Below are 56709 nucleotides of genomic sequence, written 5' to 3' on the forward strand. Positions count from 1 at the left end.
AGTAATCCGGCTCACAGCTCGCCGGATGCAGCCAGGATAGCGACCCTCCGCGCCTCGTGTTGCCCTTGGGGTCAGCGGGTTGTTGCCGCACGTCAACGGGCGGTTTTCGGGCGTGCGGGCCGGTGGGTGACGCAGTTCATGGAGGGGATCGGGAAGGCTTTGGGGAGTTTTACTTGTTCGGCTAGGTAATGGTTTGCTGAGTCCCGCATGCCGAGGGAGCGCCGCCCGACCGGACGGCCTCCCGCCCCTACCGAAGGAGTGATCATGACGACCGCATTCGACCCGATCGAGCTGGGCGGCAAGCGTCTGGCCAACCGCCTGGCGATGGCGCCGATGACCCGCAGTCGCGCCTACGGCCCGGGGGCCGGCGCGACGGAGCTGATGGCGGCCTACTACGCCCAGCGGGCAAGCGCCGGCCTGATCATCACCGAGGGCGTCCAGCCGTCGGTGGTCGGCCAGGGCTACCCCGACACCCCGGGCCTGCACTCCGCCGAGCAGGTCGCCGCCTGGCGGCAGGTGACCGACGCGGTCCACCGCGAGGGCGGGGTGATCTTCGCGCAGCTGATGCACACGGGCCGGATCGGCCACCCCAGCCTGCTGCCCGACGGCATGATCCCGGTGGGCCCCTCCGCCGTCGCCGCGAAGGGCCAGGTGTACACCCACCAGGGCCCCCAGGACTTCGTCACACCGGAGGAGCTGGAGCACGACGAGATCGTGCGGACGATCGCCGACTTCGCCGACGCGGCGCGCAACGCCGTCGCCGCCGGCTTCGACGGGGTCGAGCTCCACGGAGCGAACGGATACCTGATCCACCAGTTCCTCGCCCCCAACGCCAATCAGCGCACCGACACCTGGGGAGGCGGCGTCGCGGGCCGGGTGCGCTTCGCCGTCGAGGTCACCCGCGCCGTCGCGGAGGCGATCGGTGCCCACCGGACCGGTATCCGTATCTCCCCCGGAACCCCCTTCAACGACATCGCCGAGACGGACCCGTCCGACCTGGAGGCGACCTACACGGCCCTGGTGGCCGCTCTCGCCCCGCTGGACCTGGCCTATCTGCACGTGCTCGAAGGCCCTGACCAGGGCCTGACCGGGCGCCTGCGCAAGGACTGGCCGGGCACGTTCGTCCTCAACCCGTTCACGCACCCCGAGCCCACCGGCCACGATTCCCTCGGCCTGATCGAGAACGGCGCCGCGGACATGCTCGCCTTCGGTGCGCTGTTCCTGGCCAACCCCGATCTGCCCCGCCGTCTCGCGTCCGGCGGCCCCTACAACGAGCCCGACCGCACCACCTTCTACGGCGGCGACGAGCGCGGCTACACCGACTACCCGGCCCTGCCCGCCTGACCGTCGCGACAAGGGCCACCACACCCGGTCGCGGCAGCGGCCACCGCACCCGGCCGGGGTACGGCGCGCCGGCCCGTCCCGGGGCACGCCGCCCATGCCGGCCGCCCGGGGACGCCTACGCCGGCTCGGCCCGGGGACACCTACGCCGGCCGCCTCCGGACTTGCCCGGGGGCGCGCCCACGCCGGGCCCCGGCCCCACCCCTCCGAAACCCTCCCCTCCGAAAGCCTCCCCTCCTGCTCCGCGTCCGCCTCCCCGTCCCCTCTCCCCTCCCCTCACCCCGAAGGACCCGCCATGACCGCCCTCGCCCGCAGACTCCAGCACGCCGCCTACGGCGGCCCCGAGGTACTGGAGCTGGCCGAAGTGCCGCTCCCCGAACCCGGCCCCGGCCAGGTCCGCGTCCGCATCCACGCCGCCGGCGCCAACGCCCTGGACTCCAAGAAGCGCCGGGGCCTGTTCGCCCCTGGCCAGGAGGCCCCCGCCGAACCCCAGCCCCTGGGCCTGGAGATGGCCGGTGTCATCGACGCCCTCGGCCCCGGTGTCACGCAGTGGAGCACCGGCCGGCCGGTGCTGGGACTCACCGCCCGGCAGGACGCGGTCGCCACCCACGCCCTGGCCGACGCCGGCAACATCGTCGCCAAGCCCGACATCCTCACCTTCGAGCAGGCCGCCGCCCTGCCGGTCGCCACCGAGACGGCGTACCGCACCCTGCGCCGGCTCGGCGTGGTCGCAGGACAGACCCTGCTGGTCCACGCCGCAGCGGGCGGCGTCGGCCTCATGGCCGTCCAGCTCGCCCGCGCCCTGGGCGCCACCGTCATCGGCACCGCCGGCGAGGCCAACCACCCCTTCCTCCGCGACCTCGGCGCCACCCCCGTCACCTACGGCGACGGCCTCGCCGAACGGATCCGCGCCGCCGCCCCGCAAGGCATCGACGCCGTCCTCGACGCCTCGGGACGCGGCGTCCTGCCGCTGTCCGTCGAACTGACCGGAAGCCCGGACAAGGTCCTCACCATCGCCGACCTCGACGCCGCCCGGCACGGCGTGCGCTTCTCCCGCGAGATGCTGCCCATACCGCAGGTCATGGACGACGTCCTGCCCATGATCAAGGACGGCCGGCTGCAGCTGCCCCTCGAAGCGGTCTTCCCGCTGGAGAAGGCGGCCGACGCCTACCACCGCCTGGACGAGGGCCACCTGCGCGGCAAGATCGTCCTCACCGTCCGGACCCCCCTCGACCCGGCGGCGCGGGCCCGCGCGTAACCCGCTGGTGACGGGCCCGGCCGCCCCACCGGGCCCGTCACCCACCCACCCGCCGGGCTCCGGCCCACCGCTCCACCGGAACCGCGCGTCAGCCGCCGTCACGGTTCAGGACGCGGCGGGCGGCTGCCAGCCAGCGGTCCTTGCGGACTTTCGCCTCGTGCAGGCGGCCGGAGTTCTGCTGGATCAGACGGCGCTGGATACGGGTCTCGGCCGCTGCCCACACCGTCACCAGCTTCGCCGACTTCTGACACGCCACGTCTTCGCGAGCGGTGGCGCGTTCGGCCGCCGTGGGCTCGGCCGTCTCCCAGCGCTCGCTGCCGGCGGCGGCAAAGGGGTCCGGGTAGTCGAAGCCGGACTTCGCCATGCAGGTGTGCCATCTGCGCAGGGCGTCGCGTACCTCGGGGGCACGCCGGGAGGTTTCCAGGGCGGTGCCGGTCAGCTGGTTGAAGGCTCGGTAGTCGGGTGGAGCGGTGTCGCCGACGAGTTGGTGCTGGGCGGTCTTGCGGCAGCCGCCCTTGCCGGAGGGGCCGTAGGCCGTGCGCTGCACCTCGGCCGGAAGCGACTCGCGCTCGTCCCAGGCACGGTTGCGCCGTACCACCGACGGCGGGTCGGGGCTCGGGTGGTACCCGTAAAGGACGGCTGCCGCCTCGTCGGCTCCGTAGCGTCGGAGGTTGGGCGGCTCGGTGTCCTGGGCGTCCACCGGAGGCAGCGCCTTCCACTCCATGCCCCGGCCGTTCATGCACCGGCGCATGAGGATGTCCTGTGCGTCTTCCACGACGTGGTTCTCGGCCACGGTCGAGGCGTAGGCGTCCAGCGGCAGCCGGAGCTGCCTGGCCTGCCGGGACACGGGTAGGGAGTGCGAGACGGGCGTGGACGCGTGCTCCCCGGCTGTGCAGGCGGTGGTGGCCAGGAGCAGCAGTGCGAGCGCGGTGGTGGCCTGGGCGCGGGAGGGCGACATGACTGCCTCTCGTTGAGCGGTGCGCGCTGAGCGGGATGCGCGATGCGCGATGCGCGATGCGCGATGAGCGGGACGCGGTGGCAGGCAGGCAGGGCACGGCAGGGCAGGGCACGGCAGGGCGGGGTGCGGCGCCAGTCGCCGCACCCCGCCCGTCAGCAGTTCGTTGCCGACGGAACCCGCTGTCAGCTGAACTTGATGGAGCTCGTCGCGTCGCTCATGTGGTCGTGGTCGCCGAAGTGCGGCTCCCTCTCGCCCGGTTTCAGGGAGAAGCGGGCGCCCTCGTACCTGGCGTGCTGGTAGAAGGTGACCGTGCGGTTGCCCTTGTTGATGGCGGAGCTGATCGTGTCATTCCAGCCATCGACCTTCAGATTCCGCATGTTCTCGGTGAAGGTCGTGTTCCGGTTCCTGTAGTTGGCGTCCTGGAAGACCTGGACCTTCGTGACACGCCTCTTGGCCGCGGCGCCGTCCGCGTGGGCATCGGCGGAGGCCGGCAGCGCGGCACCGAGCGTGAGTGCGGCAGTGGCGGCGCCTGCAGCGGCTATGTAACGGATACGCATGGCGTTTTCCCCTTTTGGTCACTCTCGCGTGATGCACGTGATGACGGTCATGTGCCGATCGGTCCGTCCATGCTCCGAGACGAGCGAGTGCGTCCCGTGCGGCACGATGATTCAAGCCCTCGACGCAGCGAGAAAAAAGGTGATTCGAGGAGATTCGAATCCGGGCACTCGGCTGGTGCTGCCCGCCCGCGCTGCCCGCGCTGCCCGCGCTGCCTGTGCTGCCTGTACGGCTCGGCCGCGCCCTCGTGACCGGTGCCGACCGGGCTGAAGACAGGGGCGGGGCACGGCCGTTCGCGATACTTGTGGGGTGGCGTCCTTGGCTGCCGATCAATGGTGAAGGACGGCTCCCAGGAATCCGCCGTACCGTCAGATTGCGCACGCAACGCCGGCAAGGATCCAGGGTCTTCCCCATCGTCCTGCCGGCGCCTTGGCGTCCGTGCCTCCTGGTCGCAGCTGGGAGTCAGCTCGGCTGGTCTCCGGTGTAGCGGTGGATCCCCCCCCATCGGACACCTGGTGGCAGGACCACCTCCACCGGGCCCTGGCACACCTCGCGCTCGTCCGCACGGGCCGTCAGGCGGTGCGCGAGCAGTACATCCGCCGCCGCGTCCCGGAGTTCACCGGTTTCACGCCCGGCGAGATCACCTGGACCACGGCCCACGGCGACCTCCACTGGGCCAACTCACCGGCCCTGCCCTGACCCTTCTGGACTGGGAGGGCCGGGGCACGGCGCCCCTCGGCTACGACGCCGCACACCTCCGGCCTGCGCCTGAGGGCCGGGGAGCCTTGCGAGTTGCCGGCCGTAGACGTGCTGGAGAGCGGTGACGCGTCACCGGCCGGCGGGCCGTCAGAAGTCGTACGGCTTCTTGGTGCTCCAGTTCAGCACGTCGGCCTCGTTCCAGCTGAACTGCGGCTTGGCGCCCTGGAGGTCGACGGAGTAGGAGGGGCCGTTGTGACCGTCCGCGCCGCGCAGCGCGAGGGCGAACGACTGTGCCGTGCGGTGCTTCGAGCCGTAGTCGAAGAGGTTCACGGCGCTGTATACCGTGCCGCCGGGCTGGAGCGTGAGGTGCTTGCCGCCACCGGGGTTGTCCTTCTTCGAGTGCGGCAGCACGGCGCTCTCGTCGCCGAGCTTCACGGCCGGGTAGGAGGTGACCCAGCAGGGCTTGCTGCCCTTGTTCGACGCGGTGACCAGCAGGTGGTCGCCCTGCTGCCCGGCGAACCGGTGCACCGCGGTGAGCAGCATCTCGTCACCGCGGCACTGCCCGGCGGCGGCCGTGGTGTCCGTGTTCGCGGCCTTGTCCGTCCCGCCCGAGGCGGTGGTCGAGCGCGTGCCCGCCTTGGTGTCACCGCCGCCGTTGGCTTGCTCCGCGCCGCCCTTGACGTCACCGCCCGCCGTGGACTGGCTCTGCGCGCTGCCGGCGGCGTTGTCGCCGCCGGCAGCCTTCGAGCCGCTGTCGGCGCCGCCGCAGGCGGTCAGGCCCAGCGCCAGCGCGGCGGTGACGGCGGCCAGGGTCGCGGTACGAATCCGGGAAGTACGCATGATCAGGTTCCCCCTGCAGTTCGTGCGGGAGCGTCTTGGCCCGTCCCGCGGTGTGGACACCACTCTTCCCGGGGCCACTGACGTTCCGGAAACGCCTCACTCACGTTCCGCAAACACCCGCGCGCGAACGGGTGAGCCGAGCTGCCGACGGCCCGGAGTTCCCCACCATGAACCTGGCGCACCCGCACACAGCCCGGACAGGCTCACCCGCCCCTGTCGCTGAGGTCGGGGGTGTCGTTCATGAGGGGCGAACCAAGTGCCGTGCAGCTCAGCATGATGCTCAGGTTGCACACGCTGCCATCGGTCCCGCTGCCATCGGTCCCACTGCCATCGGTCACGCTTTGCTGGACCGGAAGCTGAGCGAGGTCGCGGGCCGTTGCGGTGTCCTCCCCGCGACGCCGCAACGGCCCGCACCCCTGAAGCGGCCGTTCGGCGGCCGGATCCTCAAGCAGGACGGCGCCACCCACCCGGCCAAGAAGTGGACCGACGCGCACCTCGACGACGGCCGCATCACCGTCGCCGAGCAACTCTTCGGCGACGGCCGCGGGGGCGACGCCTGTGAGCGGTTCGTGAGCCGAACATGAGCCATGTGGCCGAATATCGGTGGTGTGCCGGTCGCAGCGGCAGTCCCTCAGGGGCGCGTGGCCGACGGCGCACTCCGTTCCTTGCCGGTTCGGAGCTGCTGCACACCTCGTTCACGACGGGTGCCGCCTTCCCGGGACGGCAACACCCGGAGTCGTGAACGGAATCGCAGGACGCAATCCGCGCTTCAGGTGGAAAGTAAGGGACGCAAAAGATGAACATACGAGTACGCAATGTTCTCCCGTCCGGCAGAGGCCGGCGGGCAAAAGCGGTCGCGGTGGGATCGATGGCCCTCGCGGCGGCGCTGTGCCTGTCCATCACCCCGGCGCAGGCGGACGGCGGCGGCGGCGGTTGGGTGAACCCCGACTATCACATGCCCGTTCCCCAGGGCGACGGCATCTGGAGCACCCCCGAGAAAGTCGCGGAGTTCCTCGCCGACTGCGGCGAGAACTGCACCTTCACCCCCACCTCATGGGTCGGTGAGCCGACCGAGGGCACGCCGACGATGCTGGGGGACTACCGCGACAACTGCACCACCGAGAACGCCGACTTCAAGCAGGGTGAGGCGAAGACCACTGGCGAGTCGACGGTCGTCGGCATGTCGGTCGGTGCGAACCCCGTCTCGGTGCTGCCGAAGATCGAGCACACCTGGTTCAAGCAGAACACGGAGAGCAGCGATACCACGGGCACTCTGAAGCCCGGCGAGATCGGTTGGGTCGACGAGGTGTCGGTCACCCGTAAGGCAAAGGGCAACTGGCACCTCAACGGTGTCGATCAGTCGAATCCCTTCGCTCCCGTGAACTCGCACAACTCCCATGGCCCCCACGACTTCACCGATGTCGAGGGGGATATCACCTACAAGATCATCAGGATCCAGTCCCGCCCCATGACCGCCGAAGAGCGCACCAACCGCTGCGGCAACACAAGCCCCAGCTAACCCAGTTGGCGCGGAGTCCGACGGCCACCGGCAATCCGCAGGCGGCCCCAACTCGGACCGAGGGCCTGCCGACCCGGAGCGGATCGCCGGCCCCGCACCGGCAGCCCGCACCACCCCCGGCCACCTCCTCGGCCGAGAGCACGCCAGCCCCAGGTCACTGACCTGGGGCTTTCGCGTGGAGCGGGGTGACGGGGCACGCGCTGGGCGCGCGTGGGCAGCGGAGGGCTCTTGGCGTCGTTGGGCCGTTCTCTTGGCGCTCGCTGCAGTGCCCGTGCACGGGCACTGCGGACGCCAGTGGCGGAGAGGCCGGCGCCCACGGCCGCCCCGGCGGCAAACCTGCCTGGGGCCCACCAGCCTCTACCGCCCTGCGACGCCGCATCGCGGCGGCCCGCCGCTGAGGAACGTCCCACCGTCACTGAGCGTCTCGAAACGGCAGAAGTGACGCGCCGCCTCTGTGCTCTGTGGTCACGTAATCGATCAATGCTCTGGCCTGCGATCGAGCTGTCATCGGCGGTCAGCGTTGGTCGCCCTTGAGTCCCTTGCGTGCCCTTGAGCGCCCTTTCGCGGCCCGCAGACGGCCCGAGGGAGAGCTGTTGCACCCCTCGATGCGGCCTATGGGCGCGACGGTCGCTGAACTCTGGTCAACAGGACCGCGTGCGTCGGTCGGTTGGAGGCCGGACCCCCGGCAGCGTCATCACGACCAGTAGCTGATGATGTACATTCCGTCACTCCAATGGGGCGTATCGGATGGCGGTTCCGTCCGCCCCATTCCAGCCTGGGCTGGTGCGTTCGATTCGTAGAGAACGCACGAACCACTCAGAGAGGTCACAGCATGTCCCGCACCAAGCTTCTCGTCCTGGCCGCTGTACCCGCGGTGGCCGTCAGCCTGGCGTCCCCCGCACTGGCCGATGACGAAACCGCCCACCCCCGCGTCGTCACCGCAGAGAGCCCGGTCCGGTCCATCGGGGCCAACCAGACCGAGATCGTCACTGTCACCTGCCCCAGGGGCACCTTTGCCGTCAGTGGTGGCTGGCTCGTGTCCTCCGCCAGCATCGACGTGACGGGCAACCGCGCGGTGAGCGACAGACGGTGGAAGATCCGCTTCGAGAACGAGTCGAACCGATCCGGCAGGGTGCAGGCTTTCGCCCGTTGCGCGGTCTGACGGCGCGTACTCGCCAGGGCGGGCGGGAAGACCGAGCAGCGTGACCGCCTGAACGTCGCGACCGCTCTCCCTCCGGTCGAATGAGGGGGAAGTGGTGCGGGACGCCTGAACTGGCCCGGACAACCAACCAGGCCCAGGTCGCTGACCTGGGCCTCAACCATGGAGCGGGTGACGGGAACCGAACCCGCGCTCTGCGCGCGGGAGTCGATGGGCCCGGGCGTCAGAGGGTGTCTGACGTGGGCAGAAGCTACTCCCTTGAGGGCCCGGAGGTCTCCGTGATCACAGCGTGAGCGGACCGCCCCACGGCGGAGCCACGCCCTTCACCTCTCTGAAGATCATTCACAGGCAGCCCCTAAGGTGAGGCCACGGAGAGTGTGGGGAGCGCGATGGAGCCGTTGGAAGCTGGAGACCCGCGGGCCGCCGGACCGTACCGGCTGACCGGGCGGCTGGGCTCGGGCGGGATGGGCCGGGTGTTCCTGGGCGAGTCCGGGACGGGGCGGCGGGTCGCCGTGAAACTCGTACGGGAGGACCTGGCGGCCACTCCCGGATTCCGCGACAGATTCCGGCGTGAGGCCAAGCTCGCGATGCGGGCAGGCGGCTTCTGGACCGCGCCGGTCGTCGACGCCGACCCGGACGCCGGCATGCCGTGGATCGCAAGCCAGTACGTCGACGGCCCCTCGCTCGACACACGCGTCACCCGGCAGGGCCCGCTGGACGAGGGAGAGGTGCGCAGGCTCGGCTCAGGGCTGGCCGAAGCACTCGCCTCGTTCCACCGGGGCGGTCTCGTCCACCGCGACCTCAAGCCCTCCAACGTCCTGCTCGTCGACGACGGTCCGAGGGTCATCGACTTCGGCATCTCCAAGGCCCTGGAGACCACCGCCGGTACCGATCTGACCAAAGCCGGGACCGTCATGGGGACCCCTGGCTTCATGTCGCCGGAGCAGGCACTGGGCCAGCCGGTGGGCCCGCCCTCGGATGTCTTCTCACTCGGCTCACTGCTCGTCTACGCGGCCACCGGCGCGGGAGCCTTCGGTGACGGAACTTCCCACGCGCTGCTGTTCCGGGTGGTCTACGAGGCGCCCGACCTCAGCGCGGTGCCGGACGGTCTGCGGGGGCTGGTGCTGGACTGTCTGCACAAGTCTCCGCAGGGCCGCCCCACCGCCGAAGCGCTCCTCGCACGCCTGGCGGACGTACCGCGGGCGACGGTCCCCGACCCGCGCATCGCGCTGAACGCCGTGCGGAAGAGCCTTTCCGACGAGGATGCCCCGGCGGCCACCGGACCGCAGCAAGGGAGCGCAACGGCCACGACCGAGCCGCCCGCCCCGGCACCGCGCCGGCCTCGGCCCGTCGATGAACCGCCGGCCCTCTCCCCTTTCACGGTGGATACATGGGGCCTTGCGGAGTTCCGGCGCCGTCTGCGACGGCCGGCCGTGTCGGCGTTGACGTTCGCCGGCATCTTCTTCTGCTTCGCTCTCGTCTTCGGCGGGGCCCAGGCCGTGCTGGCGCCCGTGTTCCTCTCGACGCTGCTGCATCTGCTCTACGGACTGAAGGTCTCGTTGCCGGTCAGGGCCAGGGCACTGCGGGTCGGAGCAGACGGGCTCTCCGTACAACACGGCCCGCACACGCTCTCGGTGCCCTGGCGGGACATCGCCTCCGTCACCCTCACCGGAAAGCGGAACAGGCGCAGCATCGCCCTGACAGCGGCCCTGCAGGAAGGAACGGACGCCCGCATCCCCTCCCCGCTCCGCGCCGGCCCGGGTGTGCTGAAGTGCACGGTCGTATCCCCCGCGAAGGACGAGACGAGCACCCGCCTGGACGGCCTCGATACCGCGCTGCGGCATTTCGCGGGCAGCCGCTACACACCACCCGCCGCTTCCGGCAAGGACCGAAGGCCACTGTGAGCAGTACAGCGCTCCACGGCCCGGAGGACCGAGGGCGAGGGCAGCCGCTGATCCAACTGCACGCCGGGGACTCCCAGTCGACGGGTCCGGCTCACCACGATGGGCACGCCGCTGCGTGGGCATGGTGGTGGACGCCCTCAGTCGCGATGAAGAGCTCTGGCCCGGACAACGAGGAAGGCCCAGGTCGCTGACCTGGGCCTCAACCATGGAGCGGGTGACGGGAATCGAACCCGGGCTCTGAGCTTGGGAATCAGGGGGCTTTCGGGGCGCCAGTGTCTGCCTGTTCAGCGAAGACGCCGCTACTGGGGGAGGTGGTTTCGTCACGTCTCTGGCCCTTGTTCACCGCTGACTACCTCTCCATCTGGCACTGGGGCAAGATCAACGGCAAACACCTCAAGGGCCTGGCCGACTGCGGCCGTATGCCGCGCACCGCCCTGGACGGGGTCGCGATGCTCATCGAGGGCGCGAAGGTCGGCGCGCTGGTCCAGTTGGGCATCCTGGCCGCCGAGGTCATAGCCGCCCAGGCCGCGGCCCCCTTCACTCTCGGCCTGTCGGAGTTGGGCGCGTTGGGCGCCACGCAGGCGACCCGGATGATCCTCAAGCGGCTGTTCAAGGAGGTCTGCCAGCAGGTTGCCGAGCAGGTCGTCAGCATCGCCCTCACCCCGGTCGAGGAAGCACTCGGGGCGATGGTCGGGGACCTGGTGGTCCAACTCGGTGCCAACGCTCTTGGTGTTCAGGACGGCGTCGATCTCGGGCGTACCGCAAAGGCCGGCAAGGAGGGCTTCAGCCAGGGGGTGCAGGACGCGAAGGGCTCCGCCAAGGAAGCGGCCTCCAATCCGACGATGGGGCTCCTCAGTGCGGGCGGCAGCGGCGGCAGCGCTGGCGGGGGTGGCGGCGGAGAGTCCGGCGGTGGCAGTGGGTTCAACTTCGACGAGGGCGAACACGACAATGCTGTGACCGGTCTGCAGAGCGCGGGTGGCACGTTTCGCAACAAGGCCGGCGGCAAGATCGGCCGTGCCAGGAGCCACCACAGCCGTACGCGTGGCAAGGACGCCATCGCTGATGCGGCGAACGTGGTGCTGGACAAGGTCGTCGACGGTATCGAGGACGGCGTCAAGAAGACGGCCAAGCACCTCGACGACAACATGACCCGCGGCATCAAGCAGATGGCAAAGAACCACCGCGACAACGACAACGGGCTGGCCGACCACTTCAAGGGCCTCGGCAAGAAAGACACAAAGGACCCAAAGGCTCCGGGAGTGGGTGGGGCCACAGGCGGGGGGAAGGGACCGGGAGGCCCCGGCAATCGGCCGCCCGGCGGGGATAATGGCCCGCAGGGGCAACCCATCAACCCTGCTTGGCACGGACAAAGCGCATGGGGGATGAAAAACCACCATGGCCGCGCCCTTGACGTGAGTGGCCTCGACCACGGCCAGAGGCTCAGGCTGCTCGAAGAAGAGTCACGCCGACTCGCGGACGACGCCCACAGGGCCAAGGCGGGACAGTCAGGCGTGGAGACGCCGGGTGCATATCGCATCAAGAAGGGGTGTGCTGGAGCCTTCTTGCATAATGGCACGATTACCGGACACACAAGCTCCACCAAGTATGGCGGGAACGTTGCCATCGACGTCCATCCGCAACTTCAAAAAATGCTGGATGATATTGAGGTAGAGGGCAATATTAGTTCAGGGCGCGGAAAGTGTGCCGAAGTGGCCTTGATATCCGACAGGTTGGAGGGCTCGGCTCTGTAACAATATCGGGGAAAGGGATACCAAGGAGGGTGAGATAATCGAGGGGCACGGGGATCACAAGAAGCCCTGTAACTCTTGCGAGCGGATGCTGCCGAGGCTCGATATCATTCCGCGTAGCAGCTAGACAGGCGCTGAGGGGTGAAAGGAATCGTGATCGGAGAAGAATCAGTCAGGTCTTGGCTGACGGAACATAGCTGGTTCTCTGGTCGAGACATCGGCGCGGAGGCCGACCGGCTAATTTCGATCAGGGTTCGAGATTTCGCGGACCAAGGAGAAGGCATTGCTCCGCTGCCGTGCGCGACAGCCTTTGTGCGTGAGTACGGCAAGCTCGAACTCCCCTACCCGCGGAGTCCGGACATCAAGTTGGTTGTTACGCCAACATTCGGGTATGACGGCGACGCCGAGGACATAGTGGAACTGGGCCGAAGTCTCGGCAGGCCGATTTTCCCTGTGGCATACGAAACGCGAGAGCTCGGAATCGTATTGATGGATGACACGGAGCGAGTATTTTACTTGCACGAAACGGGTTGTTACTTCGTGGCCGAGCGGCCGATGGAGGCGTTTGCCAAGCGTCTGGAAGGTAGTCGGCTGCAGGATGCGGAGGATTTCTTTGTCTAGTCCGGTCCCAGGCGTCGCATCATCAGTGCTCATCAACGACATGGTGCTCAGTCCCTGCACGTGGCCATGGAACTTCGTGCCCGTTTGCAAGCAGCGAGCTTCGGGGCCGTCGATCTGTCCCTTTCGTTGGCAGCGGCACAGGCCAGAAGCGACGGAAATCATGCACGTTCCGAGTCGGTGCAGGGTCTCAAGTCCAGCTGCATAATCTCAGGGCCGGCTGCATATGGATGGCATTTATGCAGACATCGTGAGACTCGCAGCTCGGAGCGTGCACTCTTCCGGGCCCCCTTCGGTGAGACAGTCATGGCACCAGCCAGCACCGTCATCATTGATCGGTGACCACATGGATGCGCTGCTACTGGGACGAGGAAGACACCTGGTTCTACTTCGAGGTCGATGCCGAAGGCTGGGTGATCCGGCAGGTCGAACTCGAAGGGCCTGAGCTGACCCCGATCGCAGCTGCCTCCCTCGCCGAGTGGCAGCGGGCCTACGACGCAGGCCGCCTCGGTGAGTACGACAGCAGGTTCGGGATCACAGCCGAGGTGCCCGTCTCGGAATGGGAAGGCCACGACCCCGAACAACTCACCTGCGAGGAGTTCGAGGAAGTATGGGGGCCTGCCCGTCGCCAGATCGCATCCCGGCCCAGTTGACCTCTCGGGCCCGCGGAGACTTCTTGGCATCATCGCGACATGGCCTCGCCCCTTCCCCGCACTGTCCGAGCCGTCGACACAACTCATCTCCTGGACCTGGCCCAGGAGGCCGCCATGCGCAGCTTCAGCCAGCGGCTCCCGGTCGACTGGCTCCAAGAGCACCTTGCTGCGGAGGCGACGCACTACCTGTTCCCGACGCTCGTGCAGCGGCTCACGCACCGTCCCGAGATGCCGCTGCAGTGGAGGTGCCAGCAACTGCTGACCGTCAATACCGGCGAACAGATCTGGGGTCTGCTCGACGTCCTTCCCGACACCTTCGACAAGATTCCGGAGACCCTGGACACGGCCTCCAAGAAAGACATCGTCAGCCGCATGGAGCGAGCAGTGACCGTGCGCGAGTGGATGGAACGAATGGGTGTCGAAGCAGGTTCGTGACGCCCCTCGGCGGCGGTGCGGCCTGCTGGACAGTCTGAGGAAATGACACCGATCTGACACAGCCGCCGGCCGACACGTCGTGAGACTGAAGAGGGACGTCCAGGTCACAGCGTCGGCACATGACACCGAAAGCGAGAACCTACAGTCGGCGACACCACGAATTGACTGCGCGCTGGTTGCAACGGACGGCTGTCCTCGCGTACTTCAGGTGAGAATGACGGCACCGGCCGGCCGGCTGGCTTTCGAGCAAGAGAACGTGGTGGCAGCCCAGGTGGAAATCAACAAGTACGCGGATTCACGAGGGTAGCGAGAGAACAGTGGTGACGCACAGCAGGCCGGTGCCGTCGACGGTGGACAGCGACACCGACCATCCTGGGGGAACCGAGATGAGCGCCAACACCACTGCCCGCACCGCCCGTCGCCGCCCCCTGCGCGTTGCCGCCGAGTCTGGCAGTGCGGGCTCGGGTGTCGAGCGTTCCCACACCTCCGGCCTGAAGGCGTCGTTCGCCCGGGGAGAGGACGCGACCCCGGACCCGAAGGCGGGCGGGTCGACGACCACCAGCGTCGTGGTGACCAACAAGGGCAGCCGCACCTGCCGGATCGGCGGCTTCCCGGGCGTGGACCTCAAGTCCGAGAATGGCGGCGAGCGCTGGTCGCTGGCCCGCCAAGCACGGCTCGATCATCCGAGAGGCGGGCTGAGGATGGGGGATGGAGCCAGATGCGGGGGGCTGGGAGGGGATCAGCCGCGGAAACCCGCTCCAAGCGACGCACGGCAATGCGGCGCGTGCCGCGTGGGAACGATGTGGTCACTGCCTCATGCAGGAGCCGCGACAGAGCATCGAGACCGGCAGCGGCGCCCGAGCAGCGCTGCGTTGATGCCGGCCGAGGTCGGTCTGCCTGCCGCGCACACCACTGTCGGCTGGATGTGGATTGCTCCGGCCACAGCAGCGGGCCGGGTGTGCGGACGGCCGACGGGCAGGCGGATGCGCATCTTCTTCAGGGCGGGGATGAACCTCTGGGATCGCGCGAGGTTCTTGGCGAGGTACGCGGCCCGGGTACCCTTGCCGCCCCCCGGGGTTCCGACGAGGACGATTCGCATCAGCGGAGGAACCCTTCGTAGTTGCGCTGCTGAAGCTGGCTCTCGATCTGCTTCACGGTCTCCAGGCCCACACTCACGATGATGAGGATGCTTGTCCCGCCGAAGGGGAAGTTCTGGTTCGCGTGGAACAGCACCAACTCCATGGTGGGTACGAGCGCGATCAGCCCCAGGTACAGCGAGCCCGGCCACGTGATCCGGTTGAGCACGTAACTGAGGTACTCGGCCGTCGGGCGACCGGCCCGGATGCCCGGGACGAAGCCACCGTGCTTCTTCATGTTGTCGGCGACTTCTTCGGGGTTGAAGCTGATGGCCACGTAGAAGAAGGCGAAGAACACGATCAACAAGACGTACGCGGCGAGGTAAACGGGGTGGTCTCCCTTGGTGAAGGTGGTGGCGATCCAGGTCGCCCATGCTGCCTTCGACCCGCTGAACTGTGCGATGAGCGCCGGGATGGACAGCAGCGATGACGCGAAGATGACGGGAATCACACCCGCCTGGTTCACCTTGAGCGGGATGTACGTGGACGTACCGCCGTACGACCGGCGCCCGATCATCCGCTTCGCGTACTGCACCGGGATACGCCGCTGGGCCTGCTCGACGAAGACCACCAGGGCGACCATTGCCAGGCCCACCAGGATCACTGCGAAGAACTCGATCCAGCCGCCGGCGAGCTTGCCCTGGAGCTTGACCTGCCACAGCGCGCCCGGGAAGCGGGCAGCGATCGAGATGAACATCAGGATCGACATGCCGTTGCCGATACCGCGGTCGGTCACCATCTCGCCGAGCCACATGACCAGGGCCGTACCGGCGGTCATCGTGATGACCATCGTGATGGTGGTGAAGACCGAGCCGTTGGGCACGATCTGGCGCGTGCAGCCCTGGAAGAGTGAACCGGCGCGGGCGGCGGTCACCAGGGCGGTGCCCTCCAGGGCGGCGAGCGCCACGGTCAGATAGCGGGTGTACTGGGTGATCTTCGCCTGGCCGGACTGCCCCTCCTTCTTGAGGGCTTCCAGCCGCGGGATCACCACGGTCAGCAGCTGGAGGATGATGCTCGCCGTGATGTACGGCATGATCCCCAGCGCGAAGATCGTGACCTGCAGCAGCGCTCCACCGCTGAACATGTTCACCAGGCCGAACAACCCGCTGTTGGCGTGGGTCCGCTCCATGCAGAACTCGACGTTCGCGTACTTCACCCCAGGGACCGGAATGTGCGCTCCGACCTGGTAGAGCACGATGATGCCCAACGTGAACAGCAGCTTCTTGCGCAGGTCGGGCGTCTTGAACGCTCGGGCGAACGCGGTGAGCACGGTGCCTCCTGCGCCTCCGGCCACTCTCAGGGCAGGGAGGCGACGGTCTTGAGGATCGACGAATACGTAGCGGCTGTACTGCGCGGAGCTCGCCCGCACGGCGGGTTCCGAGGCAGGACCCCGAGGCCGGCTTGGTTGCCCAGAGTGCGGTGCGCGCGCAAACGAAGTCGCCGTCTCCCTCTCGCCCAGGTGTACGGGCACTGGGCTTCCGTACACACCCATCGGGACCGCTTGACCGCGGCCAAGGCGCTACCTGGCGGTCGGGGTGTGTGTCGGTGTCGGAACCGGCTCGGCGGGTGAGGGACGGTACGGCATCGGCACCAGGCCGGTAGTCGGGGCGCGGGTCGGCATCGGCACCGGGCCGGTAGTCGGGGCGCGGGTCGGCATCGGCACCGGGCCGGTAGTTGACGCGCAGGTCGGCATCGGAACCGACCGGGTGGTTGACGTGCAGGTCGGCATCGGCGCCTTCGTGGCACCGGGCACGGGGCGGGGTCTCGATGGCATCGGGACCGACTCGGCGGGGGTGCCGGGGCGGTGCTGAGGGCCTGTGGGGCCGTCCTGAGCGAAGGAGCTCGGCAGGACCATCAGTCCGACTCCGAGCCCGGCAACGGTCAGCACTGATCCGGTGGCCGTCCAGGCCGCTCGAGCCCGCCGGCGTGCGCGAACTCCGGCGTGCAGTCGGTCGCGGTGCCGGTCCTCATAGAGCGTGTCCTCCTGGCTGTCGCGCATCATCCGCGCCAGCTCCTGCTCGAAGTGATCCATAGCTCCCTCTTCACTCCACCGGCTCTGCCTCAGCCAGAAGCTGACGCAGCCGTGCAACGCCGCGTGCCGTCAGTGAACGGGCGGTACCCACCGGACAGCCCAGTACCTCCGCGACATCCCGCTCGGGCAGGTCCTGGTAGTAGCGCAGCACCACCGCAGCCCGCTGCCGCGCCGGCAGCAACGCCAACACGGCCTCCAAACGCGTCTGTTCGTCCACGGCAGCGGTCTCATCTGCCACCTCGGGCGGGTCGGGCAGCTGGTCCACAGGGTGCTCGCCCCACCAGCGACGCCGTGCCGAGCGAGCCGCAGCACGGGCCAAGACCCTGCGCACATACGCCTCGGGCGCCTCCTTGGCCACCTTCGGCCAGGCAAACCACAGTTTGACAAGCGCTTCCTGCAGCAGATCCTCGGCCCGGTGTCGGTCCCCGCCGGTGAACAGCCGCGCCAGGTGAAGCAACGCCGACCACCGAGCCGCCACGAACCGGTCGAACTCATCGGCCCGCAACTGCCCCATCAGCGTCACCCCCTCACCTCAACACGCCCCTACACCCTCAATAAAGGCACTGGCCCCTGCTCCGCTATGCACCCCCGACGAGTGACCTGGCTCACGCATGCCATCCCGGCCGTGCCCACGGCGCGACGTGTCCGGGTCGGCGGCGCCAGGTCGGACGGGTTGTTTGCGGGCGGTAGACGAGTCAGTCCGTATGCCTGCGGGCCCGTACACCCCGACGACCAGGACGCGAAGACTGCCGACGAGGTACGCAACGCGTGGAACGCATGGCACCCGAATGTCCCGCTGACCGTGTTGAGCAGCCGGACACGCTCGCTGACCCGGCCGATCGTGGACCACCTGCGCGCCGTCCACGCCGAGACGGAAGACGACCGCTTTCCGGTACTGATCCCGGAGATGCAACTGCCCCACGTGTGGCTGCGTCTGCTGCGGAACCAGCACGGCCCGGTCCTCGATCGCGCGATCCGCCGCTGCACGACGCGGTGATCTGGTGCCTGCGATTCCGCATCGACGTCCGCGTTGAGCAAGGTCCACTTGGCTTGGTTCATTGACCTGGGGCTTTCGCGTGGAGCGGGTGACGGGAATCGAACTCGCGCTCTGAGCTTGGGAATCAACGGGGCCGGTAGTCGCCATCGGGGCTCTGGCCTGCGTAAACATGGGCTGTGAGGTGGGGTGGGGAGTGCCGGTGGGCACCTGTGTTGACCGTGATGTACCGATGCGGAAGCGAGGTTGGAAGTGAGGTCCGACGCCTGGTTGCCGAGCTCGCTGAGCACGGTGGGGCGGGCGACGACACCCTTGCATCCCCCATATATCGGAAGGCAGGATATGGTGCGGACATGGTTTCCAGAGGAATGACGCAAGCGGCGTTCTTCGTCCTCACCGCACTGGTCGACGAACCGCGGCATGGTTACGGGATCGTGCAGGAGGTCGACGAGCTGTCCGAAGGGCATGTGCAGCTCCGGATCGGCACGTTGTACGGCGTGCTGGACCGACTGACGGCCGACGGGCTCATCGAGCCGGACCGCGAGGAGGTGCAGCAGGGCCGACTGCGCAAGTACTACCGCCTCACCGACGCCGGCGGGGCAGCCCTGTCCGCCGAGGCGGAGCGGATGGCGGCCGGCGCACGCGCCGCGACCCAGCGGATAGCCGCCCACCGCCCCACGGCCGCCGGGCCGGCCGCCGCCAGCCGATCGGTGCGTCGCCCAGGAATTGCCGGAGGCACCGCATGACGACCGTGCTCGAACAGCGCTACCGCACCGTCCTGCGTCTGCTGCCCTCCTACTACCGCACGGAGCGGGAGGAGGAGATGGTGGAGGCTTACCTGCACGGGATCGACGAGCAGGACCGGGACGAGATGCGCCCCGCCTTGGGCGAGATGGCCAGCATCGCCGCCCTCGCCCTCCGCGCCCGGATGGGCGCCGCCGGTGCCCCGGCCCGCTACGCCACCCTCGGCGCGACGGTGCGCCTGTTCGCGATGCTGAGCGTGTTGCTGCATGCGGCCTCCGAACTGACCGTACGGGTCCTCTTCTTCGCCTGGTTCCAAGGTGCCCACGCGCCGGGCCGAGAGCTGTCCCTGGGGGGCTTCACCGGCCACGGCGCTCTGCCCGGGCTGTACCAGGCGGCGTTGTGGCTGCTCCCGCTGGCCTGGACGGTGGCCTACCTGGCGCTGCTGCGTGACCACAGGCGTACCGCCTTCGTCTTCGCCGTCGTCGCGGCCCTTCCTGCCCTGCTGCCATTCACGCAATACGCCGGCGACGGACAGGACACCGCGGCGGTCGCCCTCCCGCTCGCGACTGCGCTGTTCTCCTGGCTGACCGTCCTCACGCTGTGCTGTGGCTTCCACTGCGATGCCCCGCCCGCCAGGCTCCCGCTGGTGTCAACCGGGCCGGCCCTCATGGGCACCTGCGTCCTGATGGGTGCGTCGACCGTGATGTGGCCTCGGGTTGCGGACGCGGGATGGGCCGACGGTTCGGCATTCATCGCCGCGGCCGCCGTCTACCTGGTCGTCCGGCGCCGGTCACCGAAGCACGTGGCAGACCCCGCACTGCCCCTCGCGTTGGCCGCGCTCGGCCTCGCCGTCCTGGTACCGCGGATCCTGATCCTCGCGTCCTCGGCCCAGAACGCTCCTGGCTCTCTCATCGCCGCCTTCACCGTGCAGGCGGGCATCATCGCCCTCCTGGCGACTGCCCTGGCCGCGACCGGAACCCGCAGTCTGACCCCACGGTTCAGGACCGGCTGAGCCAGGCAGCGGCGACCGCCCTCGCGCCGGTCGCCGCAGCAAGCCGACGACACCCCCGAAGTACGGCTCCAACGAATGCTCGCCGCCGCTTCGGGCGCAGTCCGGTGCCGTCCCGCAAGGAGAATCACGGCATGTCGGCAACGAATCCCACGCCTGGGGCAGCTGTCCCGCTTCACGTCGAAGCCATATGCGGTGGTGTCGCGACCCAGCTCGATGCCGAGGAGATCCGGGTAACGCTACCGAACGGCATCGTCTTCAGCCTGTCCGGCAACAGGAAGTCGCAAGGGGGCTGGACGACCTCGTACGAGCCGCCCGCAGCAAGGCGGGTCAGAAGCCTTCTGGTGCGGATCTGGCGCGGGACGACGCCTGAACTGGTCCGGACAACAAAGAAGGCCCAGGTCTCCGACCTGGACCTCAACCATGGAGCGGGTGACGGGAATCGAACCCGCGCTCTGAGCTTGGGAATCAGAGGGCTTTCGGGTGCCTCATGCCTGCCTGAACAGCGACGACCGCCCAGCTGGGGGGCATGCCGCGAGGACCGACCGTTCCACCGCCGGGCACGGCCTAGTCAGGCCGCACGGAATCGAGCAGGGCGGCGCACCGGGCGAGCAGGCCGACAAGTGTTGCCCGCTCTTCGTCGGTGAACTCGGCGGCCAGTGCCCGCTCCACCCGTACCGCCCGCGCGTCGGCGTTCTCCATGACGGCGCGGCCCTCATCCGTGAGCCGGGTCTCCAGGACGTTCTTGTGCCACTCGTGCGGAGTGCGCTCGATGAGGCCGCGCTCCTGGAGGTTCTTCAGCACCGTGTTCATGGTCGGCGGCGTCACTCCGCACGCTCGCGCCAGCGCGGCGGCCGAGATGCCGGGCCGCTCGGAGCTGTAGAGCAGAGCCGCGTACTGCGGGACCGTCAGACCGGCCGGCTTCAGCGCCGCGTGCTTGGCACCGTTCAGAGCTTGCTCGGCGCGCTTGATGGAAGAACCGAGGCGCTCGGACACGGGCATGGACGTCATCTGCGCATCGTAACGGCCATGAATCAGGGAAGCTCTCACCCAGTAATGAGTACTCATATAGAGATTAGAGTCTTGACGAAGATTAGAGTTCGAATATAACTTCGTGCGCATTCGATCGCATGCGGACGACACGCGCATGCGCCGGCAACGGGGAGGCACCCACCCATGTCCCAAGCGATCACACGCCGCGCTCTGATCTCGGCCGCCCTGGCCCTGACCGCCGTCGTCGTGCCGCTCGCCGCCACCGCGAGCGGCCAACCCGCGGCCACGTCACCGGCCTCGCACACCGCCACCCGGCACGAGACCCGGGCCCGCGTCTCCACCGCGTACGACCTGCCCGGCGCCCGCGTCTACCCGGAAGGCATCGCTGCCGACCCGCGCACCGGCGACATCTACGTCGGCTCGTACGCGACCGGCGCCGTCTACAAGGCGACGCCCGGGCACCGCACCGCCCAGGTCTTCCTGCCGCCCGGCACCGACGGGCGCACCACCGCGAACGGCTTGAAGGTCGACCGCGCCGGCCGGCTGTGGGTCATCGACTCGACCGCCGGCGTCGCCGTCTACGACCTTCACGACCGCAAGCTCATCGCCCGCTTCGACGTGACCGGGAGCGCCAAGTCGTTCGTCAACGACCTGGCGATCGCCTCGGACGGCAGCGCCTATCTGACCGACAGTTACCGGGGTGTCCTCTACCGCGTCACGCCCCGGCAGCTGGCGCGGGCCGCCGCGCACGGCGGGCGTGCCGAGCTGACCACGGCCTACGACCTGGCCGGTGCGCTCCCCAACGCCCCGGCCGGCGGGGTCGCACTCAACGGCATCGCGGCCGACCCCTCCGGACGCTATCTGCTGACCGTCGACATGACCGCGGGCACCCTCTACCGCGTCGACGTGGCGTCGGGCGCGGTACACCAAGTCGCCCTGCACGGCGGAGACACGCTGCACGGCGACGGCCTCGAAATGCGTGGTAACACCCTCTGGGTCGTTCACAACGTGACCAACGCCATCAGCCGGTGGAAGGTCGGCGACGACGGCGCGTCTGCCCGCATGGAGCGCCGCATCACCGACCAGGCGCTCCAGATCCCGACCACGATCGTCCACAGCCGCGGCCGGACGCTCGTCGTCCGCTCCCAGTTCGACAAGGGCGGCCCGATGGGCCCCGGGACGCCGCAGCCGTTCACGGTGGCCGAGGCGGACGGCATCTGAACCGTCGTCCCGACGCGGAACTTCATGATCTGCGGCAGGAAAGGGGTGCGCATCTCCTGGTCCGCGCCCGCGTTCACCCCACCGCGCTTCTGCGTGAGTTCATAGCTGCGAGGGGGCTTGTGGGTGCCAATTCGGCCTGCTGGCGGGCGCGTTATGGCACGTGAATGGCGCGCGACATACGAGTGCCCCGGACAGCAGATCAGCCCCAGGTCCCTGATCTGGGGCTTTCAGGTTCGTCGGGGTTGCCTCAGGCAGGGTCGGACGATTCCCCAACCGTCAGGGCCACATCGCGGCGCGGCACGCACCGTACCGGTGCGGTGCGGTGCGGTCAGGCGCAGATGGTGCCCGGCCCGTGCCTGCGGAGCCTGGGCGGTGGCCGAGGAGGGCGGCGCATTCCGGTCGAATAGAGGCGAGCGCCGGTGCTGAATATCTCATACCGCAACTGCAGAAATGGCCACGGGGGCGGTAGTTGTTTTTTACCCTCTCGAAAGCGTCGGGATCATGTGCCGCGCACGGCCGCCAGTACCGTGCTACCGTCGATCTCAGTTGCAGTTGTGGTTCCCAAGACTTCAAGCGTGCTCGCTGTCGTACACGGCGGAGCGTTTTCGTATTTCCGGTGTTTGTTTCCGGACGGGCAATCAACGCAGCGATACGGAGCCCGCACGGTGTGGGCTCCGGGTACTGCCCCGAAGGAGATATGACATGGCTACTGGCACCGTGAAGTGGTTCAACGCGGAAAAGGGTTTCGGCTTCATCGAGCAGGAGGGTGGCGGCGCCGACGTCTTCGCCCACTACTCGAACATCGCAGCCCAGGGCTTCCGCGAGCTGCAGGAGGGCCAGAAGGTGAACTTCGACGTCACGCAGGGCCAGAAGGGCCCGCAGGCCGAGAACATCGTTCCCGCCTGACGCTGACGCGTACACCGTAGCTGGGGCCCGCACCTTGGGTGCGGGCCCCAGCTCGTTGCTTTTCGGCGTTTCCCGTGTGCCCCACAACGGCCGCACACGCGGCGTGCGGGCAGCCAGTTCGACTTCCCGACCGCTATGACTTGGCGGGCAATCCGCCCGGATTCATGCTCCGGCAACTGTTTCGCTCTTCTTTGCGGCGTTGCCGGTCCCGTTTCGGCGGTGCAGGGTCGACTTATTTCCGCCCCGCTTCGTTTCATCTCAATTCATCGGTTCGTTCTTGCGATTCTTTGTGTGCGGCTCATTGCCGCCGGGAATTCCTCGACGTACCGCATCGAGGAAGGTTCTCCTTGAACCGCACAGCTCGCACGAATGACCGCTACTCCCGCTCTGCCGGCTCGTCCGGCTCAGGCCGCGGCTACCGCTCCGGCGGGCCGAACCGCTCGGGCACGGGCCGTTCCGGGGGCCCCGGACGGCGTCCCGCGACACTGCAGGGAGAGTTCGCCCTGCCCGTCACCCACACTCCCGCCCTGCCCCCGGCCGAGACTTTCACCGAGCTGGACATGCCGTCGGCGCTGCGGGCGGCCCTGAGCGCGGAAGGCATGTCCGCCCCGTTCCCCATCCAGGCCGCCACGCTGCCGAACTCGCTGGCCGGGCGCGATGTTCTCGGCCGCGGACGCACCGGATCGGGCAAGACGCTGGCCTTCGGTCTGGCTCTGCTGGCCCGCACCGCCGGACAGCGCGCTGAGCCCCGCCAGCCGCTGGCCCTGGTCCTGGTCCCCACCCGGGAGCTGGCCCAGCAGGTCACCGACGCGCTCACCCCCTACGCCCGGTCGCTGAAGCTGCGGACGGCCACTGTCGTCGGCGGGATGTCGATCGGCCGCCAATCCAGCGCACTGCGCGGCGGCGTCGAAGTGGTCGTCGCCACGCCGGGACGGCTCAAGGACCTCATCGAGCGCGGCGACTGCCGCCTCGACCAGGTCGCCATCACCGTGCTGGACGAGGCCGACCAGATGGCCGACATGGGCTTCATGCCTCAGGTCACCGCCCTGCTCGACCAGGTCCGGCCCGAGGGGCAGCGGATGCTCTTCTCGGCCACCCTGGACCGCAACGTCGACCTCCTGGTCCGCCGCTACCTCACCGACCCGGTGGTCCACTCCGTCGATCCCTCGGCGGGCGCCGTGACCACGATGGAGCACCACGTGCTGCACGTCCACGGTGCCGACAAGCACGCCACCACCACCGAGATCGCGGCCCGCGAAGGCCGGTCGATCATGTTCCTGGACACCAAGCACGCGGTCGACAACCTCACCCGACACCTGCTGAACAGCGGCGTGCGCGCCGCGGCCCTGCACGGTGGCAAGTCCCAGCCCCAACGCACGCGCACCCTGGCCCAGTTCAAGACCGGCCACGTCACGGTCCTGGTGGCCACCAACGTCGCGGCCCGCGGCATCCACGTCGACAACCTCGACCTCGTCGTCAACGTCGACCCGCCGAGCGATCACAAGGACTACCTGCACCGCGGGGGACGCACCGCCCGCGCCGGCGAGTCCGGCAGCGTCGTCACCCTCGTCCTGCCCAACCAGCGCCGCACCATGAATCGCCTGATGGCCGACGCGGGCATCACCCCGCAGTCCACCCAGGTCCGCTCCGGAGAGGCCGAACTGAGCCGCATCACCGGCGCCCAGGCCCCCTCCGGCATCCCGGTCACCATCGCCGCACCGGTCGTCGAACGCGCCAAGCGCAGCGGCTCCTCCACGCGCGGCCGCCGCAGCCGCCCCGCCCAGGCCCGCCGTGCCGCCGGATCAGCCCGAACCGCGACACCGACTGCGCGGCAGACCTCCTCGGCCCCGGCCGCCTAGGCCGGTCCCGGACCATCACGCTCAGCTCGTCGGATCACCCTCGTCACGGAGGCTTTCGTCGATGCTTCAGAGCCACCCCCAGGCGGACCGCTCCGGCAAGGCAGCCGGCGACGCAACGCGCGCTGCGGCGGGCACGCCCTGAGCGTCGTCGTCCTCACCCGTTGATACCGCTCCCGCCCGGGCCGGCGATCCGTTTCCGGCTTCTCTTCGACCTTGTAGAGGCACTATGCGCGTCGTCATCGCCCGCTTCCCCTTCGACCTGCTCAAGACCGAGGTGCAGGATGCGATGAAGGGCATCAAACCCGAACCCGTTACGGGTGAGTCCGTGCTCATCGGTCGCCGCCATTACCCCGTCAAGCAGGTCGGGGAGATCATCACCCGGCAGGATCGCCGTGACTTCTCCGCCGGTGAAGTGACCCGGGCCCTGAGCCGCCTCGGCTTTGTGTGCCGCCCGGCTGCCGCGCTCGTGCCGCCGACCGGTCTCACACCACTGGAGACGGCGTCGGCCTTGCTGGGGCACCCGGCCCGGGCCTGACCTGACGGCTGTGGCGATGCAGGCCCGACGGTCCGAGGCTGACCTCCCCCAACGCTGTTGCGGGGTCACTCCTGCCGTGGCTACCTGGTGGTCAGCGAGGCCCGACAGCCCGAAGGAGGACGGAAGCCGTGTCCCGCGACGCCGCCGAATCCGGAAGTGAGCCCCTCGCCCCGGTGAGGGGGGAACGTGCTCCAGCCGGCCAACCCCGCGGAGCGCACCGCGCCAGTGCCGGTGAGGGCCCTCACCCGATTGCCGCTCTGGTGGAGCGAGGGGCCGACCTGGTGGAGCCGATGAAGCCGAAGCTTCGTGGCTGGCTCCACGCCGCAACGGTCCCCGCCGCGCTGATTGCCGGCGTCGTCCTGATCCGCCTGGCCCGGACCCCGCAGGCTGCCCTGGCCTGCACTGTGTACGCCGTCACTGCCTTGCTGCTGTTCGGGACGAGCGCCATCTACCACCGCGGTACCTGGGGGTCGCTCGGTGAGGCCGTTCTGCGTCGTCTCGACCACGCCAACATTTTCCTCATCATCGCCGGCACCTGCACCCCCCTGGCCGTGCTCCTCCTCACTTCGGCTCAGCGACCCGTCCTGCTGTGGATCGTGTGGACGGGGGCGCTGGTCGGCATCGCCTTCCGCGTCCTGTGGGTCGGAGCTCCCCGCTGGCTGTACACCCCCTGCTACCTGGCCCTGGGCTGGGCACCGGTGCGCTACCTGCCCGACTTCTTGCACACCGGCGGAGTGGCCGTACTCACCCTGGTCGTGACCGGCGGTCTCCTCTACAGCGTGGGCGCGGTGGTCTACGCCCTCCAGCGCCCCGACCCCTCACCTCGCTGGTTCGGCTTTCACGAGGTATTCCACGCCCTGACGGTGGCAGGCTTCACCGCGCACTACATCGCCATCTCCCTCGCCGTCGGCTGACCACTGCGGTCTGCCGGCTCGTGGGCCTCGTCGGTCCCATGTCCCGATGGCCCGCCCGGCCCGGAGGAACCAGAGGCGCGGAGCCTTGGACGCTGCTGCCAGATCAGAGGACATCTCGACCGCGGTGCTCAGTCCGGTTGGCGCCAGGCTGACGGCGAAGAGCTCCGGCGACGATATCGACGGAGCTCGTCTGCGTGGCTGCTGCGGGTCAGCTGTGACGCCGGCCTGTCCGACGCCGACTGAACGTCCCCGGCGCGGCCGCCGTGCGCGGGCGCGGAAGCGGACTTCAGACGTCGGTCTTGAGGCGGGGCCCGGAGGGTGAAGTGCGCAGTTCTTCGTTGATGCGCTGAGCTTCGTCGAGCTGGTCTTCGAGGATGACGATGCGGCAGGCGGCCTCGACGGGGGTCCCCTGGTCGACGAGTTCGCGGGCGCGTGCGGCGATACGCAGCTGGTAGCGGGAGTAGCGGCGGTGGCCGCCCTCGGAACGCAACGGCGTGATCAGCTTGGCCTCACCGAGGGCCCGCAGGAAGGCGGGGGTGGTGTCGAGCATTTCGGCGGCTCGACCCATGGTGTAGGCGGGATAGTCCTCGTCGTTGAGACGGTCGTGAGAGATTTCTGCGGTCATTTGCACCTCTGATGGGGGAATGCATCGTGGGGCCCTGGTGCCGAACACGCACCAGGGCCCCGAGGGATTGAACACCATCTGCCGGCTTACTGCGGTGCCGGCTTTCTGTTTCCGCACCGTCGCCCGGGAGAGGGCGGGAAGTGCGGGGATCGCGGATGCGTGACCGGGGACCACCTTCCAATCCGGGGCCTGCGGTACCCGAGCGGACTCACTTCCTCGCCCGGGCGATCCTGATGGCGTCTGCCTCCTTCTCATCCTTCTGCCGGCCTGCTTACTACTGCGGATCCTGTGATCCGCTCGCGGCCCCAGGGGCCGCCCGGCCCAGCAGCCAGTCGCGGGGCCCACCTGCATACCTTTCGGCCCCGCGACTCCACTGCCGTGCCTCTTCTGGCACTGCACGCGCGGCAGTTCGACCTCTGTCGCGCCTATCGATCTCTTGGCTACGACGAAAAGCCTAACCCCCGGGAGGCGGCATGTCTACCACCGCCGTGACAGGTTTTCTCTGAAGGTGATGGCCGAGCTTCTGTCGTCCACGTCTGAGGGAAGCCGCACCAGGAAGCGGCGGCGGCCGTTACACCCTCCACCTCTTTACCGGCCCGGACGCACTGACCGCCGCGGTCGGCGACCTCAGCTCAGCCCCCCCCGCGACCGCACACCTGATCTCAACGGCTACAGCGGTGGATTCGGCCGGCACATGATCCGGCACCTCACCAGCCACCTGGCCATCACCCCCGCCCCCGAGCCGGCAAGGCCATCCAGGCCCAACTCCACGGAGGCATGGGGTGGCTGGACGGAGGCTTCTATGTCTGGGAGGGGGGCGCCCATGTTGCAGCCGATGAGCGTTGCCCACTTCACGCTGACTGAGCGCGTTCCGAAGCGCGCAGGCGAGGATGGCGGCTCGGTGGGAGTAGCAGCACGCACCGGGCCTGCAGGAAAGCGTTCGAAGGCGGTGACCGTCCCGGCTGATCGGGCACGCAACGGGCACGGGACGCCTCGCTCGGTCCAGACAACACAGAGGCCCAGTCGGGGAGTTACCTCCCTGAACTGGGCCTTCGTCTGTGGAGCGGGTGACGGGAATCGAACCCGCGCTCTGAGCTTGGGAAGCAACGGGGTCTGGGCCGATCGTTCAGCTCTGACCTGCGGAAATGATGCTTTCCTCATTGTCCGGCGGTGTCCCGTCGCGCCCCTCGTGACCGGTGTTGACCGGGCGGAAGGGCATGGATGGGGCACGGTCGTTCGCGACGCTTGTGGAGTAGTGCTTTTGGCCGCCGATCCGTGTGGAAACGTGGCTTCCAGGAGTCCGCCGTGCCGTCAGACTGCGCACGCACCGCTGGGCAAAGTTCCCGGGGCTTCCGCATCGTCCCGCCAGCTCTTTCTCCGGGGCCGCCTGATCGCAACTGGTGCTCGGGCGCGGCGCTCACGCGGTGGCCCCGACGGCCTATATCTCGGCCTAGGGGGTGTCGTTCGGATCATGGTGGATCAGGGAGCGGGGTCTGGTGCGTGCGATCGCAAGGCGGAGGAGGGAGTCGACGCGGAGCGTCGGCGAGTGACGACAACGCGGATGGGGGTCCCCTCGCGCCGTTCAGGCGTGGGGGAGTGCGTGCCAGACCCCGCGAGCCCGCCATGATCCGAACGACACCCCCTAGGTGCCCAAGGTGCTCACCCCCGAGGCCGTGCAGGCGACCGAAGTCGTCATCAGGATGGGCTGCGGCGACACCTGCCCCGTCTTCCCCGGCAAGCGGCGCCTCGACCGGCAGTTGCCCGATCCCGATGGTCAGGGTGTCGAGGCCGGGCGGCCACCCGTGACGGGATCGAGCAGCGCGTTCGCGGACTGCTCGACGAGATCGCCCTGAGGGGAAGGCGTGAGCATGCTGTCGGGTCACCGGCGCCGAGCCGCCAATGCGCCGGGACAGTGCACCTAATGCGGTATCGAATGTGCTGTTCACCGCCACTCGTTGATGGCTGTTACGAGGACGGTCGCCTCGTAAGGGACTGCGAGCTTGCCGTGTGGGGCGCCACGGCCCGGTGCCTCTTGGGGTCAGGTCTCGTCGGGGTGTGAGGGGCGCGGCCAGGTGCGTCCGTCGATGCGTTCGATACTGGTGTTGAACCGGCGGAGGTAGCCGGCGAAAGCGGCGATCTCTCCCTCTGGCCAGTCAGCCATGACGAGGTCCAGGGCGCGGATATGGGCCTCGCGCTCTTCGGTGAGGCGGCGGGTGCCTTCTTCGGTGATACGGAACTTGCGGGCCATGCCGCCTTCGGGGTCGGGGATCCGGTCGACGAGGCCGGCGCTTTTTATGGCGGCGGTGCGACGGTTCAGGGTGGAGACGTCGAGGCCGAAGGCGTCGCTGAGCTCGCCGATGGACATCGGGCCCTGGGCCGCGATGCGGCTGAGCAGGATGTAGACGCTGCGTTCCATCTGGCTGCCCGCGGGACGGCTGTCGGTATCGCTGAGGTACCGATGCCGACCGAATACGAGGTATTCGAGCTCGACCAGATGCGTGGGGCCGCCCATGGCGAATGTCCTTCCCATTACTGCGGTGACCTGCGAGTTCCGTGGGTCCGGTCTCAAGAATGACAGAGATGTGTCGCGTGAACACGTTATGCGCGGCACACATTATGTGCGATTCGCAACCTTTGTGCGTGATGCACGTCATGTGTATGGTGCACATCAGTCGTCGGCCCTGCACCCCTGAGGAGCCTGTCATCTCTCCCGAACAGACCACTTCGCGCACCGGCGGGATCGTCGCCACGCTCGCCTTCACCGGCACCGTGGCCGCGATCATGCAGACCTTGGTGACCCCGCTGATCAGCGAGCTGCCCCAGTTGCTGCACACCTCCCCGGCCAACGCCTCCTGGGTCATCACCGCGACGCTGCTCTCGGCCGCCGTGTTCGTGCCGATCAGCGGACGCCTCGGTGACCTGCTGGGCAAGCGGCGCATGCTGCTGGCCTGCTGCATACCGCTGCTGATCGGGTCGGTGCTGTGCGCCCTGACCTCCTCCGTCGTGCCGATGATCATCGGCCGGGCGCTGCAGGGCATGGGCATGGGCCTGGTGCCGCTGGGCATCAGCCTGCTGCGCGATGTCCTGCCGCCCCAGCGTCTGGGCTCCGCGATCGCGCTGGTCAGCGCGTCCATGGGTATCGGCGGCGGCCTCGGCCTGCCCATCGCCGCGGCGGTTGCCGACTACGCCAGCTGGCGTGCGCTGTTCTGGGGCGCCGGCGTCCTGACCGTAGCCATCATCGTGATGATCTGGTCCCTGGTGCCCGCCCCCGCCACCCGCGCTGCGGCCGGGGGGCGCTTCGACTTCGTCGGCGCCCTGGGCCTTGGGGCGGGGCTGGTCTGCCTGCTGCTGCCGGTCTCCAAGGGCGGCGACTGGGGCTGGGGCAGCGCCCGGACCCTCGGCCTGTTCACCGTCGCCGCAGCCATCCTGCTGCTGTGGGGGCGGTGGGAGCTGCGCAGCGCGGACCCGCTGGTGGACCTGCGGGTGACGGCCCGACCGCGGGTGCTGCTGACCAATGGTGCGTCGGTGCTGGTGGGCTTCGGCATGTACGCCCAGGCGCTGATCATGCCGCAGCTGTTGCAGCTGCCCGAGGCCACCGGCTACGGCCTGGGGCAGTCGATGCTGGCGATGGGCCTGTGGCTGGCGCCCGGCGGTCTGATGATGATGGCCGTGTCCCCGCTGGGCGGTCGGCTCTCGGCCGCGCGCGGCCCGAAGGTCACGCTCATCGCCGGATCGTTGGCCATCGCCGTCGGCTACGGCCTCTCGATCGCGCTGATGGGATCCACCTGGGGCGTGCTGGCCGCGACCCTGGTCGCCAACGCCGGGGTGGGCCTGGCCTACGGCGCGATGCCCGCGCTGATCATGAGCGGTGTTCCGCTGTCCGAGACTGCGTCGGCCAACAGCTTCAACACCCTCATGCGCTCGCTGGGCACCTCCGTGTCGGCCGCGGTCGTGGCCGCCGTGCTCTCGCAGATGACCGTCACCATGGGCGGCTACCTCCTCCCCTCGGAGAACGGCTTCCGTATCGGCCTGCTGATCGGCTGCGGCGTCGCCCTCGTCGCGGCCGCGGTCGCCGCCGCGATCCCCGCCCCGCCCGCCAGTACTGAGGCGGGCGGCACCGCGCAGGCCGTGGCCGCGAAGGACGCCGTCACGGCCTGATCCGGCCCGGACAGCGCCGGGGGATCGCACGCACACCGCACCACGAGGAGGCCCACGTTGTCGCAGGTTGACGCCGGGTACGCAGGTCAGACCGAGGCGGAACAGGCCCATGTCTCCGCCATGTACAAGCTGCTCGACCAGCAGCTCACCGACGTGCGCGAGGAGCTCAGGCGGGTACGGAAGGCACCCGCCGAGAACGCCGGCGAGGTGTATGCGCGCGATATCGCCGTTGAGTACCTGACCGGCCGGCTGGGCCGTCTCGAAGAGGCCGAGGAGGGGCTGTGCTTCGGCCGGATCGACCACGCCGACGGCACGGTCCTGCACATCGGGCGGCTCGGCCTGCACACCGAGGACCGGGAGCTGCCCCTGCTGGTGGACTGGCGCGCGGATGCGGCACGGCCCTTCTATACGGCCACCCCCGTCCATCCGCTGGGACTGCGCCGACGCCGCCACCTGCGCCTGGAAGAACGCACGGTGGGCGAGGTCAGGGATGAAGTGCTCGACGGCTCCGCACCCACCGCCGGTGACGTCGTCGGCGACAGCCCGCTGGTGGCGGCACTGGAGGCGCAGCGCACCGGGCGGATGGGCACAGCGGTGTCGACGCTCCAGGTGGAGCAGGATGAGATCGTGCGCTCCTCGCACCGGGGTGTGACCGTGGTGCAGGGCGGCCCCGGCACCGGCAAGACCGTGGTCGCCCTGCACCGGGCGGCGTACGTGCTCTACGCCTTCCCCCGGGCCGCCGAGCAGGGCGTCCTGGTGCTCGGCCCGAACACCCGCTTCCTCGACTACATCGCCCACGTCCTGCCCTCACTCGGCGAGAACGACGTCGTCCTGGCGACCACCGCGGACCTGACCGGGACGCAACCCACCGCCGGCGTCCCGGCCGACGTGGCACGCCTCAAGGGCAACGCCCCCATGGCCCAGGCGCTGGCCGGTCTGGTGCGCGCCCTCCAGGCGCCCAGTGGCGACTTCGCCGTGCAGGTCGGCCAGGAATGGATCCGCCTGGACCGCCAGGAAGTCGCAGAGGCCCGGGACGAGGCCGTCCGGGGCGGATTGGCGCACAACCGGGCGCGGGAGGTGTTCAAGGAACAGCTCATCGACGCGGTCATCGACGCGGTGGAGCGTGGCGCCGTCGACGCGCTGGAGCGCATCGATGCCGAGGTCGCCCAGAGCACCGGCCTGGACCTCGACCGGGCCACCCAGGCCGACCTGCGCACCCTCGGATTCGACGGCCCGGCCGCACACGTGGCCGACGAGTTCGACCGGGACACCGTGCGAGCGGAGCTGGCAGAGAGCGTCCAGGTGGACCGCGCCGTCGGACTGCTGTGGCCGTGGCTGACGCCCGAGGCCGTCGTCAACGCTCTGCTCACCGACGCGGACGTGCTGGCAGCACGGCTGCCGTCGCTGACCGGCCACGAGCACGAACGTCTGCTGCGTAGGGTGGACGCGCCGTGGACCGGCGCCGATCTGCCGCTGCTGGACGAGGCCACGAGCCTGGTGGACGGCCCGCCCGCGCGCACCTTCGGACATGTCGTGGTCGACGAGGCCCAGGAGCTGAGCGCCATGCAGTGGCGCATGGTCGTCCGCCGCTGCCCGGCTCGGTCCATGACCCTGGTCGGCGACTTCGCCCAGGCGGGCCCTGCTGCCACCGCCCGCGACTGGACCGAGGCATTGGGCCCGCACCTGGGCACCCGATTCGCCCTGCACACCCTGACCGTCAGCTACCGCACCACCCAGGAAATCCTGGCGTCCACCCGCGACCTGCTCGCACGGATCGCCCCCGACCAGAGCCCCAGTACCTCGATCCGCCACGGCGATGCGTCACGCAGCCTCACCGCCCATCCCCGCACCCTCGCCACCGCCATCGCCGGGGAACTCAAGGCGCAGGCTGCGGCGAACCCGGGTGACCTGTGCGGAGTGATCTGCGCCGACCCCAGGATGGAGGAACTGGCCGCCGCCGGGATCACCGAGTGGGCGACCCTCGTGCCCGCCTCCGAGGCACGCGGCCTGGAGTTCGACACCGTCGTCGTCGCTGCCCCCGAGGAGATCGCTTCGGCCCGTCCCTGCGGCGAGCGGGACCTCTACGTCGCCCTCACCCGGGCCACCAAACGGCTCTGCACCATCACCTGACCGACCGCACGCTCACCATCCGACGCTGCCCACCTGCCCCGGACACCTCCGGGACTGCACAGACGGCGGAGCCGACATGATCGTGCTGCGCTGGCGGCTGATGATCCTCCTTGGCGCCTTCGCCTCGATGCGTCCCGAGGAACTCGCGGAGCTGCGTCGCAAGGACGTCGACCTGGAACTGAGGCAGGTAGCCGAAGCCTCGCCGTCCGCGGGTACGGTCCTGCGCGGAATCCTGGGAGACCCCGTACCGGCGTAGGTCTGGCGCTGAGGCCGCCGGCGCCGACCACGAGGGCGACCAGCGTGGCCGGCCCGCCTACCCTGGCGGCCCCGCGGCCCGCGCCCCGCGCGGCGGTGTGGCTTCAGCTGATGACGTTCAGGCCGAGGGCGGTGCAGATTTGGGCGGCCTGGTCCGGGGAGATGACCGCGCCGCGGAACTGTGCGGCGATGGCGATGGTGAGTTCGCCGAGGTCGGCGCCGCGTAGATCGGCGCCGGTGAAGTCGGCGGCCCGTAGGTTGGCTTCGGCGAGTCGGCAGTCTTCGAGGATGCAGTCACGGAAGTCGACGCCGCCGAGGTCGGCTTCGGTGAAGCGGATGCCGACGAGGTGGGCGCCGCGCAGGCTCAGGCCGTTGAGGTTGGCGACGGCCAGGTTGCAGCGGTCGAGAGAGAGGCCCAGGCCGCGGTGGCCGGTGAGGCGTGCTCCGATCATGCGGCAGCCGGTGAAGGAGGCGTGGGCGAGCAGGGCGCCGCCCCACTTGGTGTTGGCCAGGTCGGCGCTGTCGCAGGTGAGGTCGCCGCAGTCGGCGTCGGTGAAGTTGGCGCCGGCGGCGCTGCCGCCCTGCCAGCGGGCCTGATCGAGCAGGGCGCCGGTGAAGTCGGCTGCTGTGGCGGTGCAGTCGGTGAAGACCGCTTCGGCGAGGTGGGCGCCGCGTAGGTTGGCTTCGGTGAAGGTGCAGCGGGTGAACGTCCGTGGGCGCGGATCACGGCGCAGTGCCGGGCGCAGGTCCAGGCCGGTGAAGTCGAGTCCGGTCAGGTCGGTTTCGGTGGCGAGCAGCGTCAGCGGGTCTCCCGGCGGACCGGCCGGGTCGGCGTCATGGCCGTGGTGGCGGAACGGCGGTGGTACTGAACTATCCCGGCCGGGTCCTCCGCCAGCTCCTTGCCCTCCCGAGAGACTCGTCGGAAGGCGTCGGACTGCGTGTGGTCTCGTGACAGCAGGGCGCGTGACTCCAGCCACGTCCAAGCGTCCGCAAGCCCGTCCAGCAGTGCGTCTTCATCGGGCTCGCTCTGGAAAGCCTGGCGTGCCGAATTGACCAGCCCGCCGAACTGAAGATGTCGGCTGTTGCTGTCCGTGAGGTGCTGCAGGAGGAGGAGCGCGACGTCTCTGGTGGGCAGCTGGCGGATCTGCTCCACAGGGACCGGCGGCACGTACGTGAAGGTCATGGCCGCACGCTAGAGCCGCGCACTGACAGCGCACCTGGACTTTCGCAGTTCTCGCGCAACCAGAGGGCGCTCGACGCTCGATGGCATGCGTTCAACCGCAGACGGTGCAGAACGGTCTCGGCCGTGGCTATTCGCAGGTGCATCGTTGCAGGCCACCCAGCGGTATGTGACGCAGGCCACGTAGATCGCGTCTCGCGATTCGAGATGACGGACGATCAAGTCGCTGCAGAGGAGGTTGCGGGCGCCAATTCGGCGCGGTAATCGGTGCGTTATGGCACGCGAATGGCACGCGGTCGCGAAATGGTCTGGACAACAAACAGGCCCCAGGTCACTGACCTGGGGCTTCCATATGGAGCGGGTGACGGGAATCGAACCCGCGCTCTGAGCTTGGGAAGCTCATGTTCTACCATTAAACTACACCCGCGCAATTCCGCCTCGGCTTGAGGGCGGAACATCGTCGCACACTCTACCCCATTGCCGCCTCGCGGTGCATTTGGCGTGCCCGGACGCGGTGTGCGGGGGCGTGCGCCAGGTGTTCGGTGGGGGCGTTGGGGCCTCTGTGGCGGGTGCGGGGTGTGGGGGTTTCCTGGGTGGGATGCGGGTGCCCGGTGCGGGAGTTGGGGCGTACGGTGGGGCCTCGGAGTGCCGCGTGCGAGGGCGCCCAGTTCATCCCCTAATGTGGCTTTTGTTGTCCACGCAGTTGGGAGAGGGACTTGATGGAGCGCACCGTCGTACGTTGTGCCGAGGGCCACGTGTTCAGCACCGCTTCGTTCCCGATGCAGACCACCGACCGGCTCGGCCCCGGACGGCTGTTGCGCTGCCCGCGCTGTGCTCGGCTGCGGCACTCGGTGCCCGTCGAGCACGCCAAGCGGTAGCGATCAAGAAGGCAGGAAGAGCTGCGCCGCCCCCGTGAGCGGGGCGGCGGCAGAGCGAGCACGACGAGGAGTGGGCAGGGCCCGGCTTCCCAGGTGGGGAGCCGGGCCCTCGTCGTGCGAGGGCGGCCGGGCGGGCGCGTATCCTCGTCTGCGTGCTTCTCTCAGACAAGGACATCCGGGCCGAGATCGACGCTGGTCGGGTGCGCATCGACCCCTATGAAGAGTCGATGGTGCAGCCGTCCAGCATCGACGTGCGGCTCGACCGCTATTTCCGGGTGTTCGAGAATCACCGCTATCCGCACATCGACCCCGCCATCGAGCAGACCGACCTGACGCGAGAGGTCGTGCCCGAGGGCGAGGAGGCGTTCATCCTGCACCCGGGTGAGTTCGTGCTGGCCTCGACGTACGAGGTCATCACGCTGCCCGACGACCTGGCGTCCCGGCTGGAGGGCAAGAGCTCGCTGGGGCGGCTGGGGCTGCTGACGCATTCGACCGCCGGGTTCATCGACCCGGGGTTCAGCGGGCATGTGACGCTGGAGCTGAGCAATGTCGCCACGCTGCCGATCAAGCTGTGGCCGGGGATGAAGATCGGGCAGCTGTGTATGTTCCGGCTGACCTCGCCGGCCGAGCACCCGTACGGCAGTGAGAAGTACGGCTCCCGCTACCAGGGGCAGCGTGGTCCGATGCCGTCCCGGTCGTTCAAGAACTTTCACCGGACGCAGGTATGACACAGCCGCTTCGGTGCGGGGGGCGCGCCCGACAGGGCGGGCGCGTGGCAGAGGGTGTGCACACGGAAGGTCTGAGAGAGATACGTGAGTGACGTGCGGGAGAACCTGACGTACGAGCGGTTCGGTGGGGCGATCCGCGAGCTGGCGCAGACGATCGCCGATGACGGGTACGAGCCCGATGTCGTGCTGTCGATCGCCCGTGGCGGGGTCTTTGTCGCGGGCGGTCTGGCGTACGCGCTGGACTGCAAGAACATCCACCTGGTGAATGTGGAGTTCTACACCGGGGTGGGGACCACGCTGGAGATGCCGGTCATGCTGGCGCCGGTGCCGAACGCGATCGACTTCTCGGAGAAGAAGGTGCTGATCGCCGATGACGTCGCCGACACCGGCAAGACGCTGAAGTTGGTGCACGACTTCTGCCAGGGGACCGTGGCGGAGGTCCGCAGCGCGGTGATCTATGAGAAGTCGCAGTCGCTGGTGAAGTGCGAGTACGTGTGGAAGCGCACGGACGAGTGGATCAACTTCCCGTGGAGCGTCGAGCCGCCGGTGGTGCGGCGCGAGGGGCAGGTTCTCGACGCCTGAGATGACGGGCGCGCCGCCGATCGCCGTCCCTGGTAAGGGAGTTGGCGGTCGGTGCGTTTCCCTGTGCGGATTTCGGCCAATCCCGTTCCGGGTGTTCCGCTGTCGGCTACCTGCGAGTACAACCCGCGGTAACAGCAGACCGGAGGGGAGGCCCCATGGTGCGTGCGAGACGTGGGCGGTGGGCGTTACGCGGGCAGTGGGTGTTACGCGGGCAGTGGGCTTTACGTGGGCGGCGTGCGGGAGCAGAGGCGCGTACGGGAGACCGGGTGCGGGCGGGGTGCGGGCGGCGGCTGAGGGGCGGTGTGGTGGTCTCGGCCGCGGCGTGGGCCGTGGTGTTCTCCGGGGCCGTGGGCGGGGCGAGTGCCGCGCCCGCCACCGCCACCGGCACCGGACCACGTCCGACGGCGGCCGGGGCCGCGGCCGTCAAGCCGTTGGCGCCGGAGCTGGAGAAGATCCGGGCGCGGGAGGCGGCCACGCTCTACGGGGATCCGGCCGAGCGGCCCCTCGGGGAGCGGAAGACCTCGCTGATCTCGCTGGGGGACAGTGAGATCTCGGGGGAGGGCGTCGGGACGTACGAGCCGGGCACGGACGGGCCGGCGAACTGGTGCCACCGGTCGCCGGACGCGGCGATCCACCGGACCGGTATCGCGGCGGATATGACGTACAACGCCGCCTGCTCGGGCGCGGGCACCGGCAACATCGTGATCGGCGGCAGCAAGCAGTACGCCGATGAGCTGGTGCAGAGCGACGCGCTCGCCGTCGCGGCCCGTAACACCCGGCTGAAGATGGTGCTGCTGGTCGCCGGCGCCAATGACGATCTGCAGTTCGGGCCGGTGATGACGGACTGCGTGGTGCGCTGGTTCACGCTGCAGGGCACCTGTGAGCCGAAGTACCAGCCGGGCTGGCAGGCGCGGGTCGACGGGCTGGTGCCGAAGGTCGAGCGGACGGTCGGCGATCTGCGGACCGTGATGCGGGACGCCGGGTACGCGGACGGGGACTACCGGCTCGTGGTGATGTCGTATCCGAGCCCGATCGGGCCGGATGTCGAGGACAACCCGCACTACCCGGGGAAGCTGCCGGGCGGCTGCACGGGCTACACCTCCGACGCCGGCTGGGGGCGCAACACTGCCGTGCCGGCCTTCGAGCGGGGCATGCGCCGGGCCGCGCTGAACGCGGGGGCTGCCTACCTCGACGCCTCGCGGCTCTTCCACGGGCACGAGGTGTGCATGGAGGACACCTGGGCCCGCGGGCTGTATGTGAATCTCACCAACCCCATCCCGCCGGACTCGAATTCGGTGCGGCAGTCGTTCCATCCCAACGCCCGCGGGCACCGCGCGTTCGCGTCGTGTCTGACCCAGCTGTACGCCACGGGGCTGCGCGAGGCGTCCTGCGCCGATCCCGCGAGCACCGGGCAGCCGAAGCTGTACGCGGGGGCCTGGGACGAGAGGTACCGGCCGCTGCGGAACGCCAGTACGGGGAGTTGTGTGGACGCGACCGGCGGATCCAGCCGTAACGGGACGGCGGTCGGCGGCTGGGACTGCCACGGGCAGCGCAACCAGGACTGGTGGTACGACGGGGAGCAGCAATCGGTGCATGGGGGGCTGACGCAGGACCGGTGCCTGGATGTGCCGGGCGGGCAGTACCGGGCCGGGGCGGGACTGGTGCTGTGGAACTGCTCGGGCGCGGCCAACCAGCAGTTCGTACGGGACGGTGGCGGCACGATCCGGCCCGCCGCCGCGCCGTCGCTCTGCCTGACGCTGGGCGCGGCGAAGGAAGCGCTGCGGTTGCAGGGGTGCGACGGGTCGGCGGGGCAGCGGTTCGTACAGGGGGCCGGAGGAACCTGAGGGGTCGGCGGAGGCTGAGGGCCCGGAGGAGGCCTGAGGGAGCCTGACCGTGTCACCGCCCGTACGGCAAGGGGCCCGCTCCGGAGTCTGGTGCTCCGGGGCGGGCCCCTTGCCGTGGCCGGTACGGCTTTACAGGGTGCCGAGCTTCAGCAGGGCGAGCAGCGCGACCAGCTGGATCGACGAGGCGCCGAGGGCCTTGGGCCACGGCAGATCGTGCGTCTTGCTGACCATGGAGGTCAGCAGGTAGCCGCCGGCGAGCCAGGTCAGCCAGCCCAGGACCTGGACCAGGGTGCTGTCACCGCCGAGGAACATCGCGAACAGCAGCCGTGGCGCGTCCGAGATCGCCATGATCAGCATGGCCAGGCCGATGGTCGGCTGCCAGGGGCCGTCGCCGCCGAGCTGGCGGGCCAGGGTGTGGGTGACCGCGCCCAGGATCAGGCTGCCGACGATGAACATCACCGCGGTGATCGCCACCCACGGGATGCTGTTGGAGAGGGTGGCGTTCAGCACATCCTCGCGGGCCTTGTCGAAGCCGAAGACCGCGAGCAGGCCGTAGACGAAGGCGACGATCAGTGCCGGGGCCCACACCGCGTGGTCACGCATCTGCCAGAACGTGGCATCGGGGCGCAGCACGATGCCGGACAGCAGCTGCTTCCACTGCAGCCGGGGGCCGGCCGGCGGCGCGGTGGTCTGGCCGGCGCGGTAGGTGCCGCCGTCCGCGTACCCGCCGTCGGCGCCGTTGTCGTACCCGCCCTGGGGCGGGCCGTAGGCGTCCGGGGTGTCACCGACGCTGAACTGCTGGGTGTGGCCCGGGTTGTTGTCGTTCGTGTACGGCGCGTAGGCCTGCTGTGGGGGCTGGTAGCCACCGTCGCCGAAGTACTCGGGCTCACCGTGCTGCCCGTGCGGCTGTGGCTGTCCCTGCGGCCCGCCGTACTGCTGCGGTGCCTGCTGCCACTGCCCGTGCGGCGGCGGGGGCTGCTGCCCGTACGGTGCTTGCTGCCCGTACGGCGCCTGCTGCCCCTGGTGCCCCTGCTGTCCGTTCTGCGCGGGGCGGGTGTCCCGTCCGCGACCCATCCTGAATCCAGCCACATAGTCGAAAGTACCTGGTCTGCGCGGGCGGGGTGGCCGTGCAGGGGGATCGGGCGCGGGTTTGCATCTGACCTGTGACATCCCTTAAGGGGTGTCACCCCGGTCTCCCTGAGCCCGCCGTGCCTGGCACCGCACTCCCCCTACGGGTTTCCCCGAGGGGACCGCGGCCTGGGGACCGGGGTCCAGCGGAGGGTGAGGTCCGGAAGGTTCTCCATGTTGGAGCTGCCGTCGTCGACGGCCACGACCCGGAAACCGTGGTGGGCGTAGAACGCCCTTGCTCCGGTGTTGAGTTGGAAGACGTGCAGATACAGGCCCTCGGGGCGGTGCCGCCGCGCCGCGGCGAGGAGGAGGGTGCCGATGCCGCGCCGCCGGACGTCCGGGCGGAGGTAGAGCTGGTCGAGCAGGTCGCCCTGTACGGCCGCGTAGCCCAGGAGCTCGGGGCCACGGGTGGCGACGAAGGTGTGACACTGCGGCAGCACGATCTCCCGGACCCAGCGGGTGACCTCGTCATGGGTACGGCGCTGGGGCGGCAGGTAGGGCATGGTGGCCTGCCGTGACGCCTGGTGGACGGCGGCGATCGCGGGGGCGTCGGTGGGGAGGGCGAGCCGGACCGTGACGGGCGGGGCGGGCGGCGTCTCCGCCGGTGCGGGGCGCTCCCGGGCGCCCGGGTCGTCAGCCGTGTCCCTGCCCGTGTCTGTGTTCATGGCGTCATGGTCGGATGCGTCCCGGCGCCGGGCAAGTGTATTAGCCACCGGCCACAATCTGCTGGCGGACCGTCAGGAAGCCGTGAAGTCCGCCGTGCTGAAGGAGAGGACGGGACGCGCGGTGAGGCCTGACGGGCCGCCGGGGAGGACCGTCACCCTGTCGTGGGTGCGGCCGCGCCGGGTGAACAGGACGAGGTCGGCGTGGTGGTCGCCGTCGAAGTCGGTGAGGGCGAGAACCGTGGAGTACGGGCGCCCGGCACCGGGGAGGCGGGGCACGGACAGGCGGCGGACGGCGGCGGAGAGCCCGGTCGCGGTGCCGCTCAGCAGGGCGGGGCGGGTGCCGCCGATCACAAGATCCGGGTGGCCGTCGTGGTCCACATCGGCGGCGGCGAGGGTGGGAACCCCGCCGGTATCCGCACGGATCCGGCCCGGGCGGCCGCCGACGGACAGCTCACCGCCGGTGTCGGCGGTGACGGAGGTCACCCCCCGCCCGGCCCCGGCGAAGCGCCCGAAGGCCGTGGCGTAGCCGGGCGGGTAGGCGGCCGGGCCGGCCTTGAGGGGGCCCCGGGGGCCGCCGAGGGCGAGCCGGCTGCGGGCGCGGCGGCCGGGGGCGGCGGAGCGTACGAGGAGGTCGTCGGCGCCGTCGTGGTCGATGTCGGCGGACGGCGCGAGGGGCCCGGCGGTGGCCAGGGCGGTGCCGGGGACGGGGAGCGGGGCGCCGGCTGCCGCGGGGGCGCCGGTGCGGGTGAAGGGGCCCTTCAGGTAGCTGATCCGGGGGCCGGAGGCGGTGACGGCCAGGTCGGGTGCGCCATCGCCGTCGAAGTCGCCGCAGACCGGCTGGTCGGGCCATTCGTTGCCGAACCGCGCCCGGCCGGGGATGCGGAGTGTCACGGCGCGGGCGGCGCCGAGGCCCCGGGGCGAGCCGAAGAGCAGCTGTACGGGGACGGGCGGGCGGCCCACGCCGTCGTAGGGCGGGTCGGTGGTGACGACGAGATCGCTGAAGCCGTCCCGGTCGAGGTCGCAGACGGTCTCGGCGTCGAAGGCGGCGGGGACGGCCGTGCCGGTGCGGGCGGCGTTGCGGGCCGGGGTGAGCAACTCCCGGGTGGCCGGGGCGAGTCCGTGTGCGGAGCCGTAGAGGATGCCGATGCCCGGGTCGTCGTCGTGGCCGCGGGCCGGGGCGAGCAGGCTGTCGAGGACGAGATCGGGGTGGCCGTCGCCGTTGAAGTCGCCGGCGGCCTTGCTGCCCCGGCCGGCCGGGACGGGGCGCGCGGACGGCAGCGACGAGGCGCGGTGGGGGGCGGCGCGGCGCGTGTCGCCGGAGGGGGAGAGCAGGCCGCAGGAGCCGAGAAGGAGGGCCAGCCCGAGCCCCGCTGCCGTGGCGATCCGTCTGCGCATCGCGTCCCCACCCCGCCCGTACCACTGTGGTCGTGTTGTCATCCGCGGCCCCGGGGTGCCCGGGTGCCGCCGTCCTGTCCTGCCCGTCCGCGCCCGCGGTACGGAACCGCCGACGGCCGGTCCCGTGCGAAGAGGGGACCGGCCGTCGGCCAACGCGCGGGTGCGCGCCGTTACTTCGTTACTTCACCGGTTCCGGCTCCGGCGCATCCTCGGTCTCCTCGTCGCCCGCCGGGTCGACGGGGGTCTTGACGGAGTCCAGCAGCAGCTGGGCCACGTCGACGACCCGGATGGATTCCTTGGCCTTGCCGTCGTTCTTCTTGCCGTTGACCGAGTCGGTGAGCATGACCAGGCAGAACGGGCAGGCCGTCGAGACGATGTCGGGGTTGAGCGACAGGGCCTCGTCGACGCGCTCGTTGTTGATGCGCTTGCCGATGCGCTCTTCCATCCACATGCGGGCACCGCCGGCGCCACAGCAGAAGCCGCGCTCCTTGTGGCGGTGCATCTCCTCGTTCCGCAGGCCCGGCACCTTGGCGATGATCTCGCGCGGCGGGGTGTAGACCTTGTTGTGGCGGCCCAGGTAGCAGGGGTCGTGGTAGGTGATCAGACCCTCGACCGGGGTGACGGGGGTGAGCTTGCCCTCGTCGACCAGGTGCTGGAGCAGCTGGGTGTGGTGGATGACCTCGTACTCGCCGCCCAGCTGGGGGTACTCGTTCGCGATGGTGTTGAAGCAGTGCGGGCAGGTCGCGACGATCTTCTTCGACGCCTTGGGCTTCTTGGTCGACTCGTCCTCGTCATCCTCACCGAAGGCGGCGTTCAGCGTGGCGACGTTCTCCGCGCCGAGCTGCTGGAAGAGGAATTCGTTGCCCAGGCGGCGCGGGGAGTCACCGGTGCACTTCTCGTCGCCGCCCATGATCGCGAACTTCACGCCCGCGATGTGCAGCAGCTCCGCGAAGGCCTTGGTGGTCTTCTTGGCGCGGTCCTCCAGGGCGCCGGCGCAGCCGACCCAGTAGAGGTATTCGACCTCGGTCAGGTCCTCGACGTCCTGGCCGACGATCGGGATCTCGAAGTCGACCTCCTTGGTCCAGGCCAGCCGCTGCTTCTTGGCCAGGCCCCAGGGGTTGCCCTTCTTCTCCAGGTTCTTGAGCATCGTGCCCGCCTCGGACGGGAACGAGGACTCGATCATGACCTGGTAGCGGCGCATGTCGACGATGTGGTCGATGTGCTCGATGTCGACCGGGCACTGCTCGACACAGGCGCCGCAGGTGGTGCAGGACCACAGGACGTCGGGGTCGATGACGCCGTTCTCTTCGAGAGTGCCGATCAGCGGGCGCTCGGCCTCGGCCAGCGCGGCCGCGGGCACGCCGGCCAGCTGCTCGGCACTCGCCTTCTCGTTGCCCTCGTCGTCCTTGCCGCCGCCCGCGAGCAGGTACGGCGCCTTGGCGTGCGCGTGGTCGCGCAGCGACATGATCAGGAGCTTGGGGGAGAGCGGCTTGCCGGTGTTCCAGGCGGGGCACTGCGACTGACAGCGGCCGCACTCGGTGCAGGTGGAGAAGTCGAGCAGGCCCTTCCAGGAGAAGTGCTCGACCTGGGAGACGCCGAACTGGTCGTCCTCGCCCGGGTCCTCGAAGTCGATCGGCTTGCCCTCGCTGGTCATCGGCTGCAGCGCGCCGAGCGCGACGGAGCCGTCCGCCTCGCGCTTGAACCAGATGTTGGGGAAGGCCAGGAAGCGGTGCCAGGCGACACCCATGTCCGTCTTCAGCGAGACCGTGATCATCCAGATGAAGGACGTCGCGATCTTGAGGCCGGCGAAGAAGTAGGTGAGGTTCTGCAGGGTGCTGAGGCTCATCCCCTTGAAGGCCGCGACCAGCGGGTACGAGACGAAGTACGCGGCCTCGTAGTGGTCGACGCCGTGCTGGGCGCCCTCCAGGGCGTGCAGCGTGACGATGCAGATGCCGACGATGAGGATGACGGCCTCGACGAAGTACGCCTGGCCGAAGTTCGAGCCGGTGAAGCGGGACTTGCGGCCCGCGTTGCCGGGGCGGCTCAGCTGGCGGATGACGATCAGGGCGATGATGCCCAGGGTCGTCAGCGTGCCCATCGCCTCGACGTACAGCTCCCACGGCAGCCAGTCGCCGATGAACGGGATCAGCCAGTCGGCCTGGAAGAGCTGGCCGATGGCGTTGACGATCGTCAGCAGCAGGGTGAGGAAGCCCACCGCCACGAACCAGTGCGCGACGCCGACGACGCCCCAGCGGTTCATGCGCGTGTGGCCGACGAACTCCCTGGCCACCGTCACGGTCCGCTGGACGGGGGCGTCGGTCCGGGTGCCGGCGGGCACTGGAGCGCCCAGCCGCATCTGGCGGTAGATCTGCAGGAGGGCGCGGCCGAACAGCGCCACGGCGACCGCGATGAGCACCAGCGACACGATGATCGCGGCGAGTTGCATGGGAGGCTCCTCGTACCTGCGAGAGCGGAAACGGAGTAACTACTAAGCGGTAACTTTTTTGGTCTGCCGCTGAGGTTACCCATTCTCCCCCGCGCCATGAAGCCGCCCGGCCGGTGATCTGCGTCGCGAAGGCAACCCTCTGTGCACCCCCGGCGTCTTGGGCCCGGAAGCCTGGTGACGATAAGGGCGACATAAAAGTTGAGTCCACGAGACTCAGGTCTGTTGACAGGTTTTCTTCGGTACTGCACTCTTGAGCCTGTTCCACTCAAGTCAGCTGGAGGAATTGAAATGGCACGTGCGGTCGGCATCGACCTGGGCACGACGAACTCCGTCGTCAGTGTTCTCGAAGGCGGTGAGCCCACCGTCATCACCAACGCCGAGGGCGCCAGGACCACGCCGTCCGTTGTCGCCTTCGCCAAGAACGGCGAGGTGCTGGTCGGCGAGGTCGCCAAGCGTCAGGCGGTCACCAACGTCGACAGGACCATCCGGTCGGTCAAGCGCCACATGGGCACCGACTGGAAGATCGACATCGACGGCAAGGGCTTCAACCCGCAGCAGATGAGCGCCTTCATCCTGCAGAAGCTCAAGCGCGACGCCGAGGCGTATCTGGGCGAGAAGGTCGTCGACGCGGTCATCACCGTTCCGGCCTACTTCAACGACTCCGAGCGCCAGGCCACCAAGGAGGCCGGTGAGATCGCGGGCCTCAACGTCCTGCGCATCGTCAACGAGCCCACCGCGGCCGCCCTGGCCTACGGCCTGGAGAAGGACGACCAGACCATTCTGGTCTTCGACCTCGGTGGCGGCACCTTCGACGTCTCGCTGCTGGAGATCGGCGACGGCGTCGTCGAGGTGAAGGCCACCAACGGCGACAACCACCTCGGTGGTGACGACTGGGACCAGCGCGTCGTCGACTACCTGGTCAAGCAGTTCCAGAACGGCCACGGCGTCGACCTCGCCAAGGACAAGATGGCGCTGCAGCGTCTGCGCGAGGCCGCCGAGAAGGCGAAGATCGAGCTGTCGTCCTCCACCGAGACGACGATCAACCTTCCCTACATCACCGCCTCCGCCGAGGGCCCGCTGCACCTGGACGAGAAGCTCACGCGCTCGCAGTTCCAGCAGCTCACCTCGGACCTCCTGGACCGCTGCAAGACGCCGTTCCACAACGTGATCAAGGACGCGGGTATCAACCTGTCCGAGATCGACCACGTGGTCCTGGTCGGCGGCTCCACCCGTATGCCCGCCGTCGCCGAGCTCGTCAAGGAGCTGACCGGCGGCAAGGACGCCAACAAGGGCGTCAACCCGGACGAGGTCGTCGCCATCGGCGCCACCCTCCAGGCCGGTGTCCTCAAGGGTGAGGTCAAGGACGTTCTCCTGCTGGACGTCACCCCGCTGTCCCTCGGTATCGAGACCAAGGGCGGCATCATGACCAAGCTCATCGAGCGCAACACCACGATCCCGACCAAGCGGTCCGAGATCTTCACGACGGCCGAGGACAACCAGCCGTCCGTGCAGATCCAGGTCTACCAGGGCGAGCGCGAGATCGCGGCGTACAACAAGAAGCTCGGGATGTTCGAGCTGACCGGTCTGCCGCCGGCCCCCCGCGGGGTCCCGCAGATCGAGGTCTCCTTCGACATCGACGCCAACGGCATCATGCACGTGACCGCGAAGGACCTGGGCACGGGCAAGGAGCAGAAGATGACCGTCACCGGCGGCTCCTCGCTGCCGAAGGACGAGGTCGACCGGATGCGCCAGGAGGCCGAGCAGTACGCGGACGAGGACACCAAGCGCCGCGAGGCCGCCGAGACCCGTAACCAGGCCGAACAGCTCGTCTACCAGACCGAGAAGTTCCTCAAGGACAACGAGGAGAAGGTCCCCGGCGAGGTCAAGACCGAGGTCGAGGAAGCCGTCGGCGAGCTGAAGGAGAAGCTCAAGGGCGAGTCCGCCGAGGGCGACAACACAGCCGAGATCCGCACCGCCACCGAGAAGGTCGCGGCCGTCTCCCAGAAGCTGGGCCAGGCCATGTACGCCGACGCCCAGGGTGCGGCCGGTGCCGAGGGCGCTGCCGGTGCCGAGGGCGCCGAGCAGGCCAAGGCCGAGGACGATGTCGTGGACGCCGAGATCGTCGACGACGAGAAGCCCAAGAAGGACGGTGCCGCGTGACGGAGGAGACCCCGGGCTTCGACGAGAAGCCCGACGTCCCTTCCGACGCCGCTCCCGAAGACGCGGCGCAGGCCGAGTCCGCCGACAAGGCGGGCTCGGCCCCGGCCGGGGACGTAACGGACGTAGCGCTCCAGGCGCAGCTGGACCAGGTACGTACGGCGCTCAACGAGCGCACGGCGGACCTCCAGCGGCTCCAGGCGGAGTACCAGAACTACCGCCGTCGGGTGGAACGGGACCGGGTCACGGTCAAGGAGATCGCCGCGGCGAACCTCCTGTCCGAGCTCCTTCCCACCCTCGACGACATCGGCCGTGCCCGTGAGCACGGCGAACTGGTCGGCGGCTTCAAGTCGGTGGCCGAGTCGATGGAGACCGTGGTCGCCAAGCTGGGTCTGCAGCAGTTCGGCAAGGAGGGCGAGCCCTTCGACCCGACGATTCACGAGGCACTGATGCATTCGTACGCACCGGATGTCACCGAGACGACGTGCGTGGCGATCCTGCAGCCCGGGTATCGCATCGGTGAACGAACGATTCGCCCCGCGCGGGTCGCCGTCGCCGAGCCGCAGCCGGGCGCCCAGGGCGCCAAGTCCGCCTCCGACGAGGACCCCAAGGCTTCGGACGAGGAGAGCGGTGGCCCGGACGAGGGCTGACGTGAGGACAGAGAGAAAATCCGTGCGGGAGGAGGGACGTCGGGGATGAGCACCAAGGACTTCGTCGAGAAGGACTACTACAAGGTCCTCGGCGTCCCGAAGGACGCCACCGAAGCGGAGATCAAGAAGGCGTACCGCAAGCTCGCCCGGGAGTTCCACCCGGACGCCAACAAGGGCGACGCCAAGGCCGAGGAGCGCTTCAAGGAGATCTCCGAGGCCCACGACATCCTGGGCGACACCAAGCGCCGCAAGGAGTACGACGAGGCGCGCACGCTGTTCGGCAACGGCGGCTACCGGCCGGGTCCGGGCGGCGGCGGCTCCTTCAACTTCGACCTGGGCGACCTCTTCGGGGGCACGCCCGGTCAGGGCGGCGGGGGCGGCGGCTTCGGCGGCGGGATCGGGGACGTCTTCGGCGGCCTGTTCAACCGCGGCGGCGCCGGGACGCGTACCCACGCGCGCCGCGGCCAGGACATCGAGTCCGAGGTGACGCTCAGCTTCACCGAGGCGGTCGACGGGGCCACGGTCCCGCTGCGGATGTCCAGCCAGGCGCCGTGCAAGGCGTGTTCGGGCACCGGCGACAAAAACGGTACGCCGCGGGTCTGTCCGACCTGTGTCGGCACCGGCCAGGTCAGCCGGGGCGCGGGCGGTGGCTTCTCGCTCACCGACCCGTGCGCCGACTGCAAGGGCCGGGGCCTGATCGCCCAGGACCCCTGTGAGGTCTGCAAGGGCAGCGGCCGGGCGACCAGTGCCCGCACGATGCAGGTGCGGATCCCCGCGGGCGTCTCCGACGGGCAGCGCATCCGGCTGCGCGGCAAGGGCGCTCCGGGCGAGCAGGGCGGCCCGGCCGGCGATCTGTATGTGGTCGTGCACGTCGACGCCCACCCGGTCTTCGGCCGCAAGGGCGACAACCTCACCGTCACGGTGCCGGTCACCTTCCCGGAGGCCGCGCTCGGTGGTGAGGTCAAGGTGCCGACGCTGGGCGGCCCGCCGGTGACGCTGAAGCTGCCGGCCGGCACCCCCAACGGACGCACCATGCGCGCCCGGGGCAAGGGTGCGACCCGTAAGGACGGCACCCGGGGTGATCTGCTGGTCACCATAGAGGTGCTGGTCCCCAGTGACCTCAGCGGCAAGGCGAAGGAGTCGCTGGAGTCCTATCGCGAGGCGACCGCGGGCCCGGACCCGCGGGCAGAGCTGTTCCAGGCCGCGAAGGGAGCTTGAGATGGACAGCCGGGGCGGGCAGCGTCGTAACCCCTATGAACTGACCGAAGAGTCGCCGGTGTATGTCATCTCCGTCGCGGCTCAGCTCTCCGGACTGCATCCGCAGACCCTTCGGCAGTACGACCGGCTGGGTCTGGTCTCGCCCGACCGCACGCCCGGGCGGGGCCGCCGCTATTCGGCCCGGGACATCGAACTGCTCCGTACGGTGCAGCAGTTGTCCCAGGACGAGGGCATCAACCTGGCCGGCATCAAGCGCATCATCGAGCTGGAGAACCAGGTCGCGGCCCTGCAGCAGCGGGTCGTCGAGCTGCAGGGCGCCCTGGAGGGCGCGGCCAGCGCGATGCAGCAGCGGGAAGCGGCGGTGCACGCCTCCTACCGGCGGGATCTGGTGCCGTATCACGACGTGCAGCAGACCAGCGCGCTGGTGGTGTGGCGGCCCAAGCGGCCGGAGTGATCCGGCCGGCCGGGGCGTGAGCTCCCGGCGCGTGAGGTGGCAAAGGGCCGGGGAAACCCGGCCCTTGTCGCGTTTTGGGGTGCGGGGTGCGGGGTGCGGTGCGCGGCGTCGTGCCGTGCCGTCTGCGTCCGTTGGCGTACGGCCTACGGCCGCGCCTGCTCAGCAGCCGTTGTACCCGGCCGTCGGCATCGACAGCCGGCGGTGCACATGCGACTTCATCGCCAGGGTGTAGACCGGCTCGTCGAGGCCGGTGGTCTCCAGGTGCACCCCGGCCTCGGCGCACCGTGCGGTGAACTCGGCGGTGCCGTCGATGGCGTTCTCCAGTGCCCGGCGGTTGGGCGCCACGAACACATCCACCAGGCCCGCTTCGACATCACGCCACAGTGCGCCGTGGTCGGCGCGCAGGTGGTGCAGGCTGAGCCGGCAGGTCAGGTGGTAGTCACGGGCTGCCGCCCACTGGGTGCACATGTCGTGCTGGCCGCGGTCGTCGACCAGGAACGGATCCTCGTCCAGCTCGGACAGCGGCATCAGGCAGGCGATCGCCGTCACTCGGACCGAGTTCATCGTGCCCTCCGGGGCGTGGCGACTGTGGGGGCGACGATACCCCCGCGGGTGGCCCGTGGAGGAGGGGCTGTACCGGGCGGCGAAGCGTAACCGCAGGCGTGACAGATCTTCCAGGCGTCCTGGCTGACGGCCAGTTGGCCGCCGCAGCGCGGGCAGAGCTCGGCGTGCGGCTGCGGCGGGGTGGGGGGCGGACGGCGCGGAGCGGTCGTCACGATGTGCACTGCCGACGCCATGCGGCCTCCAGCTGCCGTCTTTTGCCTGGGGCAGGCCCGATGCCGTCCGTCCTTGCACGGAGCTGTTCGGTTCCCGTCGCTCCTGAGTACCAGGTGGACGGCCGGGGGCGGAGCGGGAAGGTCCGTTTTCAGCCAGGGCCGGGGCTCGGTGGGACGTGGGCTCAGCGGGGCATCGGGGCGGCGGGACGGCTCTCAGGCCCGCCCCATCGCCTTGGTCACCGCGATCTCGATCATGACGCGATCGGGGTTGGGCGTCGGCGTCCGGCCGTAGCGCTCGGCGTACCGGCGCACTGCGTCGGCCACCGACTCGCTGTCCGTGCGCACCCGCCCGATGCCCTCCAGGGTCGCCCAGCGCCCCTTGTCGACCTGGCACACGGCGACGGTGGCGCCGTCCGCCCCGGCGGCGACGATGTTCTTGACCTTGGCGCTGTCCTTGCGGGTGATGATGCGCGCGATCCGCTGCCCGGCGTCGTAGGTGACGCCTACCGGGACGACGTGCGGCGTCCCGTCCGTACGCAGCGTGGTGAGCGTCGGCATCAGGTACTCGCCCCAGAAGGCGAGGTACTCCGGGCTGAGGGCGCTGAGGTCATGGGCCATGGGAGCAAGGGTAGGCCGGGGCCCGGAGGTCAGAGGAAGTCGGTGGTTTCCAGGTCGAAGGAGAAGGGGGCGGGGAGGGGGAGGGGTTTGCCGAGGGGGGCGGTGTTGTTCCCTACGTAGTCGTCCCCGGAGGGTTCGCTGAAGAGCGTGATGGTGGCTTTGCTGCGGTCCACCAGCAGGTAGAGCGGGATACCGGCACGGGCGTAGCCGTGGCGCTTGGCGACACGGTCCTTGTGGGGCTTGCTCGACGTCACCTCAACGACCATGGCAACGCCGTCGCTGGGCATCCAGGGAGGGGCGCCGCGGAACAGACGCAGCGCGCGTGGGGCGATGGTGGCATCGGGGATCACGTGGTCCGCGGGCTGGCCCGCCGCGTGGGAGAGGACGAGTCCTTTGTGTCCCGAGAACTGCATGGCAGTCGCAGACATCCGCATCACCTGCTCGAAGACGAGACTCAGGTAGTCCTCGTGGTCGCCATCCGGCGGCGGTGTCACAGCAATCTCCCCCTCGATGAGCTCGGCCCGGAAACCCGTCGGGGTCTCCAGCGCCAGAAAGCCTTCCAGGAGGATGTCGTCCTGCGTGGGCATCGGCTCGTGTGCCATAGCCGTCATGCTGCACCTCCTTGTGGTCGAAGGCCAGTGTCGCCGGGCGGCGGGGACGGGCGGGCGCGATCGGCCACGGTTCCCTCGCACGAGTGAGCGAGAGTCGGGGTGGACTGCTCCCGAAACAACCTTGAGTGTTCTAGACTCAACTTATCGCACGTTGGTATGAGCAGGATTTCCCCGGGAGTCCGGCCCCTGGCGGGGTCAGACTGGGCGAAGACGCTGCTGAGGACGAGTCGAGGAGGATCGCGAGGACGTGGACGCCGAGCTGACCAACAAGAGCCGGGAGGCGCTGAGCGCCGCCAATGAGCGGGCGGTCACCGCCGGGCATGCGGACATGACGTCCGCGCATCTCCTGCTCGCGCTGCTGGCCGGGCAGGACAACGAGAACATCATGGACCTGCTGTCCGCCGTCGAGGCGGACGCCGCCGTGCTGCGCAACGGCGCCGAGCGGCAGCTCGCCGGGCTGCCGAGCGTGCAGGGCACGACGGTCGCGCCGCCGCAGCCGGACCGCGATCTGCTCTCCGCCATCGCCGACGCCACCCAGCGCGCCAAGGAGCTCGGTGACGCCTATGTCTCCACCGAGCACCTGCTCATCGGGATCGCCGCCAAGGGCGGGCGCACCGGTGAGCTGCTGGCCGGCCAGGGCGCGAGCGCCAAGAAGCTGCTGGCCGCGTTCGAGGCGAGCCGGGGCGGCCAGCGGGTGACCAACGCCGACCCGGAGGGCACGTACAAGGCGCTGGAGAAGTTCGGTACGGACTTCACGGCGGCCGCCCGCGAGGGCAAGCTCGACCCGGTCATCGGCCGGGACCACGAGATCCGGCGCGTGGTGCAGGTGCTCTCCCGCCGTACGAAGAACAACCCCGTGCTGATCGGTGAGCCGGGCGTCGGCAAGACCGCCGTCGTCGAGGGCCTGGCGCAGCGGATCGTCAAGGGCGATGTGCCCGAGTCGCTGCGCAACAAGCGGCTGGTCGCGCTCGACCTGGGGGCGATGGTCGCGGGCGCCAAGTACCGCGGTGAGTTCGAGGAGCGGCTGAAGACCGTCCTGGCGGAGATCAAGTCCAGCGAGGGCCAGATCATCACCTTCATCGACGAGCTGCACACCGTCGTGGGCGCGGGCGCCGGCGGCGACTCCTCGATGGACGCCGGCAACATGCTCAAGCCGATGCTGGCCCGCGGCGAGCTGCGGATGGTCGGCGCGACGACGCTGGACGAGTACCGCGAGCGGATCGAGAAGGACCCGGCGCTGGAGCGGCGCTTCCAGCAGGTGCTGGTCGCCGAGCCGACGGTCGAGGACACGGTGGCGATCCTGCGCGGGCTCAAGGGCCGCTACGAGGCGCACCACAAGGTGCAGATCGCGGACTCCGCCCTGGTCGCGGCCGCCTCCCTCTCCGACCGCTACATCACCTCCCGCTTCCTGCCCGACAAGGCCATCGACCTGGTCGACGAGGCCGCCTCCCGGCTCCGTATGGAGATCGACTCCTCCCCGGTGGAGATCGACGAGCTCCAGCGCGCCGTGGACCGTCTCAAGATGGAGGAGCTGGCGCTGCGCAACGAGACCGACGCCGGCTCCCTCCAGCGGCTGGAGAAGCTGCGCAAGGACCTCGCCGACAAGGAGGAGGAGCTGCGCGGTCTGACCGCCCGCTGGGAGAAGGAGAAGGAAAGCCTCAACCGGGTCGGTGCGCTCAAGGAAAAGCTCGACGAGCTGCGCGGCCAGGCCGAGCGCGCCCAGCGCGACGGCGACTTCGACACCGCTTCCAAGCTGCTCTACGGCGAGATCCCGGGCGTCGAGCAGGCGCTGGAGGAGGCGGCCGCTGCCGAGGCCGAGCAGGAGGCGTCCAAGGAGTCCATGGTCAAGGAGGAGGTCGGTCCCGACGACATCGCGGATGTGGTCGGCGCCTGGACCGGCATCCCGGCCGGCCGGCTGCTGGAGGGCGAGACCCAGAAGCTCCTGCGCATGGAGGAAGAGCTCGGCAAGCGCCTGATCGGCCAGACCGAGGCCGTACGGTCGGTCTCCGACGCCGTACGCCGCACCCGCGCCGGCATCGCCGACCCGGACCGCCCCACCGGCTCCTTCCTCTTCCTCGGCCCGACCGGTGTCGGCAAGACCGAGCTGGCCAAGGCGCTCGCGGACTTCCTCTTCGACGACGAGCGGGCGATGGTCCGGATCGACATGTCGGAGTACGGCGAGAAGCACAGCGTCGCGCGGCTGGTCGGCGCGCCGCCCGGATACGTCGGCTACGAGGAGGGCGGCCAGCTCACCGAGGCGGTCCGCCGCCGCCCGTACTCCGTCGTCCTGCTGGACGAGGTCGAGAAGGCGCACCACGACGTCTTCGACATCCTGCTCCAGGTCCTCGACGACGGCCGGCTCACCGACGGCCAGGGCCGCACGGTCGACTTCCGCAACACCATCCTCATCCTGACCTCCAACCTCGGCTCCGCGTTCCTGATGGACCCGCTGCTCAAGGAGGAGCAGAAGAAGGAGAAGGTGCTGGAGACGGTCCGCGCCGCCTTCCGCCCCGAATTCCTCAACCGGCTCGACGACGTGGTGGTCTTCCACCCGCTCGGCACCGACCAGCTCCAGCGGATCGCCCGGATCCAGCTCGACCACCTGCAGCGCCGCCTCGGCGACCGCCGTCTGACCCTGGACGTCACCGACCGCGCCCTGACCTGGCTCGCCTGGCTCGGCCAGGAGCCGGTGACCGACGCTCCCGCGCCGGACCTGTCCTACGGTGCCCGGCCGCTGCGCCGGCTGGTCCAGACGGCCATCGGCGACCCGCTCGCCCGCGCCATCCTGGCGGGCGAGGTGCTGGACGGGGACACCGTGCGGGTGGATGTGGACGGTGACCAGCTGTCGGTGGAGCCGGCCGGGCGGGCCGTGGCCTGACCGGTGCCGCGATCCGGGGGTACGGCTGCGCCGCCCGGCCGTGTCCCTGATCATTTCCTTGACCGACAGCTGAGCGGTCTCTTCCCCGTATCCGCTCCGTCCCGGGTTGCCAGGACGGGGCGGATGTGGGGGAGGATGGCAGGGACCAGACGAAGGGAATTCCACGGTGAGCATCGACCCGTCCTCGATTCCGAATTTCGGGGGCCAGCCCGAACCCGAGCCCTCGGGGCCTGAGGGTCCCGTCGTGCCTGACCAGGACCTGGTCAAGCAGCTCCTCGACCAGATGGAGCTGAAGTACGTCGTCGACGAGGAGGGTGACCTCGCCGCTCCGTGGGAGCAGTTCCGCACGTACTTCATGTTCCGGGGCGAGGAGGAGCAGCAGATCTTCTCCGTCCGTACGTTCTACGACCGTGCCCACGGCATCGACGACAAGTCGAAGCTGCTGGAGGCGATCGACGACTGGAACCGCCGGACGCTGTGGCCCAAGGCCTACACCCACACCCATGACGACGGCACGGTCCGTCTGATCGGTGAAGCATCGATGCTGATCGGCACCGGTGTCTCGCTCGAACACTTTGTGTCGAGCACGGTCAGCTGGGTCCGCGCCTCGATCGAATTCGACAAGTGGATCGTCGAGCAGCTTGGCCTGGAGGCCGAGATCGACGGCGACTCCGACGAGAAGCCGGGTGACGACGAGGCCTGAGTCTCGCCCCACCCAGCCCGGCTGCGCGGGCCCCGGAGCCTTTGCTCCGGGGCCCGCGTCCGTGTGAGGTGACGAGGTACTCCGAGAAGTTCAGGCCGCCGGAGTCTCCGGATGATGTGCCGCCGCCCGAGGTGTACCGGACGTGACGGCGGGAGGTCTGGACCGGGGCGTCCGGCGGCACCTTGCGTCAGAGCTTCTGCAGCCGGTCCGCCGCGTCCCGCAGGACCGACTCCTGCTTGCAGAAGGCGAAGCGGACGTAGGGGGCGCCCTGGTCCTTGTGGTCGTAGAAGACGGCGTTGGGGATGGCGACGACGCCGGCGCGTTCGGGCAGGGCTCGGCAGAAGGCGAAGCCGTCGTCGTGGCCGAGGGGGCGGATGTCGGTGGTGATGAAGTAGGTGCCGGAGGGGCGGAAGACCGTGAAGCCCGCCTCCGCGAGGCCGGTGGCCAGGATGTCGCGCTTGGCGCGCAGATCGTCGCGCAGGGCGGTGAAGTAGCTGTCGGGGAGGGCCAGTGCCTCGGCGACGGCGTACTGGAAGGGCCCGGCGGAGACGTAGGTGAGGAACTGCTTGGCCGAGCGGACGGCGCCGACCAGCTCCGGGGGTGCGGTGACCCAGCCGACCTTCCAGCCGGTGAAGGAGAAGGTCTTGCCGGCCGAGCCGATGGTGACGGTGCGTTCGCGCATCCCGGGGAACGACGCGAGGGGAAGGTGCTCGCCCTCGAACACGAGGTGTTCGTAGACCTCGTCGGTGATGACGAGGAGGTCGCGTTCGCAGGCGAGGCGGGCGATCTCGGCAAGCTCCTCGCGGGAGAGCACGGTGCCGGTGGGGTTGTGCGGGGTGTTGAGGAGGATCAGGCGGGTGTGGTCGGTGACGGCGTCGCGCAGTTCGTCGAGGTCGAGACGGTAGGAACCGGACTCGGGGTCGGCGCGCAGGGTGACCGGGACGCGGCGGCCGCCGGCCAGCGCGATGCCGGCCGCGTACGAGTCGTAGTACGGCTCCAGCGCGATGACCTCGTCGCCCGGCTCCAGCAGTGCCAGCAGCGAGGCGGCGATGGCTTCGGTGGCACCCGCGGTGACCAGGACCTCGGTGTCGGGGTCGTAGGAGAGGCCGAGGTGTCCGTAGAAGCGCTGTTGGTGGGCGGCGACGGCGCAGCGCAGCTCGGGGATGCCGGGGCCGGGCGGGTACTGGTTGCCGCGGCCGTCGCGCAGGGCACGCACCGCGGCCTCCCTGACTTCTTCCGGGCCGTCGGCATCGGGGAAGCCCTGGCCGAGGTTGATGGAGCCGGTCCGTACGGCGAGTGCCGACATTTCGGCAAAGATCGTGGTGCCGAATTCGGCGAGGCGGCGGTTCAGCAGCGGTCGGTCCATGGACGCCATCCTCCGTCGAACCTCTGGAATTCCTCAACAGTGCTTTGAGATCGCGGGGCCGGGGCAGCAGCCTCGTACGAAGGACAGTGACGGCCGTCGACCAGGACGGCCCCGGCGCGGGACGGCGCCGGAGCGGCGCACCGGGCGCCGGGCGGAGCGGGTGCCTCGCTTCGGGGGAACGAAAAGGAGTGTGAGGCAGATGGGGATCGTGACTTTCCTGGTGATCTGCGTGGTGGTGATCGGCCTGCTGGCCATGGTCTCGCGGGCCGTCACCGGCGCAGGGGGCGGACGGGGCGGGCGTGGTTCGTCCGCGTCGGGCGGCGGCAGCTGGTGGGCCGGCGGTGACGGGGGGTCGAGCCTGGGCGGCGGACACCACCACGGCGGCGGCGGGCATCACGGGGGCGGCGGCTGTGGCGGTGGTTCCTCCTGTGGTGGTGGCGGCTGTGGCGGCGGTGGCGGCGGCTGCGGTGGTGGCGGCGGTTCCTGAGTCGACGGCGGGTTCCTGATCCCACGGCGGCTCCAGTCGGCGGTCGGTTGCTCCTGAGGCCGGAGTCCGGTTGCTTCTGAGCCGGATGCCCGGTTTCTCCAACTCCACTTGCGCGTAAGGGCTGTTGCTTACCGCATATGCGCCTGGCGGGTGCTGATGAAGACATCAACACCCGCTGGGCGCTTGGTCGTTGAACAGGTGAACTGCAGGGCCCCCGGGCGGATGGAAACCCGGAGAAGATGGGTAAAAGCGCTGTGGGCGACAGGGCTTTCATGATTCCCTCTCCCTGGAGAATCCCCCACGTTCTCCGTTCCCACGTGGGCACGAGCCGGCAGGCATGCGGATATTCCCTGCCTTCAACGGGCGGGCCGGCCCACCATTCCACTGCGTGCTTGCGGAGCCGACCCATGCTCACCACTTTGCAGACGGCGTACACCGATACCCGTGCCTCCGACCTGGCCTGGGCGCTGGGCAGGGAACCCCTGCCGGCGCTGGCCGTACTCGATCTCCAACTTCACGGCGCACAGCTGCAGTTGAGGCTGCTCGGCGCTTCTCACCAGGTGCTTCTCGAGGAGGAGCGCGGCACCTGTTCCGAAACGGTCGCCTGCATGCCGGGCAGCAGCACGCCGCTGCCGCTGGGTGTGGCGAAGCGGCTCGGGGACTGGGAATACGAATTCGCCGCCCATGTGGAGACGCTGTCGCGCGGCTCGTTCGCGGGCCGTGCGCAGGAATTGCTCGCGCTGGTGG

The 56709-nt window shown here is 69.5% G+C and carries 52 protein-coding genes, 1 tRNA gene and 2 pseudogenes (1 of these 55 only partly in view); 37 read left to right on the forward strand and 18 right to left on the reverse strand.

Going from position 1 to position 56709, the window contains the following annotated elements:
• The first annotated feature begins 264 nt into the window (after positions 1–264).
• Positions 265–1344, forward strand: coding sequence for an alkene reductase (locus tag OHS81_RS18815; RefSeq protein WP_328385906.1), 1080 nt, complete (start codon positions 265–267; stop codon positions 1342–1344).
• A 292-nt stretch (positions 1345–1636) separates the two neighbouring features.
• Positions 1637–2599, forward strand: a complete 963-nt coding sequence (locus OHS81_RS18820; RefSeq protein ID WP_328385907.1) for an NADP-dependent oxidoreductase — start codon at positions 1637–1639, stop codon at positions 2597–2599.
• A gap of 88 nt (positions 2600–2687) precedes the next feature.
• Here the strand turns inward: OHS81_RS18820 and OHS81_RS18825 are convergent, their stop codons facing one another.
• Positions 2688–3557: a hypothetical protein gene (locus OHS81_RS18825; protein WP_328385908.1), complete on the reverse strand. Its 870-nt coding sequence runs from the start codon at positions 3555–3557 to the stop codon at positions 2688–2690.
• A gap of 182 nt (positions 3558–3739) precedes the next feature.
• Positions 3740–4114, reverse strand: coding sequence for a peptidase inhibitor family I36 protein (locus OHS81_RS18830; protein ID WP_328385909.1), 375 nt, complete (start codon positions 4112–4114; stop codon positions 3740–3742).
• A 487-nt stretch (positions 4115–4601) separates the two neighbouring features.
• Here OHS81_RS18830 and OHS81_RS18835 point away from each other — a divergent pair, with 487 nt between their 5' ends.
• Entirely contained in the window at positions 4602–4811 is a 210-nt protein-coding gene (locus tag OHS81_RS18835) for a hypothetical protein (protein ID WP_328385910.1), read from the forward strand.
• 147 nt (positions 4812–4958) lie between these two features.
• Here the strand turns inward: OHS81_RS18835 and OHS81_RS18840 are convergent, their stop codons facing one another.
• Positions 4959–5651, reverse strand: a complete 693-nt coding sequence (locus tag OHS81_RS18840) for a DUF4232 domain-containing protein (protein WP_328385911.1) — start codon at positions 5649–5651, stop codon at positions 4959–4961.
• 341 nt (positions 5652–5992) lie between these two features.
• Here OHS81_RS18840 and OHS81_RS18845 point away from each other — a divergent pair, with 341 nt between their 5' ends.
• From OHS81_RS18845 to OHS81_RS37460, 10 genes and pseudogenes are all read left to right on the forward strand, one after another.
• Positions 5993–6235 (forward strand): hypothetical protein, encoded by a 243-nt coding sequence (locus tag OHS81_RS18845; protein WP_328385912.1) that lies wholly within the window; start codon positions 5993–5995, stop codon positions 6233–6235.
• Positions 6236–6447: 212 nt separating this feature from the next.
• Positions 6448–7170 carry a hypothetical protein gene (locus OHS81_RS18850; RefSeq protein WP_328385913.1) on the forward strand — a complete coding sequence of 241 codons (723 nt, stop codon included), beginning with the start codon at positions 6448–6450 and terminating at the stop codon, positions 7168–7170.
• Positions 7171–7469: 299 nt separating this feature from the next.
• A pseudogene (locus OHS81_RS18855) lies at positions 7470–7568 on the forward strand (aminoglycoside phosphotransferase); the annotation flags it as partial.
• 434 nt (positions 7569–8002) lie between these two features.
• Positions 8003–8332 carry a hypothetical protein gene (locus OHS81_RS18860; protein WP_328385914.1) on the forward strand — a complete coding sequence of 110 codons (330 nt, stop codon included), beginning with the start codon at positions 8003–8005 and terminating at the stop codon, positions 8330–8332.
• 395 nt (positions 8333–8727) lie between these two features.
• Entirely contained in the window at positions 8728–10233 is a 1506-nt protein-coding gene (locus OHS81_RS18865; protein ID WP_443058725.1) for a serine/threonine-protein kinase, read from the forward strand.
• A gap of 335 nt (positions 10234–10568) precedes the next feature.
• Positions 10569–11984, forward strand: a complete 1416-nt coding sequence (locus tag OHS81_RS18870; protein WP_328385916.1) for a hypothetical protein — start codon at positions 10569–10571, stop codon at positions 11982–11984.
• A 150-nt stretch (positions 11985–12134) separates the two neighbouring features.
• Positions 12135–12602: an SUKH-3 domain-containing protein gene (locus OHS81_RS18875; RefSeq protein ID WP_328385917.1), complete on the forward strand. Its 468-nt coding sequence runs from the start codon at positions 12135–12137 to the stop codon at positions 12600–12602.
• Positions 12603–12949: 347 nt separating this feature from the next.
• Positions 12950–13252, forward strand: a complete 303-nt coding sequence (locus OHS81_RS18880; protein ID WP_328391247.1) for a hypothetical protein — start codon at positions 12950–12952, stop codon at positions 13250–13252.
• A 39-nt stretch (positions 13253–13291) separates the two neighbouring features.
• Positions 13292–13687 (forward strand): hypothetical protein, encoded by a 396-nt coding sequence (locus OHS81_RS18885; protein ID WP_328385918.1) that lies wholly within the window; start codon positions 13292–13294, stop codon positions 13685–13687.
• Between the two features lie 386 nt (positions 13688–14073).
• Positions 14074–14868, forward strand: coding sequence for a DUF4232 domain-containing protein (locus OHS81_RS37460; RefSeq protein ID WP_443058726.1), 795 nt, complete (start codon positions 14074–14076; stop codon positions 14866–14868).
• On the opposite strand, the gene secY is transcribed toward OHS81_RS37460, so the two are convergent.
• Complete coding sequence (gene secY / locus OHS81_RS18900) at positions 14786–16093, reverse strand: preprotein translocase subunit SecY (protein WP_328385919.1); 1308 nt, start codon at positions 16091–16093, stop codon at positions 14786–14788. The two genes, OHS81_RS37460 and secY, sit on opposite strands and share 83 nt — an antisense overlap.
• A 772-nt stretch (positions 16094–16865) precedes the next feature.
• On the reverse strand, positions 16866–17369 hold the full coding sequence (locus tag OHS81_RS18905) for a SigE family RNA polymerase sigma factor (protein WP_030088490.1): 504 nt from the start codon (positions 17367–17369) through the stop codon (positions 16866–16868).
• 81 nt (positions 17370–17450) lie between these two features.
• Between OHS81_RS18905 and OHS81_RS18910 the strand changes: the two genes are divergently transcribed.
• The 3 genes from OHS81_RS18910 (at position 17451) to OHS81_RS18920 (ending at position 19605) form a co-directional block, all read left to right on the forward strand.
• The gene (locus OHS81_RS18910) at positions 17451–17852 is read left to right on the forward strand and encodes a hypothetical protein (RefSeq protein ID WP_328385920.1); all 402 of its coding nucleotides are present in this window, start codon (positions 17451–17453) and stop codon (positions 17850–17852) included.
• A gap of 365 nt (positions 17853–18217) precedes the next feature.
• Positions 18218–18595 carry a PadR family transcriptional regulator gene (locus tag OHS81_RS18915; protein WP_328391249.1) on the forward strand — a complete coding sequence of 126 codons (378 nt, stop codon included), beginning with the start codon at positions 18218–18220 and terminating at the stop codon, positions 18593–18595.
• Positions 18592–19605, forward strand: a complete 1014-nt coding sequence (locus OHS81_RS18920) for a hypothetical protein (RefSeq protein WP_328385921.1) — start codon at positions 18592–18594, stop codon at positions 19603–19605. Before OHS81_RS18915 ends, OHS81_RS18920 begins: the two co-directional genes overlap by 4 nt.
• Before the next feature lie 564 nt (positions 19606–20169).
• On the opposite strand, the gene OHS81_RS18925 is transcribed toward OHS81_RS18920, so the two are convergent.
• Entirely contained in the window at positions 20170–20613 is a 444-nt protein-coding gene (locus OHS81_RS18925; RefSeq protein WP_328385922.1) for a MarR family winged helix-turn-helix transcriptional regulator, read from the reverse strand.
• Positions 20614–20778: 165 nt separating this feature from the next.
• On the opposite strand from OHS81_RS18925, the gene OHS81_RS18930 reads away from it, so the two are divergent.
• The 5 genes from OHS81_RS18930 to trhA all read left to right on the forward strand — a co-directional run bounded on the left by OHS81_RS18930 (position 20779) and on the right by trhA (position 26030).
• The gene (locus OHS81_RS18930; RefSeq protein WP_328385923.1) at positions 20779–21816 is read left to right on the forward strand and encodes an SMP-30/gluconolactonase/LRE family protein; all 1038 of its coding nucleotides are present in this window, start codon (positions 20779–20781) and stop codon (positions 21814–21816) included.
• A 702-nt stretch (positions 21817–22518) separates the two neighbouring features.
• A complete protein-coding gene (locus OHS81_RS18935; protein WP_006604711.1) occupies positions 22519–22722 on the forward strand; it encodes a cold-shock protein in 204 nt (67 codons plus the stop codon).
• A 347-nt stretch (positions 22723–23069) separates the two neighbouring features.
• Entirely contained in the window at positions 23070–24581 is a 1512-nt protein-coding gene (locus OHS81_RS18940) for a DEAD/DEAH box helicase (RefSeq protein ID WP_328385924.1), read from the forward strand.
• Positions 24582–24807: 226 nt separating this feature from the next.
• A complete protein-coding gene (locus tag OHS81_RS18945; RefSeq protein WP_327156055.1) occupies positions 24808–25116 on the forward strand; it encodes an SCO5918 family protein in 309 nt (102 codons plus the stop codon).
• Between the two features lie 260 nt (positions 25117–25376).
• The gene (trhA, locus tag OHS81_RS18950) at positions 25377–26030 is read left to right on the forward strand and encodes a PAQR family membrane homeostasis protein TrhA (protein WP_443058727.1); all 654 of its coding nucleotides are present in this window, start codon (positions 25377–25379) and stop codon (positions 26028–26030) included.
• Positions 26031–26316: 286 nt separating this feature from the next.
• Here trhA and OHS81_RS18955 read toward each other — a convergent pair whose 3' ends face one another.
• Positions 26317–26655: a MerR family transcriptional regulator gene (locus tag OHS81_RS18955; RefSeq protein WP_327156056.1), complete on the reverse strand. Its 339-nt coding sequence runs from the start codon at positions 26653–26655 to the stop codon at positions 26317–26319.
• Between the two features lie 1646 nt (positions 26656–28301).
• Between OHS81_RS18955 and OHS81_RS18960 the strand changes: the two are divergent.
• Positions 28302–28504: pseudogene (locus OHS81_RS18960) on the forward strand (phosphotyrosine protein phosphatase); the annotation flags it as partial.
• Between the two features lie 189 nt (positions 28505–28693).
• Here OHS81_RS18960 and OHS81_RS18965 read toward each other — a convergent pair.
• Positions 28694–29167, reverse strand: a complete 474-nt coding sequence (locus OHS81_RS18965) for a MarR family winged helix-turn-helix transcriptional regulator (protein WP_328385925.1) — start codon at positions 29165–29167, stop codon at positions 28694–28696.
• 191 nt (positions 29168–29358) lie between these two features.
• Between OHS81_RS18965 and OHS81_RS18970 the strand changes: the two genes are divergently transcribed.
• From OHS81_RS18970 to OHS81_RS18980, 3 genes are all read left to right on the forward strand, one after another.
• Positions 29359–30813 (forward strand): MFS transporter, encoded by a 1455-nt coding sequence (locus OHS81_RS18970; protein ID WP_328391253.1) that lies wholly within the window; start codon positions 29359–29361, stop codon positions 30811–30813.
• A 57-nt stretch (positions 30814–30870) separates the two neighbouring features.
• Positions 30871–32943, forward strand: coding sequence for a HelD family protein (locus OHS81_RS18975; RefSeq protein WP_443058728.1), 2073 nt, complete (start codon positions 30871–30873; stop codon positions 32941–32943).
• Between the two features lie 76 nt (positions 32944–33019).
• Entirely contained in the window at positions 33020–33199 is a 180-nt protein-coding gene (locus tag OHS81_RS18980) for a hypothetical protein (protein WP_328385926.1), read from the forward strand.
• A gap of 103 nt (positions 33200–33302) precedes the next feature.
• On the opposite strand, the gene OHS81_RS18985 is transcribed toward OHS81_RS18980, so the two are convergent.
• Positions 33303–34175 (reverse strand): pentapeptide repeat-containing protein, encoded by an 873-nt coding sequence (locus OHS81_RS18985; RefSeq protein ID WP_328385927.1) that lies wholly within the window; start codon positions 34173–34175, stop codon positions 33303–33305.
• 556 nt (positions 34176–34731) lie between these two features.
• Positions 34732–34805, reverse strand: a tRNA-Gly gene (locus tag OHS81_RS18990).
• A gap of 292 nt (positions 34806–35097) precedes the next feature.
• Here OHS81_RS18990 and OHS81_RS18995 point away from each other — a divergent pair.
• From OHS81_RS18995 to OHS81_RS19010, 4 genes are all read left to right on the forward strand, one after another.
• Complete coding sequence (locus OHS81_RS18995) at positions 35098–35256, forward strand: hypothetical protein (protein WP_016573140.1); 159 nt, start codon at positions 35098–35100, stop codon at positions 35254–35256.
• 152 nt (positions 35257–35408) lie between these two features.
• Positions 35409–35984, forward strand: coding sequence for a dCTP deaminase (gene dcd, locus OHS81_RS19000; RefSeq protein ID WP_328385928.1), 576 nt, complete (start codon positions 35409–35411; stop codon positions 35982–35984).
• Positions 35985–36068: 84 nt separating this feature from the next.
• Positions 36069–36566: a phosphoribosyltransferase gene (locus tag OHS81_RS19005; RefSeq protein WP_328385929.1), complete on the forward strand. Its 498-nt coding sequence runs from the start codon at positions 36069–36071 to the stop codon at positions 36564–36566.
• 302 nt (positions 36567–36868) lie between these two features.
• Positions 36869–38410, forward strand: coding sequence for a ricin-type beta-trefoil lectin domain protein (locus tag OHS81_RS19010; RefSeq protein WP_328385930.1), 1542 nt, complete (start codon positions 36869–36871; stop codon positions 38408–38410).
• A gap of 129 nt (positions 38411–38539) precedes the next feature.
• Here the strand turns inward: OHS81_RS19010 and OHS81_RS19015 are convergent, their stop codons facing one another.
• The 4 genes from OHS81_RS19015 to OHS81_RS19030 form a co-directional block, all read right to left on the reverse strand.
• The gene (locus tag OHS81_RS19015; protein WP_328391257.1) at positions 38540–39484 is read right to left on the reverse strand and encodes a Yip1 family protein; all 945 of its coding nucleotides are present in this window, start codon (positions 39482–39484) and stop codon (positions 38540–38542) included.
• A gap of 155 nt (positions 39485–39639) precedes the next feature.
• Complete coding sequence (locus OHS81_RS19020) at positions 39640–40203, reverse strand: GNAT family N-acetyltransferase (protein ID WP_328385931.1); 564 nt, start codon at positions 40201–40203, stop codon at positions 39640–39642.
• A 72-nt stretch (positions 40204–40275) separates the two neighbouring features.
• On the reverse strand, positions 40276–41598 hold the full coding sequence (locus tag OHS81_RS19025; RefSeq protein WP_328385932.1) for an FG-GAP repeat domain-containing protein: 1323 nt from the start codon (positions 41596–41598) through the stop codon (positions 40276–40278).
• Positions 41599–41776: 178 nt separating this feature from the next.
• Positions 41777–44044, reverse strand: a complete 2268-nt coding sequence (locus tag OHS81_RS19030) for a (Fe-S)-binding protein (RefSeq protein ID WP_328385934.1) — start codon at positions 44042–44044, stop codon at positions 41777–41779.
• 288 nt (positions 44045–44332) lie between these two features.
• On the opposite strand from OHS81_RS19030, the gene dnaK reads away from it, so the two are divergent.
• The 4 genes from dnaK to OHS81_RS19050 are packed head-to-tail and all read left to right on the forward strand — an operon-like array spanning position 44333 to position 48523.
• Complete coding sequence (gene dnaK / locus OHS81_RS19035; protein WP_328385935.1) at positions 44333–46204, forward strand: molecular chaperone DnaK; 1872 nt, start codon at positions 44333–44335, stop codon at positions 46202–46204.
• Positions 46201–46851, forward strand: a complete 651-nt coding sequence (gene grpE, locus OHS81_RS19040) for a nucleotide exchange factor GrpE (protein ID WP_311626398.1) — start codon at positions 46201–46203, stop codon at positions 46849–46851. Before dnaK ends, grpE begins: the two co-directional genes overlap by 4 nt.
• Positions 46852–46896: 45 nt before the next feature.
• On the forward strand, positions 46897–48069 hold the full coding sequence (gene dnaJ / locus OHS81_RS19045; protein ID WP_328385936.1) for a molecular chaperone DnaJ: 1173 nt from the start codon (positions 46897–46899) through the stop codon (positions 48067–48069).
• Position 48070: 1 nt separating this feature from the next.
• The gene (locus tag OHS81_RS19050; RefSeq protein ID WP_088798603.1) at positions 48071–48523 is read left to right on the forward strand and encodes a heat shock protein transcriptional repressor HspR; all 453 of its coding nucleotides are present in this window, start codon (positions 48071–48073) and stop codon (positions 48521–48523) included.
• 159 nt (positions 48524–48682) lie between these two features.
• Here the strand turns inward: OHS81_RS19050 and OHS81_RS19055 are convergent, their stop codons facing one another.
• From OHS81_RS19055 to OHS81_RS19065, 3 genes are all read right to left on the reverse strand, one after another.
• Positions 48683–49087, reverse strand: a complete 405-nt coding sequence (locus OHS81_RS19055; RefSeq protein WP_328385937.1) for a hypothetical protein — start codon at positions 49085–49087, stop codon at positions 48683–48685.
• Positions 49088–49512: 425 nt separating this feature from the next.
• Positions 49513–49917 (reverse strand): pyridoxamine 5'-phosphate oxidase family protein, encoded by a 405-nt coding sequence (locus OHS81_RS19060; RefSeq protein WP_328385938.1) that lies wholly within the window; start codon positions 49915–49917, stop codon positions 49513–49515.
• 29 nt (positions 49918–49946) lie between these two features.
• Entirely contained in the window at positions 49947–50528 is a 582-nt protein-coding gene (locus tag OHS81_RS19065; protein ID WP_328385939.1) for a Uma2 family endonuclease, read from the reverse strand.
• A gap of 247 nt (positions 50529–50775) precedes the next feature.
• On the opposite strand from OHS81_RS19065, the gene clpB reads away from it, so the two are divergent.
• Together clpB and OHS81_RS19075 are read left to right on the forward strand one after the other, a co-directional pair.
• Positions 50776–53406, forward strand: coding sequence for an ATP-dependent chaperone ClpB (gene clpB, locus OHS81_RS19070; RefSeq protein WP_328385940.1), 2631 nt, complete (start codon positions 50776–50778; stop codon positions 53404–53406).
• Positions 53407–53572: 166 nt separating this feature from the next.
• Positions 53573–54109, forward strand: coding sequence for a YbjN domain-containing protein (locus OHS81_RS19075; protein WP_088798597.1), 537 nt, complete (start codon positions 53573–53575; stop codon positions 54107–54109).
• A gap of 187 nt (positions 54110–54296) precedes the next feature.
• Here the strand turns inward: OHS81_RS19075 and OHS81_RS19080 are convergent, their stop codons facing one another.
• On the reverse strand, positions 54297–55475 hold the full coding sequence (locus tag OHS81_RS19080; RefSeq protein ID WP_328385941.1) for a pyridoxal phosphate-dependent aminotransferase: 1179 nt from the start codon (positions 55473–55475) through the stop codon (positions 54297–54299).
• Between the two features lie 199 nt (positions 55476–55674).
• Here OHS81_RS19080 and OHS81_RS19085 point away from each other — a divergent pair, with 199 nt between their 5' ends.
• Together OHS81_RS19085 and OHS81_RS19090 are read left to right on the forward strand one after the other, a co-directional pair.
• A complete protein-coding gene (locus tag OHS81_RS19085; protein WP_328385942.1) occupies positions 55675–55962 on the forward strand; it encodes a hypothetical protein in 288 nt (95 codons plus the stop codon).
• 407 nt (positions 55963–56369) lie between these two features.
• Positions 56370–56709: the 5' portion of a DUF2617 family protein gene (locus OHS81_RS19090; protein WP_129295538.1), read on the forward strand. The gene runs 182 nt beyond the window's last position; only the first 340 of its 522 coding nucleotides appear in the window; its start codon is at positions 56370–56372; its stop codon lies off the right edge, out of view.

The organism is Streptomyces sp. NBC_00400, assembly GCF_036048035.1.
Lineage (GTDB): Bacteria > Actinomycetota > Actinomycetes > Streptomycetales > Streptomycetaceae > Streptomyces.

What these genes read in the sequence shown, in the direction of transcription:
- OHS81_RS18825 (WP_328385908.1), bottom strand. Translation starts at nt 3,557, where the DNA reads ATGTCGCCCTCCCGCGCCCAGGCCACCACCGCGCTCGCACTGCTGCTC.
- OHS81_RS18965 (WP_328385925.1), bottom strand. Translation starts at nt 29,167, where the DNA reads ATGGGCGGCCCCACGCATCTGGTCGAGCTCGAATACCTCGTATTCGGT.
- OHS81_RS19020 (WP_328385931.1), bottom strand. Translation starts at nt 40,203, where the DNA reads ATGAACACAGACACGGGCAGGGACACGGCTGACGACCCGGGCGCCCGG.
- OHS81_RS18860 (WP_328385914.1), top strand. Translation starts at nt 8,003, where the DNA reads ATGTCCCGCACCAAGCTTCTCGTCCTGGCCGCTGTACCCGCGGTGGCC.
- OHS81_RS19025 (WP_328385932.1), bottom strand. Translation starts at nt 41,598, where the DNA reads ATGCGCAGACGGATCGCCACGGCAGCGGGGCTCGGGCTGGCCCTCCTT.
- OHS81_RS19085 (WP_328385942.1), top strand. Translation starts at nt 55,675, where the DNA reads ATGGGGATCGTGACTTTCCTGGTGATCTGCGTGGTGGTGATCGGCCTG.
- OHS81_RS19050 (WP_088798603.1), top strand. Translation starts at nt 48,071, where the DNA reads ATGGACAGCCGGGGCGGGCAGCGTCGTAACCCCTATGAACTGACCGAA.
- OHS81_RS18920 (WP_328385921.1), top strand. Translation starts at nt 18,592, where the DNA reads ATGACGACCGTGCTCGAACAGCGCTACCGCACCGTCCTGCGTCTGCTG.
- OHS81_RS19065 (WP_328385939.1), bottom strand. Translation starts at nt 50,528, where the DNA reads ATGACGGCTATGGCACACGAGCCGATGCCCACGCAGGACGACATCCTC.
- OHS81_RS18925 (WP_328385922.1), bottom strand. Translation starts at nt 20,613, where the DNA reads ATGACGTCCATGCCCGTGTCCGAGCGCCTCGGTTCTTCCATCAAGCGC.
- OHS81_RS18915 (WP_328391249.1), top strand. Translation starts at nt 18,218, where the DNA reads ATGACGCAAGCGGCGTTCTTCGTCCTCACCGCACTGGTCGACGAACCG.
- OHS81_RS19055 (WP_328385937.1), bottom strand. Translation starts at nt 49,087, where the DNA reads ATGAACTCGGTCCGAGTGACGGCGATCGCCTGCCTGATGCCGCTGTCC.
- OHS81_RS18935 (WP_006604711.1), top strand. Translation starts at nt 22,519, where the DNA reads ATGGCTACTGGCACCGTGAAGTGGTTCAACGCGGAAAAGGGTTTCGGC.
- OHS81_RS18930 (WP_328385923.1), top strand. Translation starts at nt 20,779, where the DNA reads ATGTCCCAAGCGATCACACGCCGCGCTCTGATCTCGGCCGCCCTGGCC.
- OHS81_RS37460 (WP_443058726.1), top strand. Translation starts at nt 14,074, where the DNA reads ATGAGCGCCAACACCACTGCCCGCACCGCCCGTCGCCGCCCCCTGCGC.
- OHS81_RS18955 (WP_327156056.1), bottom strand. Translation starts at nt 26,655, where the DNA reads ATGACCGCAGAAATCTCTCACGACCGTCTCAACGACGAGGACTATCCC.
- OHS81_RS18980 (WP_328385926.1), top strand. Translation starts at nt 33,020, where the DNA reads ATGATCGTGCTGCGCTGGCGGCTGATGATCCTCCTTGGCGCCTTCGCC.
- OHS81_RS18945 (WP_327156055.1), top strand. Translation starts at nt 24,808, where the DNA reads ATGCGCGTCGTCATCGCCCGCTTCCCCTTCGACCTGCTCAAGACCGAG.
- OHS81_RS18815 (WP_328385906.1), top strand. Translation starts at nt 265, where the DNA reads ATGACGACCGCATTCGACCCGATCGAGCTGGGCGGCAAGCGTCTGGCC.
- OHS81_RS18905 (WP_030088490.1), bottom strand. Translation starts at nt 17,369, where the DNA reads ATGGGGCAGTTGCGGGCCGATGAGTTCGACCGGTTCGTGGCGGCTCGG.
- OHS81_RS18850 (WP_328385913.1), top strand. Translation starts at nt 6,448, where the DNA reads ATGAACATACGAGTACGCAATGTTCTCCCGTCCGGCAGAGGCCGGCGG.
- OHS81_RS19080 (WP_328385941.1), bottom strand. Translation starts at nt 55,475, where the DNA reads ATGGACCGACCGCTGCTGAACCGCCGCCTCGCCGAATTCGGCACCACG.
- OHS81_RS18880 (WP_328391247.1), top strand. Translation starts at nt 12,950, where the DNA reads ATGCGCTGCTACTGGGACGAGGAAGACACCTGGTTCTACTTCGAGGTC.
- OHS81_RS18820 (WP_328385907.1), top strand. Translation starts at nt 1,637, where the DNA reads ATGACCGCCCTCGCCCGCAGACTCCAGCACGCCGCCTACGGCGGCCCC.
- dnaJ (WP_328385936.1), top strand. Translation starts at nt 46,897, where the DNA reads ATGAGCACCAAGGACTTCGTCGAGAAGGACTACTACAAGGTCCTCGGC.
- OHS81_RS18995 (WP_016573140.1), top strand. Translation starts at nt 35,098, where the DNA reads ATGGAGCGCACCGTCGTACGTTGTGCCGAGGGCCACGTGTTCAGCACC.
- OHS81_RS18840 (WP_328385911.1), bottom strand. Translation starts at nt 5,651, where the DNA reads ATGCGTACTTCCCGGATTCGTACCGCGACCCTGGCCGCCGTCACCGCC.
- OHS81_RS19015 (WP_328391257.1), bottom strand. Translation starts at nt 39,484, where the DNA reads ATGGGTCGCGGACGGGACACCCGCCCCGCGCAGAACGGACAGCAGGGG.
- OHS81_RS18885 (WP_328385918.1), top strand. Translation starts at nt 13,292, where the DNA reads ATGGCCTCGCCCCTTCCCCGCACTGTCCGAGCCGTCGACACAACTCAT.
- dnaK (WP_328385935.1), top strand. Translation starts at nt 44,333, where the DNA reads ATGGCACGTGCGGTCGGCATCGACCTGGGCACGACGAACTCCGTCGTC.
- OHS81_RS19060 (WP_328385938.1), bottom strand. Translation starts at nt 49,917, where the DNA reads ATGGCCCATGACCTCAGCGCCCTCAGCCCGGAGTACCTCGCCTTCTGG.
- OHS81_RS18830 (WP_328385909.1), bottom strand. Translation starts at nt 4,114, where the DNA reads ATGCGTATCCGTTACATAGCCGCTGCAGGCGCCGCCACTGCCGCACTC.
- OHS81_RS19030 (WP_328385934.1), bottom strand. Translation starts at nt 44,044, where the DNA reads ATGCAACTCGCCGCGATCATCGTGTCGCTGGTGCTCATCGCGGTCGCC.